Genomic DNA, 56,215 nt, shown 5'->3' on the forward strand with positions numbered 1-56,215 from the left:
ATGTATGACCCCCGCCAGATTGGTGTCACGTAAGCGAGCCGTTAGTTCCGTAAATGCCTTTCGCTCATGTAAGTAGACTGGCTTATTTGTCTCTTTGGCGATAGCTAGCTGGGCTTCGAGAGCTGTGATTTGCTGCTCTGGAGTCGAATAGTTACGGTCAAAATCCAAGCCCATTTCGCCAACAGCTAGACATTTGGGGGACTGTAACAGCTTCTTGATTGAGCAGACACTTTCTTGATGCCAAGTTTTTGCCTGATGGGGGTGTACCCCTGCCGTGAAGTAAAGCTGCTGATTTTGCTCACATAGTTGCTGATTAAGTCGAGTTTCGCCTAGGTCGGAGCTGATACAAATAAGTTTTTTTACGCCCGCTTGGCTGAAGTCCTGAATAAATTGCTCTAAGTCGTCCAAGTAAAACGGGTGCTGGATGTTGACGCCAATATCAATCATAGGCCAAGAGTTTCCAAGGTTTAGGTCAATCAGTTTGAAATTACGCAACACTCTACTAAAAAAACACTGTTAACACCCAATAAATTGAATATCATGGTTATAATGAGTGAGTTAGCTAACCAATAGGCTTTTTGGAGTACGTTATGGCTGGAATGTTGGATGCAGTTGATCAGAGAACGCAACTGGTCGGTGAGAACCGTTTAGAGCTGTTGATGTTTCGTCTCGGCGGCATGCAAATGTTTGCCATCAACGTTTTCAAGGTTCAGGAAGTGGTGCAACTGCCGCGCTTGAATTTGATGCCTCACCGACATCCTTCGGTGGCGGGGGTAACCCATTTCCGCGGCAGAACCATCCCGGTAATCGATTTGTCGGAATCGATTGGCATGCGTCCTATTGATCGCGAACAACCCTGTAATCTTATCGTCACTGAGTACAACAATTCGGTGCAAGGGTTTATGGTCGGTGAAGTGGATCGAATCATCAATATGAATTGGAATGAGATTCTACCTCCACCGGATGGCGCGGGCCGGCAGCATTACTTGACAGCCATCACTCGGGTAAATAATCGCTTAGTCGAGATTATCGACGTAGAGAAAGTGCTTGCAGAGATTTCTCCTTACGATACCCGCGTATCTGATGAAGTTATCGATAAAGACTTGCTCACTTTGGCCAAAGGTCTAGAAGTCTTAGTGGTGGATGATTCGTCCGTCGGTCTTTCCCAGTGCCGCTCTACTTTGGATCATTTGGGAATCAAGGTCCACACGGCAACCGACGGTAAGCGCGGCTTGGAAGTATTGAAAAACTGGGCAGCGAATGGCGAAGATGTGCCAACCAAGTTGTTAATGTTGATCACTGACGCGGAAATGCCGGAAATGGATGGCTATCGTCTGACCAGAGAGGTCCGTGAAGATCCTCGCCTCAAGGATTTATATATCGTGTTACATACCTCGTTAAGTGGTAGTTTCAACAAGGCCATGGTGCAGAAAGTCGGCTGCGATGACTTTCTATCCAAGTTTCAGCCAGACAAATTAGCGACGATTGTGCAAGAGCGTATCCGTAGTGTGGTAAGTCAGGACTAGCGGTTCCTTATGCTCACAATGTTATATACCGTGGCGCTGTCAGCCTTTGTCGCTGGTAGCCTACGGTTGTGCTACTTGCCTTTTTCCCCCTTGTTGCTGTTTATCCCCCCCTTGATATTCGTGAATGTCACGATGACATCTTCGCCCACAGAGATGGTTTTGTTTGTCGCTTTTTGGGGTGTCATTTTGTTCGCGGCAGATCAGTTATTTCTCCAGCGGGGCCGTTTGGATATTGAGGCAGAGTCCCGGTCTATCGCTGGTGCAGTTTTTGGTGGGTTTGTTGCGGGACAAATTCTTAGTTTGTTGCCGTCCTTGCAGCTACCCTTGTTGGGCATGATGATAATTATTCCACTGTTTTACTGGTGTTTACCCAATGTGTTTTGGGAGTTGAGTAAAAAAGTCTTCTTGGTTGGATTGGTATTTCATGCCTTAGTGACCGTGTTTCTGGCAACTGGGACGAATCAATCCGCTATGGATAAAAAGCAAGGGCAAAGCCGAAACCTAACCACAGCGCTGGCGTCTCTGGGAGCACTTGTGGGCATACTGGCTGCTCCGGTCTCCATGGAACAGGTCTCAATTCTGGATATTGCCGCATTGATCATCGTGCTGATAGTTTGCTACGGTGCGGGAGCTTGGTTACTAGCTAAGCGGGTGGCCAGCGCAAGTCAGCATGTTTACCCTTGGTTGCTTGGGGCGGTAGGTTATAGCTATCTAATTCGTGTAAACTACTTAGCTTTGGCAAACTAAAACCTTTTGCCCTTCGTATCAAAGCCAAACCTATTGGACTACAGGACAAAATATGGCTGACTCTAGCTCAAAAATTGGCATTCTATTAATGAATCTTGGGACTCCAGATGCGCCAACACCGCAAGCGGTTCGTGCCTACCTTAAAGAGTTTCTATCAGATAAGCGTGTGGTGGATGTGAATCCCCTTATTTGGTGGCCGGTATTAAATGGCATTATTCTCAATGTACGCCCTCGCAAGGTGGCAAAGGTTTACCAACAGGTTTGGATGGAAGAAGGGTCGCCACTTTTGGTGTTAGCACAGCGGCTTCGTCAAAAGCTAGCGGCGGAGCTTGATTCGGAGCGATTTGTGGTCGAGTTAGCAATGACTTACGGTAACCCAAGCGTTGAGGCAGCGGCTCAATCTTTCCGTAAGCACAAGGTAGACCGTATCGCTGTACTGCCTATGTACCCACAATTTTCCCGCTCTACAACGGCGGCTGCATTTGATCGACTTATGTCCTCACTGCGTCGTTGTCCTGACTGGCCAAATTTAAATTTGCTACGTAGCTATGCCACTCACGAGTTATATATCGCAGGCTTAGTGCAGAGCATTAGAAAGCAATGGCAAGAGCAAGGTGAACAGCGCCATCTCGTATTTTCTTACCATGGGGTACCGAAACGTTACGTGTTAGAGGGCGACCCTTACGAACGAGAGTGTAAAGCCACCACAGGCGCTGTCGTTCGGGCGCTAGGTCTAACAGAGCAGGATTATACCCACGTATACCAGTCCCGTTTTGGTCGGGAAGAGTGGTTGCGGCCTTATGCGGATGAGACCCTTGCGGGTATGCCAGCCAAGGGCGTCAAACGGATTAACGTGATTAGTCCGGCGTTCTCCATTGATTGCATTGAAACCCTTGAGGAGATTGATGACGAGTTGCGTCACGAGTTCCTAAATGGGGGAGGCGAGGCGTTCGACTACATTGCTGCATTAAACGACTCACCGGCTCAGGTCGAGCTTTATAAGCAATTAGTGATCGAAACCTGTGGTCAATGGTGAGTCTATGGTAGCACCTTTAGACACTATTGCCTTTGATGCTGACGATACCCTATGGCGTAACGAGGACTTTTTCTTAGATGCGCAGCAGAAGTTCGTCGATTTATTGTCCGCGTATCACGACGAGGCGTATATACGTACGCAGTTGCATCAGGTTCAAATTCGCAACTTGTCTCACTTCGGCTATGGGATCAAGGGCTTTACGCTTTCAATGATCGAAAGTGCTATTGAGCTAAGTGATGGCCGGGTTACGGGGTACGAAATTCACGAAATAATTCGGCTTGCCAAAGCGATGGTGGCTGCACCGATTCACCTGTTAGAAGGGGTGGAAGACTTATTGCGGCAACTTCGTGGGAAAGTGCGTCTTATGGTCATTACGAAAGGGGATTTGCTGGATCAGGAAGGGAAATTTGCTCGATCTGGTTTAGAAGCATATTTTGACCATTATGAAGTGGTAAGCGATAAAACGGCTAGCACCTACCAACGTTTGTTTGAAAAATATCAAATTGAACCCAGTTTGTTTCTAATGATAGGTAATTCTCTGCGCTCCGATGTATTGCCGGTATTGGATGCGGGTGGTCATGCACTTCACGTCCCTTACGAGACAACCTGGCAGCATGAAACGGTTGCAGAGGCGGAGCTTGAGCAATATGGCCCGATCCCGCAATGTGTCAATATGGGAGCCGTGTCTGATTGGCTCAGTCGATCCGGTTTTCAACTTTAAGGCTTATATCATGAATAAAATACTTCTTTTGGCGGTTACGGCGCTACTTTCTGGTTCCCCAGCAATGGCAAATGATACGTTAGATGACGCAAAGGAAACTGCGCTAGAACTTGCCGAACAGGCAGGTGAAAAGACTCGTGAAGTAGCTGGGAAAGTAGGAGAAAAGGCTTCTGAAATTGGGTCTGAGGCGGCAGAGAAAGCAAAAGAAACGGGCTCTTTGTTGTGGGATAAAATGAAAGAAGTGGGTAGTTCGGCCAAGTCCCTTGCCAGTGATGGTCTCACCAAGGCTGGTGAAATGCTGAAAGACGAGCAACAAAAGTGTCAAGAAGACGCCAAACAAACAGAACCTTGCGAGAATAAATCGGCGGCTAAGTAAAGATTGCTGTGACCCAGAAGAAGCCTGAATCAGATAATAACCTTTGGATTAAGGAATTTGTTGAACAAGCGGATGCCGTAATTGGTGCCCCTAGCTTGCGCTATCGCTGTCCCAAATGTAAGGGGCTTCTGCGTCAGCGAGACGGCACCAAAGGGCGCTTCTGGGGGTGCGAGAATTATCCTAGCTGTGATTATTCGGCAGATGATGTGGCCGGCCGGCCGGTAAGAAAAAAACGTTACCATTGTCCCTTATGTAGCGCCGAGTTACGTCTTAAACAGAGCGGCGACAATGTGTTCTGGGGGTGTAGTCACTACCCCGAGTGCCGCTTTACGGTCGACGATGATGGTGGTAAACCAGCCGCATCCAAGAAGTACCCCTGTCGTAGTTGCGGCCATTATTTAGTGCGTAAGCGTGGTAATAAGGGATATTTTTGGGGTTGCATCAAATATCCCGATTGCCGTAACACCTTAGAAGATGATGACGGCAAACCGGTATTAAGAAAGGCTCGGAATTGGTCGCCTAAGCATGGGAATTGACCCTCTGCTGCTCAATATCCATCAATGCTTCCGTGAGGTTGGGGTGAATAAAGGAATAATGGAGCTGTTGTAAGCGCTCTGGTATTACCTTTTGACCTGCTGTCAGTAGCTCACTCATCTCCCCGAATAATGCTCTCATCACCAATTTAGGTGTTGGTATGAAGGCAGGGCGTTTTAAACTGTGTGCGTAAGCTTTAGCGAAAGTTTTTTGCTTGACTGACTCAGGTGACACCACGTTTATAGGGCCCCGGTACTCACTATTGTTGAGAGATGTGATGATGATATTGATCACATCGTCAATGTGAACCCAAGGAAACCAATGCTCCCCGTCGCCAATTGGACCACCGGCGCCAAATAAAAATGGTAAGCGCATCTTCTCTAAGGCGCCGCCATTGCCAAGCACAACTCCAAGCCGCAAGATAGCGACTCGTGTTTGTTCACTTTCAGCACTCTTGGCGGCTTCCTCCCATGCTTGGCACAGCTCGTGAGTATAGCCTGGAATCGGTTGAGTAAATTCATTAAAGCATCGAGTGGGATGGGTGCCATAGTAGCCAACCGCTGACATGCTAATAACCGTTTTTGGCGGATTAGGTAACGCATTCAGAACCGCCTTTGTCAGGGTTACGCGACTGTCGTAAAGCGCTTGTTTTCTTGCAGGTGTCCAGCGGGCTGCCGCAATATTTTGCCCGGCGAGGTTGATGACCGCATCTATGGTCTGGTGCTTTAGTTCATCCAGTGTCACCGCTGTGACACCGTCGGGCACCTTGACGTTCTTGTGCGTCAAACCATAAAGCGTGTTGCTGCTGCTCTTTAGCGCACGGCACAAATGACGTCCAACAAAGCCCGTTACGCCGGTAATAAGTATCTTCATGGTCGTTCTCCCAACTGATATATAGCTAAATACGTCGTTACGTGCGTATTGGTTTGGTCTGCTAGCCTGATTTAGCCGTATAAATCGGCTGAATGCCTTCTTTTTCAATGGGTTACTCAGTAAAATAACGCAACGAGGTAACGAGATGAACCTGTCCCATTTTGATCATGTAATATTACTTGCCCACGGTAGTCCAGCATCTAGCTGGAAAGCCCCGTTCGAAGCCTTGCTTGATGATGTACAAGCACAGGTGGGGAGAGAGAAAGTAAGCTTGGCCTACATGGAGTTAACGACGCCGTCCCTTGAGCAAGTAGCGGCCAGTTTGTCGGATTCGGTAAAAACAATCGCTGTTTATCCAATTTTTTTTGCAGTTGGACGCCATTTAAGGGAGGATGTGCCTAAACAGCTTATGCAGCTAAATAGCGATCAGCGTCAGTTTACCCTGCTGGAGCCGATAGGGTCTGACCCGGTAGTTAAAGCGGCGTTGAGTCGAGCGATTACCTCAAAACTGACAGGATAGAAATTGGATACGGATGTGTTTGCCGTTATGCAGCACAACTTCGCGTCCGGTGACCAACTTTGACTAAGACAGTGGATGGATGACATGTTGTTTTCCCACCTTCCGGATGAGATATTTCAAGCTCTCACGGGCTCGAATCGCGAGATAATCGAGTTTGTGCTGCGCGATTTGTCGGAAATCTTTTACGATCACGCCGAAGACCCAATTAAAGAAAAGTCTGTCATTATTGAGTCGATTGAAGATTCTCTCCATCGTCTCGATTCTTTATCTTGGCAGGATGAGGACAAGGATTTCGAATCGCCAAAGACAATCCATGAGTTTGCTCTACGAATTTATCACCGCTTGGTCAAAACCGGTTGGTTAGTAGAGGAACAGGAGCTTTATCGAGTGACTGTTCTGATGACGCCCCAAGTGTCCATGTTGTTACGCTCACTAGTGGAAATCAGTCGCCATGGTAAACGTAATTATGGTGCGACCGTATTAAGTATCCTCAGTAATTTGGAATCGGTAAGCCAACACCCCGCTGAGCGAGGCATCACTCTGCGCCAAGCAGCAGAAGCATCCCGAGAGTTTTCGGCCCATCTTAATCAGATTTTATTAGGTATTCGTAGTTTGCAGCGGGAATTGTTTGCAAGCCGTGAACCAAAAGATATTGTTGCTGGTTTCTTTGATTTGTTTGTTGAAGGGATTCTGATCGCCGATTATAAGACCATCAAAACTAGCAATAACCCCTTTCGCTTTCGTCGTCAAATTCTAGAGCTGTGTCAGTCGTTTTTGTCTGACCCCGGGCTGTTACAGCAGATTTCTGGTGGCTATGCTGATCAGCAGTTAATCCCTTTGGATAAAGCGAAGGCGCAGGTTGAACGGGATTGTCGTGATATCCTGCAAACCTTTAACAGTATAGAACAGCGACTTGAACGTATTGATGAGTACCGCTACCGATTAGAAAAGCGAGCCGCAGATACGGCCCGCTACATGGACAGCTCGCGCCCTGGGTTAGCCAACAAGATTGCTGGTATCATCAGTGACGTCGCCAAGTTTGATGTGCCTCCGGTATTGAAAACAATGACCCAAGTGAGAGTCGTTGGAGTTGAATCAGCGGCTCAGCCTGGGCGTCGGCGTGAGCCACCCCCACCAAGAGTGATACAGCAAGTTCAAGTTTCTGCAGATGCCATAGCCTTGCGTGATCGTCAGCGCCGCTTCCATGAAGCCCGTCAAGTGACCGTAGCCAAATTACAAAGCTATCTTGAGCGGCAGATGGCGGATGCTCAGTCGAAGCATATATTGGACTTCACCATTGAATCGGTGGAAGACTTTGTTTGTTTTGACCATTTGCGCTATATCGGCTCCCTTGGCGTCAGTGCTAAGCGGGTAGAGCGCAGTTTTGATGTTGTATTTACCAAGCAATACCTCAATGTTCATGAATTTGTTGAGTGCCGCGAATTTAATGTGGTGCGTAGGAGCCAGCGCTAATGCTCAAAGAACTAAAGAAAGTTGTTGAAGAGTCGGGTAAAGATGCCCAAGAGTTTCAGCAAACAGCGAACTATCTACTTGCCAATCAATTCGTGAGTGCGTTCAAAAAAGGTCAGCGTAAACATTTTCTGCTAGTGGAAATGTACCAAGATTATTTTTCGCAACTTTTTGATGCACTGGGTATGCGCTTGCACCTCAACGAGCATGAGCGCTTAGCAGGCTTGCTACCGGTAGAAAAAGAAGCCTTTTTACGGCTCAAGGTGGATGAGACGCTACTTTTGTTGGTGTTAAGGCAGATCTACGAAGAGAAGATTGAGAATTTTGAAGTCGATAACGGTTTTGTGGTGACCAACACAACCCATATTCTTGAGCGATATGTGCAACTATTGAAGCGGGAGCTGCCAACTGAAACACGCTTGAAGGATATTCTTGCCTTATTCAGTCGCCAAGGAGTGATTTACCGCGGCAAGGCCTACGAAGAAGATCCCAAAAACCTATCTATCAGCATCACCCCAGTCATTCGTTTGGTAGTGACAGAAGCTTACCTACGCCAATTGGAGTCATTTAATGGCGAAGAGGAAGTAGAGGATGGGCAGGATGAAGAACTAGAAACGCAACCGGTAGTTCAGTAGGACAACAATGAAACAACTTAAACGTATCGTGCTGATCAATTGGTACCTTTTGGGTGCCGAAGAAATCAATATTCGTGGCAATGCGGCTATCATTGGCCCAACGGGCTCCGGTAAGTCCTCTCTACTTGACGCTATCCAAACCGTATTGACCGGTGCTAGCAAACGTCACTTAAACTACAACGCCAGTGCCAATGATGGGAAAGCGTCCGGACGCAGTATTCGTTCTTATATTTTGGGGATGATCGACTCAGGTCAGGCATCAGCGCAAGTTAGCGGCGCGCAAACGCGACAAGATGCCATTACCTATTTAGCGTTGGTATTTGAAGACGATAAAACCGGTCAGGAATCGACGGTGGGGTTAAGTCTGTCAGCTTCCCTAGCAACGCCAGAAGAGGATGTACTGGGTCGCTTTGTGCTGACCAATTACGGTGTGCGTCGGGAAGATTTTGTTAACGTACTAAAACCAGGTGTTTTTCAAGCGAAACCTTGGATAGAAGTACGTGAAGCCATGAAAAAGGTAACCCTAGATCCTTACATTAAATCAGGCAGTGCTTCAGCGACCCAATTTATCAACCGCTACCTTGAAATACTGAGTCCGAGTGCGGATCACTTGATTACCTTGGATGGATTTCTCAAGAACTTTAAAAACGCCCTTAAGTTTGTACCGATTGCGTCACCAACGCGCTTTGTCCAAGATTTCGTTTTAGCTGAGGCGCCGCTACAGGTTGGGGCTTATCAGAAATCTTTGGCAGAATATCGTCAGTTAGAAAATAAGACGCGCGAAGTTGCGCAGCGCATTGACGAATTGAAAGCGATAGAAGTTGAGTGCGATAAGAAACACCAACAAGAACAAACGGTCGTGAATTATCAATGGATTGCAACGGAGGCCCGCTTCGATCAACTAGGGGCAAAGCAGGACGCCTTGCAAGATGAATATGAGAACTTCCACGAGCGTGAAGCAGAGATAGACGAAGAGCTTATCGCCCAAGGTGAGCTTGCCAAGCAGCTTCAAACCCAATTAGTGCGCCTAGAGCAGCAATACGAACATTCCGACGTAGGTGCGAAATTACAGCAGTTGCAACAGCAGCGTAAGCTATTCACCTTGGAGGGACAGCAAGATACCAAGCTGCTAGCGCAAGCGCAGCAGACGGCGGTGCTGTTGACCAGCTTACAGCCCTATGACGATGTGTTGTCTCCTGCATTGCTTGCTCAAGTGGCGCAAGCTCGGTCTTTACCTCAAGAGCCACAGGCCAAACAACTGGCGAAACTTATCGCTCCGTTGGCTGAATTGCTCGATCAAGAAAAGTCGGCAGTGTTCCAGCAACGTTCCATATTGAACCGCTCCATTTTAAATTTAAAAGATGAGTGTAAGCAGCTCGAAGCCGACGTCGCTTCCCTAAAAGGGGGGAGTACGCCCCTATCTGCCAATACGAAGAAGCTGATACAGCTTTTGCAGGGCGCAGGCATAAAGGCTACACCCTTGTGCCACTTGGCTGAAGTAACCGATGTAAAATGGCAAGACGCTGTCGAAGGCTACTTAGGTGCACAGCGGGAAGCCTTGATCGTTGAGCCGGATGATGCGGAAGAAGCAATCCGTATATTCCGTGCCCACCGTCGTCAGTTGATGGGATGCCGTGTGGTGGATACCACACAAACCCGCTTGTGGCTACAGCGCGGTGATCGCAACTCCGTTCTGCGTTTTATTCGTTGTTCCAACGATCATGCACAAGCCTATCTCAATCGGCGCCTTGGTGGCATCAAACCGGTGGAGACAGAGCGGGAGTTATTGCGTGAAGAGTCTGCCATGACAGCAGACGGCATGTTAAAGCTGGCAGGTACGATTTCTACCATTCGTTTTAGTCCCCATATGATGGTGGGCATTAATACAGAAGGCATGCGCCAGTCTCGGGAAGCTCAACTGAAAACCTTGACGGAAGAGTTATTGGGCTACTTGCAGTCTGATCAACGTTTGGAACAACTAGATCAGCTACTGAGTCGAATCTTAGCTGCAGCCCAAATTGATATTGAAACCCTAGAAGCGGCCAGTAGCAATGCCAACTTGCTGACTCAACGTTTGCAAGATATCGACATGCAGGTGGAGTCATTACAAAATCGTGATGATTCAAATCTGCAGGAGCGCATTGAAGAGCTCAAAGGCCGTATTGCCGTGATTGAGTTAGAGCGTAAGAAACTGGACCGAGAACGGCAGCAGATTGCCGAGCAATACGGTGCCCTTAATACCCAGAAGAGTCAGCTGGCTGAAGCGCTCTCAGCTTTGGATCAAGAGCGTACTAAAATTACTTCTAATCCTTTATACAATGCAGAATTTGCAAGTGAGCGCTACGGCTTGCTTGAAGAAAGCATGGGGAACAGTGCCGCGATTTATAAGGAAGCGATCAGTCGTTCCGAGAAAGCTGCTGAAAAAGTCCGCTCGATGGATCAGAAAGTGCGTAAAGAGGTGGCCGATCATTACGCCAAATACCACAATGCGAACATCGATAATGATATCCAGCTTGATTATCTAGAGTCGCGCTTTGAAGAATTTGAGCACTATGTGCGTCATCAAATCGCCGTGCTAGGTGATACTGAATTGGCCAAATACGCTAAGCGCGCGGAGTTGGCTCGCCGAGAAGCTGAAGAAACCTTCCGCAGCGACTATGTGTCAAAACTGAAAGACTCATTGGATCAGGTTGACCATATTATTCGTGAGCTGAATCACAGCTTGAAGCGTCGCCCATTCAACCAAGAGGTTTATCAGTTCCGTTATTACCCTAACGGAGATATGAAGGATATTCTTGATTTAGTGGAAAGATTCAGCGCCCAAGATCAAGCGAATGTGGGTGGACTGTTTGATCCCGAGAAGATTGGTAATCCCGATCACCTCAAGGCTTTGGCGACCATACAAGAACTTATTACCGATGAAGAGAAGCAAAAGGATTTAGCGGATTATCGTAAGTTCTATAATTTCGAAGTGGATATACTCGACCTAAATGGCGAGAAAAAAACGACCTTGACCCAGCGGATTCAAACGGGTTCAGGTGGTGAACACCAAATTCCATTCTATCTGGCGATTGCGGCGGCTCTTTCTACCACCTATAGATTGCATGAAACCCTTGAAGGGGAGGTGGTCGGCGGCTTCTCTATTGCGATGTTTGATGAAGCCTTCAATAAAATCGATATGGCAAAAACGTCAACCTGTATGGGTTTTATGCGAGATATAGGTTTGCAGGTTATCGCCGCAGCACCCGACGACAAACGCGCGGTGATGACAGCGAATATGGATACCATTATCAGTGTCTGGCGTGAAGGTGGGGCTGTGTCGATTGATGTGGCCTATCCGCAACACAAAGGGCAAAGCTTATTGAACGGCGACGATAGCCAAGTACTGGCCCAGGAAGAGGTGACAAACTAATGCAGATTCAGCAGGAAATCACAGACCTATTGCAACAAACTTTCACTCCCACTTATTGCCAAGTGGAAAATGAAAGTCATATGCATAATGTGCCACCGGGTAGTGAATCCCATTTTAAGGTGGTTATGGCTGCGACGGCTTTTACAGGTAAGCGTTTAGTTCAGCGCCATCAGCTGGTTTATGGCGCCTTGACGGAACAGATGGGGAAAATCCACGCATTAGCCTTGCACTTGTACACCCCAGAGGAATGGGTTGCTCAAGGTGAAAGTGCGCCCAATTCGCCAAATTGTATGGGAGGAGGGCGCTAAGGCCCATATCTATGAGTATTTCCGTAACGGTTAATGATATTAAAGGTATAGTAGAAATCAGCGTTGTCGGAAGTTTCGATTTTTCGCTATTTAATGAATTTCGAGATGCCTACAGCAACTATATCGGACAATATACGCATTTTGTTATCGATATGAGTATGGTTGAGTATTTAGACAGTGCTGCGCTAGGGATGTTGTTGAGTATGAAAACAGCCCTTGGCGATAAAGCAATGATTGAGTTGGCTAATGCCAATGGTTTTATCCGAAACATCTTAATGATCAGTCGCTTTGATAAGCGTTTCACCATTACCCAATAAGATGTTCGCGACATGGCGAAAGAGGGACTACCGTGGGTTATGTGGTAGTCCGATTCCTTTTCTCGGCCTAGATTAGCGCTTTTTCTTCTTCTGGTTGTTTTTTCCTTTATTCTGGGCCGGTTTACGTGTCACAGGCTTTGCCTTCTTTTCCGGCTCGGTTCTCAGCGTTAGGAATAAATCAGTCAGTACGTGGGGGATTTGTTCGATGCAGGATTGAGTTGTTTTCGTCTCTTGGCGAATCTGAACCACTTCTTCGTCGTCAAACAAATCTGAGGCAACCATAATCGGTAATAAAAGTTGAGCTATCAGTTCTTCCTGTTCATGCTCGAACCATTGAATGTCTGTCAGAAAGACACCTTCCATAAAGCCAGTTGCCCACTCTTGGAGTTCAGTTAGCTCTTCCCCATAATTACCAATTTCCATGTCGCAGGGCACGAGAAATTCATCTTCCGATTCAAGCTCGATTTGAATATCAACGGCCAAGCGTTTAAGCAGGGCTTCTACTCGTTCTTGCTCCTTAGTATCCTGAAATTTTGGTGTTTCTTCGAATACAATTGGCAGCCATTGTTCTGGTGTCGGAGAATGTGGGGCGATAGCAAGTGCGGTTAAAAAACCGTGCGCCATAACGAAGTTTTGGCAGTCTTCATGTACCTGATCGGAATCGAGGAAGGTTTCGAGAAAGTCTAATTCAAGATCATCCAACGGTTGGTGTTTCATTGTGCGTACCCTTTATTTGCGTGATGCAGAGTTTAAACAGATGCGGCAAAAAAAACCATGAAGAAGCAAGATAACTATTAGATAATGTGCCCCATGAATGCATCCTACACTGCTCTACACAAGCTGGGTTACAGCGAATTTATTGGGGAACAACGCAAATGCGTTGACTGTTTGCTTGGTGGTCAGGACCTGATTGCTATGCTACCCACTGGCTCTGGTAAGTCTGTTATATACCAAGTGTGCGCTTTGGCCCGAGAAGGGGTTGGTGTTGTCGTAAGTCCTCTGATTTCCTTAATGTCGCAACAGGTAGAAAGGCTGAAGCAGTCGGGTATTCGGGCGGAGTTCCTCAATTCTCAGCTAAACGGTGCCGAACAGAATGACCTGTTTTGGCGCTTGAGGCAGCAACAGGTTGATATTCTGTACTTGTCGCCTGAGAAACTGCTGCAGCCTTCTGTCATGGGTCTGTTAGATGATCTCGTAATAAGTGTGTTGGCCGTAGATGAAGCCCATTGTGTGCTTAGTTGGGGGCAGCAATTCCGACCAGAGTATGCCTTGTTGGGACAGCTGAAGCAGCGTTTTCCAGCTACGCCTATGGTCGCGCTTTCGGGAAGTCTCGGTGACCAAGCCATTACGCGATTACAACATATCCTAAAGCTAAACGATCCTGAAGTTGTTCGCGCCAGTGTAACCCGAGACAACCTCCGACTGCGTATCTCACAAAAGCAAAACGGGAAACATCAGTTACTCGGCTTCTTGATGCGTGAAATGGCGCAGAAGGCGGGCATAGTGTATTGCCGAGGACGCCGGCAAAGTGAGCAGCTGGCAGCGTTTTTGCAAGAGCATCATCTAGTGGCTGGCTGCTATCATGCGGGGCTGACGGATGAGGATAGAAACCGTATTCACCACCAATTTGAAAATGGTGACATCAAGGTGTTGATCGCCACAGTTGCCTATGGAATGGGTTTAGACATTCAGCACGTGGATTATGTTGTGCACATGGATTTGCCACTCAGTCTCGAGCAGTATGTACAGGAAATCGGTCGAGCAGGTCGTCGTGGGCAGGCTGCAGAGGCGATTTTGTTTTATGGTCTACAGGACGTTCTCAAGGGCCTACGTTTCGTGGCCGAGCAAGGAGAGGGAGAAGATGCGTTCTTTGCTATGTTGCGTTATTTAGAGAGCAAAGAATGCCGTCAGCAAGCGCTAGCAGGAGAATTTGCTTCGTCTTCGTCAGCACCGTGTGGACATTGTGACCGCTGTCGCAATCAGGCAACCAGTCACGATGCTTCAGTTTCAGCGCAAAAAATATTGACGTTGATCCATGCTACCCGTGGTTTGGTAAATTTTCAGACCATGATTGATGTACTGATAGGAAAATCTACTAAGTCTGTCATCGAGTTAGGGTTGCAGCAACATCGTCTTTTTGGGGTGGGAAGAGAGCTAAGCGCCAACCAGTGGAAAAGTTTAATTCGTAAGCTTATTGCTATAGGTGGGATAGAAATCCTTAGCTGTTGGCCTTTACAGCTGGCGCTAACGCCCACATCGCGCGCGATTTTCAAAAGTGAGCAACGGGTCGTATTGCAGGAAGACTATCTCTATCGCCCCCTATCAGGAGAGCAGATTGAGCATTGGTTGCAGTCCAGTTGGCAGAAAGTCTATCAATGGGCCACACGATACAATAGTGGGCTTGGCTTCAGTGAAACACAGCTCCATCAGATACATGAGGCTAAACCAGCCAGTATTGCCGCAGTCTCACGGCTGACAGGCGTATCAAAGGAGGTGTTATTGCAGCATGGAGTAGAGGACTTGTTGCATCATGACTAGCTATTCAGATGAGCAGCTGCAACAGCTGGCCGAAGTCAACCTAAAACGTTGCCTGAGTTTGGCTGAAGTTCACTTCCAAAGAAGTTTCCTTGAACCTAGCATTAACTTCAAACAACGCGGTCGGGCGGCTGGGGTAGCTTATTTGCAGCGCAACGAGATTCGTCTAAATATGGCTTTGTGTCGCCATAATATACGTGCTTTTCTAGGGGAAGTGATTCCCCACGAGGCTGCCCACCTAATTGCCTATCAATTACATGGAGCGAAAATTCGTCCCCATGGTCGCGAATGGCAATATATTATGTCTAAGGTATTTGGCCTAGCTCCACGGCGAACCCATGACTTCGATATTGGCGTTGCGGTAAAACAATATGCCTATCAGTGTGGCTGTCGGGTGCATCAGTTGAGTACGCGGCGTCACAATAATGTGCAATTGCGACGACAAAAGTACTTATGTAATCAATGCAAACAACCCCTTACATTTCTATCTTGATTTGAATCAAAGTTCATGTATGATGCAGATCAATTTTTAATCGTAGTATTGGAGCTAGGTATGTGGGTTACTAAATTGATCGCGGGTTTTGCTTTAGGTGGTGTTGCTGGTTTCGTTGGAAGTGTTGCGCCTGCTATGGTGCCCGCAATTCTGGCTGTGGCTGCTGCTTGGGTAATCGTTGACGTTGTACAAGTCACTCGCGAGCAATCTGCGTAATCAATCTGCTCAATACTTCCCTTCTGCGTTAGTGCGATAAACGGGGCTATATAGTAATATAGCCCCGTTTATTTTTTGGTGGATACCCATGGATCTCGATAACAATCCTAAAGAAAAATTAGAGCTCAATAAGCTACAGAAACGGCTACGTCGTATGACCGGTCAAGCGATTGCTGATTTCAATATGATTGAAGATGGCGACAAAATCATGGTGTGTTTGTCCGGTGGCAAAGATTCTTACACCATGTTAGATATTCTGATGAATTTACAACGCAGCGCGCCAATTCAATTTGAGCTTGTGGCTGTGAATTTAGACCAGAAACAACCCGACTTTCCCGAGCATGTATTGCCGGAATACCTCGCCCAGGTAGGTGTTGAACACTACATTTTGGAAAAAGATACTTATAGCATCGTTAAAGAGTTAGTGCCGGAAGGAAAAACCACTTGTGGCCTGTGCTCACGTTTACGTCGTGGCTCTCTATATGGTTTTGCCGAAGAGATTGGCGCTACTAAAATCGCATTAGGGCATCATAGGGACGATATCTTGGAAACCCTGTTTCTAAATATGTTCTTCGGCGGAAAACTTAAGTCAATGCCGCCCAAGCTACTAAGTGATGATCAGAAGCATGTGGTGATTCGTCCATTGGCATATTGCAAAGAAAAGGATATCGAGGCCTATGCTTTACTCAAGTCTTTCCCAATCATTCCTTGTAATCTCTGTGGATCTCAGGAAAACTTACAGCGTCAAGTTGTGAAAGAGATGCTACAAAGTTGGGATAAGCAGCATCCGGGCCGTTTAGACACCATGTTTACTGCGATGCAAAATGTGGTTCCATCCCATCTGGCCGACACGAATCTATTTAATTTCGCGGATTTGAAGCAACCCGAAGACGCACTGAAGAAGTTAAACGTTATATCTATTTAAAGAGGGATCCAAGCTTTATGCAAGTCAAGAAACTGCTAGCAGTGGTAATTGGTGCAGGGGCAATTTCTGCACAAGCATCAACCTTTGATGGTTCGTTATCGAATCAATCGGTTAAGGTGGATGTGAGCATCGACCGTAAAACTTACTTTTTGGATACCGGTGCTATGTATCACACTGATGATGGTCGCTACGGCTACATTGGCGCCCATATCGAAGATACTGAAACCAGCAAAGATTATCCGCTACAAATAGGCTTAGCTGGCCGTCTTATCGTCGTAGATGGTGAGTATTCTGACGATGATGAAGGGTTTGCGGTTGCATTAGGCGGTTTCTACCGATACACCTTCCCAAAAGCTAACCGCTTTAGTCTATATGCGTCAGCCTACTATGCACCAGAAGTGTTGTCTTTTACTAATGTGGATTACCTATACCAAGGCGAAATCCGCGGTGAGTATCGTACCCTAAGAAACGCCCGAGTGTTCGTGCGCTATGGTCAAACCGGGGTCAAGTTCACTTCTTTTGAAGATGTAGCTGAAATGAATAGTGAAGTTGCGTTAGGTGTTGTTGCGACGTTCTAATCCTGAGTTATTTGTCTGTTAGACATGAAAAAGGCCGCTTAGCGGCCTTTTTACGTATTCTACACCCTAAAAGTGAATCGAGGTGCTTATTCCCCTTCGTAAGCGGCGAGAGCAAATACAGGAATATCTAACGACTGTATTCTATTGCTACCGCCTAGGTCCGGTAGGTCAATGATAGCGGCCGTTTCTTTAACAGTCGCACCTTGGCTTTGTAGTAGACTGATTGCAGCGACCAAGGTACCACCTGTGGCAATTAGATCATCAAACAGAAGTACATTGTCTCCGGGCTTAACGGAATCCACCTGAATTTCCAGCTCAGCGCTACCGTATTCCAAGTCGTACTTTTGAGAAATGGTCTCGCCAGGTAACTTGCCCTTTTTACGGATTAACACTAGAGGTTTACGAAGCTCATAAGCTAATACTGATGCAATTAAGAAACCACGTGCGTCAATACAAGCAATGTGAGTAATGTCACTGTCGATGTATCGATGAACGTAGGCATCCACCACCATTCTCATGCCTTTCGGATTGGTGAAAATAGGAGTGATATCGCGAAAGCTGATACCAGGTTTGGGCCAATCATCCACAGTGCGAATTAGCGACTTGACGTAAAAGTCATCGTAAAGCATATAAAACCTTAATCTAGAATTAACTTACCGCTTCGATTTTATCACATTCGTCAGCGATGCCGACGAGCTTTTGCATCTCCTCAAGATCTACGATGGCAATTTCTTTACCATCTACGTCGATTAGGCCACTCTTTTGGAAACGCGTCATGACGCGACTTACTGTTTCTACCGCTAAGCCCAAGTAGTTGCCAATTTCTCCCCGTGACATCGCTAAACGAAATGCGGTCGCAGAGTAGCCCCGCTTTTTAAAGCGATGGGACAAGTTCATTAAGAAAGAGGCCACTTTCTCATCAGCATTTTTCTTGCCAAGCAACACCATCATTTGTTGATCATCACAGATCTTACGGCTCATTAGCTTGAATAACTGATGCTTCAGCGATGGAATTTGTGAAGACAACTGTTCTAAGTGAGAGAATGGAATCTCACATACTGTAGTTGTTTCAAGTGCCTTTGCAGAGACCGGATAGCGATTATTGTCAATGCCACTTAGGCCAACAAGCTCACTGGGGCAGTAAAAGCCAGTGATCTGCTCTTCGCCAGAGTTGGTAATGTTATAGGTTTTCAGTGTGCCAGTACGTACCGCATAGACAGAGTCAAATTCTTGGCCTTGATGAAATAGTAGTTCGCCCTTCTTGAGGGGGCGTTTCCGCTCAATAATTTGGTCTAGACGATTTACGTCTTCATCCGCCAGTGCAATAGGTAAGCACAATGCGCTCAAACTGCAATTTTGGCATTGCGAAGTGAGCTTGCTGTTGAAGCGGTTGTTGGCATGAGAAATAGGCATAAAACTCTCCCTGAGCTCGATCGGGTAATTATATAACTTTAGAATAAGTGGCATTTTCGCCAAGATAACGGTCAAATACCATGCAGGCCGCCCTGACAAGTAACCGTCCAACTTCCGTAATGCGAATGGTGAGATCTTCGTCTTCTTCTACAATCGCTACTACGCCATCGTCTACTAATGACTTTAGTCTGTCTAGCTCTTCCGCGAAATAATCACGGAAACTTATACCAAAGGATAGTTCAACCTCTTTGGTATGCAACTCAAAATCGCACAACAACTTCATTATCACCCGATGACGAATGCGGTCGTCAGCGTTGCTGATATAGCCCTTCATGATAGCGAGCTGACCGTTCTCAATACTGTTTTGGTAGAGCGATAAATCCGTGTGGTTTTGGATATAAACGCCGTCCAATTGACTGATACTGGAAACACCGAAACCAATCAAATCTGTATCGGCGTTAGTGGTGTACCCTTGGAAGTTACGTTGTAACTTACCTTCCTGTTGAGCAATAGTCAGTGGGTCATTGGGTTTAGCAAAGTGATCCATGCCGATATAGACGTAGCCTCTGTCAGTAAGCTTCTCAATAGTATGTTTCAAAATTGCGAGTTTGAGCTCAGGACTTGGTAAATCTTCATCTAATATGCGACGTTGGGGCATAAAACGTTGCGGTAAATGAGCGTAATTAAATACCGAAATCCGGTCTGGGCTCAATGCCAGTACCGTCTCTAGTGTTTGGTCGAAGCCCTCTAGGCTTTGCTTCGGCAAGCCGTAAATTAGATCGAAATTGATGGAGTTGATGCCGACAGCGCGTATATCTGCCACAACGGTTTCCACAAGTTCAACGCTTTGGGTGCGGTGGATGGCTTTTTGCACTTCCTCATCAAAGTCTTGAATGCCTAGACTGACACGATTAAAACCAAGTTGTGCGAGTAATTCGATTTTGCTACGGCTTACTTCTCGAGGATCAATCTCGATACTGTAGTCCTGTGAGCCATCCTGAACTAAGTTGAAATATTGTTTTATCCCGTTAAATAGGGTTGTTAAGTTGTCTTCACTTAGGAAAGTAGGAGTGCCGCCGCCAAAATGCAGCTGATTGACTGGACGAGTTTGGTCAACCATTAGGCTTCGCAAACGCATTTCTTCGCCTAGCAACTCAACGTACTCAGTACCTTTGTCGTATTGTTTGGTGACAATTTTGTTGCAGGCGCAGTAGTAACAAAGATGAGCGCAAAAGGGTACGTGGAAATACAAGCTCAGAGGTTGCTTTGACTCTGCTAACATACGGTCAATCAAATTGATTTTACTAACGCTAGTAGAAAACTGAGGGGCCGTTGGATACGACGTGTAACGCGGGCCGGAAAGATTGTATTTTTGAATTAAAGCAGAGTCCCAAATCATCGTGGTATCCTATTAGATTTTCTAATAGCGGAGTTTACTCTCCTCAATTTTGTGCTTAGTGACATATATCAAAACTTATCTCTAATGGAATAGAGGCGAGATTTGATTTTGGATAAGGGGAATGCTCCAGCAGCCGTAGATGATCAATAACATACCAAATGCATAATTGACTCGGTAACGTTGCCAAAGTGATTTAAATTCCTTGGCGGCGACGCCGGTGAGTAACATAGCGGGTAGGGTGCCAATGCCAAAGGCAACGAGTAAGGTAGCGGATGAGAGCGCTCCATGAGTAGCAGCGCCCAATGACCAAAGAACAGTGGAGTAAACTAAACCACAGGGGAGCCAACCCCAGATAAGCCCAGCAATGAAAGATTTTGAAGGGCTGTTAATTGGAAGCATTTTTTTTGCCAAGGGAGCAAGTAAACTCCACAGCCATTTACCAGATTTTTCCACATGGATAATGAGGTGGGTGATGTTCAGCAAATATAATCCAGTGAGTATCAGAATAACGCCGGACAAAGTGCGTAGTGGCGTCATGACATCAATATAGATGGATTCTTGGCCGATATTGATCAGCCAAGCTAACAAGCCGGCGACAACAGCGTAGGATAAAATCCTACCGACATTATACAACGCGAGGTAAAGCAACTTGGCATTTGTACCCAGAGCAACCAATGAAGAAATACCACCGCACATGCCTAAGCAATGTCCTGCACCAGCCAAGCCGATGAGAAACGCTGTAACATGACTATCTAACACTAGCGCTTACTCTTCTTAGAAGAATTAAATTCCTCATCATCCTCTTCAAAAAGAATACGCTCGCCCTCGTGATTAAGGTCCTCAAACTGGTCCCTGCGCACTGCCCAAATAAATATCGAGACGGCGACAATGACGAATAGGGTGGCTAGAGGCACCAGGATAAATAAGCTTTCCATTTAATTGTCTCGTGATAATCGTGTGGCGTTAACAACAACCAATAAACTGCTCAATGCCATGCCAATCGCTGCCGCCCATGGTGGAACGAAGCCAGCTACGGCTGCCGGTAACATGATCAAGTTGTAGGCGAGGGCCCATGACAAATTCTGCTTAATAATACGAGAGCATTTTTTTGCCTTTAAAATAGCCTTGTGGATCAAAGCAATATTTGAGTTTAGCAGAATTGCATCAGAGTGAGTCTTAGCTAAATCGGAGCTGCTGCCCATGGCAATAGAAGTCGTTGAGCCAGCTAAAGCTGGTACATCATTGAGGCCATCGCCAACCATAACCACGTGGGATTTGCTATTTTGCTTAAGCCATTCCCATTTGCCTTCTGGTGAAACGCTCGCTTCAACATCATCGAACCACTCTAAGGGGAAGGTAGATTTTGTTGACCCAATCGTATCGCCGGTCAATAAAGAGACACGGATGCCAAGATTCCGCAGTGACTTTAGCGTTTTTTCAGTTTCCTTACGTACTTGATCTGTGAGATGAAACCGGGCAACACACTCTTGGTGTGTACATAAATAAAGTACGAGACCTTGCGCCACATTTGAAGAAAGAGTATGTCCAACGGCTTCTTCTGCAAGTTGCTTGTTGCCCAAGAAGTACAGCTGTTCATCTATGGTACCGCTGACACCTTTACCAATGATGTTGCGTAGGTCGTTGACCGGCATTGCTGTAAACTGCTTGAACACCTTGGCTATTGGGTGGGTCGAATGTTGTTCAAGGCTGGCTGCAATGGTAAGCACTTGATCCTCGCTAAGAGAAGAGGCTAACACATCTATCTGTGTAATCGAAAAACTGCCTTGGGTGAGTGTCCCTGTCTTGTCAAATACGACGTGATTTGTTGCGGAGAGTGATTCCAGCGTATGGCCGCGGGTGACTAACAAACCTACCTGCCTCAAATAGTTTGTTGCACTGGTCAAGGCAACAGGGGTTGCAAGTGACAAAGCACAGGGGCAAGTTACAACGAGTACACTGACCATGATCCAATAGGCATTGTCATTACCTACGTAAGACCAGCCTAAATAGGTAAGTGCGGCGGTGACTAAAACACCAATAACAAAATAATGGGCCACAGCATCAGCAATGATAGCGACTTTGGGCTTCTCGGCAATCGCCCGTTCGGTTATACGTGTGATTGCGGCCGCTCTCGTATTGGCACCGGCTGCTGTTACCGCAAGTTCCACCTGCTGATCCACATTGACAGTTTGCGCGCTGATCGCGTCACCGGGATTGCGAACTACTGGTAGATACTCTCCAGTAAGTGAAGACTCGTCTACTTGAGTTGCGCTATTTAACAAGTAGCCGTCAACCGGAAAGGTCTCGCCTGGTTTAACGCGAATAATATCGCCCACAATTAAAGAAGATACTGACGTGATTTCCCAGCCGTTCTTCGACTTTCTTTCTGTTGCTTGAAGTGCGTTATCTTCACCATCATTAAATTCTTTGTTGCGAGCTAAGGTTTCTAGGAAGCGCCCTAATAGCAAAAAGAACGTAAACATTGTCACTGAGTCAAAGTAAACATGACCGCCATTTGTAAGCAAGGCATACACAGATGAGAAGTAAGCCAGTCCGATGCCGATGGAAACCGGAAGGTCCATAGTAAAGTGACGGGTTTTTAGGTCGCGCCACGCGCCCTTAAAGAAGCTGCTAGCCGAATAGAATACAACGGGAGTGGCGAAGAAAAAGCTAGTCCAGCGTAATAGGTTGCGGTATATGTCTTCCATTCCTTGGATATCGCCCGCGTACATTGCTACCGCGCTCATCATCACTTGCATCATACCAACGCCCGCAATACCGAGCTGAATAATAGCGCGTTTCTTCTCTTGTTTGAGTGAATTTGCTCGCTCACCCGGTAGGTAAGGTAGAGAAGCGTAGCCAATGCGTTTTAAGGCAAAGGCAACATCTTTAATGGAAATTTGGTCCGGCAGCCATTCAATCGACGCAACTGAGGACGAGACGTTTACTCCTACGTGTACAACGCCTTCCAAGCTCGATAGATGCTTCTCGATTAACCAAGCACAGGCCGAGCAAGTAATGCCTTCAACAGATAGCTGAATATGGTGCCTATTGTCCTCTTGAAAAACGTAACGATTGTAGATGTCTTGGTTGTCTAGCAGCGCAAATATTTTGTCGGTATCAATTCGGCTTTGGGCTGAATTAATGTTCTCTACTTCGCGGCGTTCGTAATAGCGGCATAGATTGGCGTCTTCGATGTACTCAGCGATGGCTTGGCAGCCGTGACAACAAAACCCTCTCTGCTCACCATTAATTGTCGATTCAATGGTGAGATTTGAGGGGATTGGGTCTCCGCAATGGAAACAGCTACTCATAGATTGAAATTCAGACGCTGGGTAATGTTGGCATTAATTCGACCTGACATTTGCCAACCTTCCGAGGATTCGAGGTATACATTCCAGATTTCTGACAATGGGCGCTCAAGGTGCGCGCGATACTCTCCAGGACTCACTCTAACGGCGTCAAGATTGAAATCCTTGTCAGAATAAGCAGCGTGAGTAAATACTAAAGAAATGCTATCAGCATTGGTGTTCTCTGTCTTCAGTAGTAATTCTCCAGTCAGTTCGTCAACAGTCAGTACCGCCTGAATATCCATTTCTTTCGCGACTTGGCGTTTGCCTAGCTCTACGTTAATTGCTAAGCCCTCTTTGTAATAATCTTCTTTAACTAGATCATTGGAAGAATTTAGTGCCAGATAAATCATGGTTACGCCTAGCACCATCGACGTGAATGGGACAGCGATGATAAACCAAGGCCAAAAATGACGATACCAAGGCTTTGAAGCAACTACTGACAAGGTCTACTCCTATCTAAATTGAGAGCTGCCCTAGATCCCTAGGGCAGCATTTTCATTAGTTACCAACCGGGCCTATAAAGCGGCTTTCTGTTACTTTGCTGGCTTCATAGTCTGGGTCAGTAGATTTCACTGAGAAGAAAATCTTATTTTTCTGCTCTGATAGCGCAGTGGGTGGCACTTGTACCGAGAAGGGCACAGAGCGCACCTCACCCGCGGCAACATTCACCTGTGTGCGACCAATCAGGGTCATGGGTTCCAAGCCCTCGACGTTAATTTCAAAATCGTGAGCGCTCTGATCCATATTAATGACCTTTATGGTATAAATATTTTCTATCATACCACTTGGGGTCTCATTATACAGGCGGTTCCTGTCTCTGAGTACATCCAAACCTAAAGGTTCCCTTCCTCCCATTACTGTTGTGAAGCCAATCATGACTAGGATCATGGCAATGCCATAGCCAATAACTTTGGGGCGTAAAATAGATGATTTCTGCCCTTCGAGGCGATTCTCTGTGGTGTAGCTTACTAAGCCTTTCTCATAGCCCATCTTATCCATTACGGAATCACATGCGTCTACACATAGGGCGCAACCAATACACTGGTATTGCAAGCCATCCCTGATATCTATTCCAGCAGGGCATACGTGCACACACATATTACAGTCGATGCAATCACCAAGGCCTAGCTCTTTAGGATCAGCGTTGCGTTTACGAGCACCGCGAGATTCCCCCCGCTTGGCGTCATAGGAAATAACCAATGTATTGGTATCAAACATAACAGACTGAAAGCGTGCATACGGACACATGTAGGTACATACTTGCTCACGCATCCAACCGGCAAATAGATAAGTCGCCACAGTAAACACGCCTACCCAGAAATAAGCCCAAGGGTGAGCGTTGAAAGTGAAAAAGTCGATCAACAGTTCACGAATCGGGGCAAAGTAGCCGACAAAGGTGATGCCAGTTAACCAAGCGAACAGCACCCAAAGACCATGCTTGGCAAACTTCTTACGGAATTTGCTTGCACTCATGGGTTCTTTGTCGAGCTTCATACGTTGATTGCGACCACCTTCTGTTTTTTCTTCGATCCACATAAAGATCATAGTCCAAACAGTCTGGGGGCACGTGTAGCCACACCACACCCGACCGAACAAAGTCGTAACGAAGAAGAGTCCGAATGCGGCGATAATGAGAATCCAGGCTAAAAGGAAGAAATCCTGGGGAAAGAACGTGAGTCCAAAGATATGAAATTGACGTGCTGGCAAGTCAAACAACACCCCCTGACGTTCGCCAAAATTAACCCATGGCGTCAGAAAGTAACCAAGCATTAGCACCCAAAGGGTGTAGGTTCTAAGGCTATTGAATGTGCCTTTTATCGAGCGTGTATAGATCTTTTTGCGTTTTTGATAGAGGTCGAACTCGACCACATCTGGAGTTTCATTTTTTAGGGGGATTTGCTCACTCATATACAGCCTTCCTTAACAGGTCTGATTAAGCTTTATTAACTTAGGCTAATATTATATTGAAGAGCAAAAAAAAGGGTGTGACAGTGTGTCACACCCTTTTTGATATAAATCAGTATTATTGATTTGATAGGCTGTAAACGTAAGCCGCAACAATGTGAGACTTGTCTTCACCTAAAATGGCATTCCAAGCTGGCATCTGACCTGCGCGGCCATTGCGTAGGGTTTGCATGATTTGTTGCTCAGAACCACCGTACAACCAGATGTTGTCAGTAAGGTTTGGAGCGCCAAACATGTAATTACCTTTAGCTTCAGGGCCGTGACAAGCGATACAGTTGGTATTGTAAAGACCTTTACCTACCTCTGCTGCTGCTTTGTCAGTCTCGCGGCCACTTAGGCTTAGTACGTACTGGGCAGCTTGATGGATGCCTTCTTCACCCAACACGGCACCCCATGCAGGCATAGCAGCAATACGACCGTTAAGAATGGTTTGTTTGATTGCAGCCGCATCGCCGCCATACAACCAATCATTGTCAGTTAAGTTAGGGAAGCCGTAGCCACCTGTCGCTGCAGAACCGTGACATACCGCACAGTTGTTTGCAAATAGACGCTGACCGATACGCATGGCTTGGTCGTTTTGAGCAAGCTCTTCGATTGGTGTTTGTGCAAATTTAGCAAACATTGGGCCGAACTCGGCTTCTGCTTTAGCGACCTCACGGTCATACGCACCGGTTTGTGTCCATCCTAGCAAGCCTTGGTAGTTGCCTAGACCTGGGTACAGAGCTAGATAGCCCAAACCAAATAGAACGGTTAGCACGAACTTCCAGTACCACCAACGTGGTAGAGGATTATCGTATTCTTCGATGCCATCGAAGCTATGTCCCATGGTTTCGCTGGTTTCAGTGTGAACTGTTTGACCTTTGCGAACCCCTGATAGCAACAAGTAACATCCGATTATGGAGCCGAGTGAAATCACACTGATCCACACACTCCAGAAAGTACTCAATTCATTCATTTGTTTTTCTCCACAGATGGATCGCGTTTCGCGTCATCGTCTTCTGCAAAAGGTAAGTTGGCAGCTTCATCGAAGTCTTTCTTTTTACTTTTGCTAAAGGTCCATATTGCAATCGCTACTAGAGCTATAAAAGCAAGTGGGGTAGCAATGCTGCGAAGCGTATTTATATCCATGTCTAGGCCTTATCGTTCAATTACAGTGCCAAGTTGTTGTAGGTAAGCAACAAGCGCATCAATTTCACGCTTGCCACGAACTTCATCTTTGGCGCCGGCAATTGCTTCATCAGTGAATGGTACGCCCACCATGCGTAGTGCTTCCATTTTCGCCGCAGTGTCATTGCCACTTAGCTTGTTCTCAAACAACCATGGGAATCCTGGCATGTTTGATTCTGGAACCACATCACGTGGGTTGTACAAGTGGGCGCGATGCCATTCATCACTGTAGCGCTGGCCAACACGAGCCAAGTCAGGCCCTGTACGTTTAGAGCCCCATAGGAATGGGTGGTCATAAACAGACTCGCCAGCAACGCTGTAAGGTCCATAACGTTCAGTTTCAGAGCGGAATGGGCGAACCATTTGTGAGTGACAGCTAACGCAGCCTTCACGGATGTAGATATCACGACCTTCAAGCTCAAGAGCATTTAGAGGGCGTAAATTAGCTACTGGAGTGGTAGTAGATTTTTGGAAGAATAGAGGAACAATCTCTACCAATGCGCCGAAGCTTATCGCAACGACGATCAGTACGATCATTAACCCCATATTCTTTTCAATTGTTTCGTGACGCATCTCTTACAATCCTCTTATGCTGCTTGTGCTTCTGCTTGTAGTGAAGCGACTTTGCCGTTAGCAGAACGTACAGTCATGTATACGTTGTATGCCATTAGAAGCATACCTAGTACAAACAGTGCACCACCGATTACACGAACAGTCCAGCCAGGGTAACTTGCATCTACCGCTTCGACGAAGCTGTAAGTTAGCGAGCCGTCACTGTTAAATGCACGCCACATTAGGCCTTGCATAATACCGTTTACCCACATTGAAGCGATGTAAAGTACAGTACCGATAGTCGATAGCCAGAAATGAACGTTGATTAGTTTGATAGAGTGCATTTGGCCAGGTTTAAGACCTAGAACCACTGGTAGTAGGTGATAAACAGAGCCGATACTTACCATTGCAACCCAACCTAGAGCACCAGCGTGTACGTGACCGATTGTCCAGTCAGTGTAGTGAGATAGGGCGTTAACAGTTTTGATTGCCATCATTGGGCCTTCGAAGGTAGACATACCGTAGAAAGACAATGAAACAACTAGGAAGCGTAGGATTGGGTCGGTACGTAGTTTGTGCCACGCGCCAGACAAAGTCATTACACCGTTAATCATACCACCCCAAGATGGAGCAAGTAGAATCAAAGACATAACCATACCTAGACTCTGAGTCCAATCTGGTAGTGCAGTGTAGTGAAGGTGGTGCGGACCTGCCCAAATGTAAATAGAGATCAGCGCCCAGAAGTGCACGATAGATAGGCGGTAAGAGAATACTGGCTTACCAGTTTGCTTAGGTACGAAGTAGTACATCATCCCTAAGAAGCCTGCAGTTAGGAAGAAGCCTACCGCATTGTGACCGTACCACCATTGAACCATTGCGTCAGTCGCACCTGAGTAAACAGAGTAAGACTTGAATGCGCCGGCAGGGATAACTGCGCTGTTACCAAGGTGCAATACTGCAACTGTGATAATGAAAGCTCCATAGAACCAGTTCGCAACGTAGATGTGTTTCATCTTACGTTTCCAGATGGTTCCAAAGAAGTTGACAGCATAGGCTACCCAAACCACTGTGATCGCAACGTCGATAGGCCATTCAAGTTCAGCGTATTCTTTCGCTTGAGTGATACCTAAAGGTAGCGTGATCGCAGCAGCGACGATAATTGCCTGCCAACCCCAGAAGGTAAAGCTTGCAAGTACATCGGAAAATAATCGGGCTTGAGTTGTTCGTTGAACAACGAAGTAGGAGGTGGCGAAAAGTGCCGATCCACCGAAGCCGAAGATTACTGCGTTAGTGTGCAGTGGGCGTAAACGACCAAAATGAAGATATGGGATGTTAGCGAGTAAGTCTGGCCATACCAACTGAGACGCAATTAATACGCCTAGTGACATGCCGACGACTCCCCATACCACAGTCATGATGGTGAATGCACGCACCACTCTGTAGTTGTATGTTGGGTGATCAAAAGCTGTGCTCATAGTTTCTTCCACAATCCACGTTGAGTGATTGACCTGTTATTGAAAATGCCATCCTGGTGTATTTCTTTTTTAAAGATTGCAATCCATCGCAGATAACATTCTTTAGGAAAAAAATTACACTTGGATAACTCAGACTAGCGGGCTCATTCTAAGTCTTTTCACATTTCTTTTCTATGAAGCTGCCGAGTAGAATGTGGGCATTCTTTGTCACAGAGCAACGTTTTTACCACTCATGATTTATGTCTTTACCTTACACGGGGCTGGAGTCGGTCATACCAGTCCATTTATGAAAAACTTCAATACCCAGTTGAGTTTAGCATTGGGAGTGAAAGTGACTCCCATTACGTTAGCTTATATGAAGGAGATGGAGGTTGATGGCAGGCGTCGACCTCCACCAAAACTGGTAACGCTGGTGGATGAGGTCATCGCTCAGTTGCCCAAGAATGCGGAAGTTGTCTTAATCGGCAAGTCAATGGGGGCGAGGATTGCGCTGGAGATTGCTGCCCGCATACCGGTTAAGTGCTGTATAGCGTTGGGTTTTCCATTTCACCCAGTAGGGAAGCCGGAAAAAAGTCGTCTGCATCATTTCAATGGGTTAGGAAATACACCATGTGTGGTCTTTCAAGGTAATCGTGATAAGTTTGGTGATCCGTCCTGGTTGTCAGGGGTGGAGCTGCCCGAATCTGTTACATTAAAATGGTTGTCTGGCTTGGATCATGACTTTCAAGGCCTGAAACGGGAAGGTTATTGTGCTGTCGAGGTCATGAAATACTTGGTGGAAGAAGTGGTGCCGTGGTGCACCGGAAAGATTGAAGATTAGAGGGCTTAAAATTATGACAGATGAGACAATAGAGATAGACACGAAGGGCTTATATTGTCCGGAGCCCGTAATGATGTTGCATGCAGCGGTGCGTAAAGCAAATAGTGGTGACCTTATTAGGGTTATTGCTACGGACCCTTCAACCACAAGGGATATCCCCAAATTTTGCCAATTCCTCGGTCATACTCTAGAACGCCAAGAGCAACGTGGTGAAGGGGAATACATCTTTGAAGTTCGTAAGAAATAGCGCCGGGAGGTAACCCGGCGCAGGGTCATTTGTTGATTGTGTCTACAAATGACCTTGTTCAGTCAGTACCTTACTTAGAGGCAAGGCACTGATTGACGGTCGCAAGCACCGCTTGAATGGATGCTGAAACAATGTCGCTGTCGATCGCTACGCCATTGAAGCGCTGCCCATCGATGTTGGCTTGTACGTAAGCGATGGCCTGAGCATCACTGCCTACCGTCAAGGCGTGTTCTTGGTACTGTACGATGTCGACACGGATGCCAAATTGTTCACCTAGAGCCGCACTAAATGCAGACAAGGCCCCATTGCCAGTACCGGTAACTTTCACCGGACCGTCTGTGCCGATTAGCTCGGCAGTGACCGAATCCCGATCAGCCTTACTTAATTCATACTTACCTAGGCGGTAAGGGAAGCTGGCGGTCATAAAGCTCTTTTCAAATAGTTCTTTCATTTCAGCTGCTTCGACTACGCCGCCGTCTTCTTCCGCAAACTTCTGCACGATAGGGCTAAACTCCACTTGTAGCCAACGTGGTAGTGCTAAGCCGTACTCTTGTTCTAGGGCATAAGCCATACCGCCTTTACCCGATTGACTGTTAACACGGATAACTTCTTGGTAGCTACGACCAACATCACGAGGATCAATAGGTAGGTAAGCCACATCCCAAGGTTTGTCGTCTGTCTGGTTAGCCAAGCATTTCTTGATGGCATCTTGATGCGACCCAGAAAATGCGGTGAACACAAGCTCCCCAGCGTAGGGGTGACGTGGGTGAACCGGAAGTTGTGTGCAAGACTGAACTACACTCACAATTCGATCCATATCGCCTAAAGCGAGTTTTGGATCAACGCCTTGGCTGTACATGTTCATTGCCATGGTGACCACATCCATATTACCAGTACGCTCGCCGTTGCCAAGCAAGGTGCCTTCGATGCGGTCCGCGCCAGCCATCAAGCCAAGTTCAGCGGCAGCAACACCACAGCCTCGGTCGTTGTGGGTATGCAAGCTAACAATAATGCTATCCCTGCGTTTAACGTTACGGCAGAAGTATTCAATTTGGTCTGCAAAACGATTAGGAGTGGTTACTTCAACCGTCGCAGGTAGGTTGATGATGCATTTTTTCTCTGGTGAAGGTTGCCAAACGTCAATCACCGCATCACAAACTTCCACTGCAAAGTCGGTTTCTGTGCCAGTGAAGCTTTCGGGCGAGTATTGAAATACCCATTCCGTTTCGGGGTGCTGGTGTGCATGCTCCATAACACACTTAGCGCCATTCACTGCGATTGCTTTAATGCCGTCTTTATCTAAGCGGAACACCTGCTCACGCTGGGTTTTAGAAGTCGAATTGTACACGTGAACCACCGCCTTTTTCGCTCCCTTCAAGGACTCATAAGTACGTGCAATCAACTCTGGACGAGCCTGTGTAAGAACTTGAATGTAGACGTCATCAGGTACTTGGTTTTCTTCAATCAACCAGCGCACAAAATCAAAGTCAAGCTGTGACGCAGCCGGAAAACCTACCTCGATCTCCTTAAAGCCCACATCCACCAACAACTTAAAGAACTCTTTCTTTTGTTCCACTGTCATTGGCTCAACAAGAGCTTGGTTGCCGTCGCGAAGGTCGACGCTAGCCCAAATCGGTGCGCTGGTAATGGTTTGCTCTGGCCATGTGCGGTCTGGAATTGAGACGGGTTCAAATGGGCGATATTTACGGTGGTCAAAAGATTGCATGAGTTTTATCCCTTTTTGTTCTACGGCGGATGGCCGCTTTGTTCAGTGGCGATGCCGGTTAGCATCGAGTTACACATATCATACCTAAAGTGAAACGAAAAAAGATTGCGTTTTGTGTAGGGTTTTTCGATTTTTTAGCTATTATATGCCAACTTAAGTTTGTTTTGAGGTGAAAATGCCCAATCGAATGCAGCTAGATAAGATTGATTTGCGTATTCTTGCTGTGCTTCAGCAAGATTCTAGCGTCACTAACCAGGAGTTGGCAGATCAGGTGGGGTTGTCTCCCTCTCCTTGTTTGCGTCGTGTAAAAGCCTTAGAGGAAAGTGGTCTTATCCGTGGCTCGGTCACCCTGCTAAATCAAAATATGCTTGGCTTGAGGCTAACAGCTTTTATCCAGATAAGTATGGATCGCCACACGCCGGATCGATTCGAGGTGTTCGAGCGAGAGGTTATGGCACTGCCGCAGGTGAAGTCTTGCAGCTTGGTAACCGGTCAATCCGCTGACTATTTGTTAGAGGTCGTGGTTGAAGATATGGATCATTATCAAGAATTATTGCTCGGCAAGCTAACTCGAATTGAGGGTGTTACCGGCGTGCACTCTAGCTTCTTACTGCGTCGCATCGTCGATCGAACGTCATTGCCATTGGAGCATTTAATTTAGTTTGACCGAAATTTACCTATTGTACGTAAACATAGGTATTGAAAGTCGCTATAATGCGCCCCATTTAGACTTAGCATGTTAACGAGAGAAGATTATAAATGAGCACATTGTCGGTCAAACGCCGTGTAGTCATACCGATGCGAGCGGGGGAGGTGATGGCAGAATTCATCTCTTTTGCGGGAGATGATAGTGGCAAAGAACACATTGGTATTTATATGGCGGGAACCAATAAGACCGCTACTGTGCCTTTGGTTCGGCTTCATTCTGAGTGCCTAACAGGTGATGTTTTTGGGTCTGGCCGTTGTGATTGTGGTGAGCAGCTAGAAGAAGCGATCGACCGGATCAACGAGGAAGGTGGATACATTTTATATTTGCGTCAAGAAGGTCGTGGTATTGGCTTGTACGCCAAGTTAGAGGCTTACGCATTGCAAGATCAGGGTTATGATACCTACGAAGCCAATGAAATGTTGCATTTGCCGGAAGATGGGCGTGACTTTTCTATTGCGGCGCAAATGTTGCTGGCATTGGGGGAAAAGCAGGTTAGATTGTTAACCAATAACCCAGATAAGGCTTCCCAGCTAGTGGCAAATGGAATTGAAGTGTCTGAGATTGTTCCAACTGCGGTGCACGTGAATCAGCACAACCGTCAGTATTTAGAGGCGAAAGTAAAGCGCAAGCAACACACTCTGAAATTTGACTAATTTAGTAGCCACCTTGAATCCTCAAGGTGGCTACTTTCCTGCCTAGCTTAGTTCTTCTTTTTCCCTTTTTTTCCGCCTCGGGCCTTTGTTTTAGGTTCAAGTCCGGTGATCTTGGTAAATTTAATTGGACTCCCCATAAAGCGCTGGATCTTTTCAATCATGGGTAAGTCGTGAATGTCCACCAAGCTAAAACAATTTCCGGGCTCACCTTCTCTAGATGCACGGCCGGCTCGATGGATATAGGTGTCGGCGCGACGCGGCAAGCGTAAATTGATCACAGTGTTAATGTCGACCAAGTTAATGCCCCGTGCTGCGACATCGGTCGCTACTAGGACTTGAATGCGATCTTTTTGCATTTGCTTCACGGTCTCAGTGCGATCACTCTGCTTCATTTCTCCATGCAATCCACGCGCACGGATATTTAGTTTACGGATGGCATTTACCCAAGTTTCAACGTGGTCGCGATTGTTTACAAATACCAAAGCCTGCTTCACGGACTCTTGCTGTAGTAGGTGACTGAGTACTTTGAGTTTGTGCTCATCGTCATCGACTCGTATTGCTTTTTGACTGACCAGTGAACTAACAGCGCGAGGAGACTCGCTCAAGTCGATTACGGCGGCATTTTCGCGAATAAACTGGCGGCCAAATTTGCCTAGCTTCTGGTTGTCTAGCGTGGCGGAAAAAAACAACGTTTGGTGCGCTGGCAGTTCTTTCTCGAGGCTAGTAAGGGCATCAGCGAAGCCCATCTCAAGCATGCGATCAGCCTCGTCAATCACTAAGAAGCTGGTGTCAGATAAATCCAGCCAACCTCTTTCATTGAGTTCGGCTAGGCGCCCCGGCGTGGCAACTAAGATATCGCAGACCTCGCTAAGTTGCTGTTGTTGGTTGCCATAAGGTGTGCCCCCAACAATAAGTTGCAACTGGATTCTAGTGTGGCTCAAAAGGTGTTGAACTTGTTGATGAGTCTGGCGAGCCAATTCACGACTCGGGGCAAGAATTAATACTTTAGGTGAAAGTGTGCTTTGCTCGTCCCGATCCAGTATGTGCTGAATCGCCGGTAAAGCAAAAGCCAGTGTTTTGCCCGTACCTGTAGGGGCGCAAGCTATGATGTCCAATCCCTCCAAAGCGGGAGGGATTGCTGCTTCTTGTATCGGTTTTGCGGCAGTGATGCCCATGTCAGCCAGGGCTTGTTCTAAGGTAAAGTCTAACTCTAGGTTCGAGAAACTCATGTAGTGGGCTCTTCAAGTAATATTAGTCGCTATTTTATCACGACTGCCCTTGATACGCAGTGGTAGTTATTGGGTTTTGCCGTTGGGTGAGCAAGTGGAGCGGAATAACCTGTTGGATTGTGCTGCTTTGTTTTGGGGGCTGGGCTATAATTCCGCGCATATTTGCGGAGACATGGCCGATGCTAACAGACGAAAAAGTGATTGCTCAAACCTATCGTTGGATAGAAGAATTTATCATCGGTATGAATATCTGTCCGTTTGCGCGTCGAGAAGTGGTTCGTGGCACAGTTCGGATTGTGGTCGTGCGCTCTCAGAGCGAGCAGGTTGCGTTACAAGAGCTTATGAATGAAGTGGCTTGGTTAGATGAGCATCAGGAAACTGAGACGACGCTGTTAGTGTATCCTGGGCTGTGTGCTCATTTTGATGATTATCTTGATTTTGTGGATGATGCTGAAACCCTAATGTCTCAGCAAGGCTGTGAAGGTATCTATCAGCTTGCTACCTTCCATCCCCAGTATTGCTTTGCGGGCTCAGATCCTGCTGATGCAGAAAATTATACTAATCGCTCGCCTTATCCGATGCTACATATCCTGCGTGAGTCGGGGTTGAGTGATGCAATTGATCGTTTTGGCGACACTTCCATAATTCCGGAGCGTAACATACAGCTCATGGAAAAAACGGGAGTTTCCGCTCTGCAGGCAATCTTATACACCTGTATGCAATCAGGTGACTAGTTTACAGTGGTTTCAACTCACGCTGTTGTCAGCGTTCTAAGGTAAAAATTTATGCAATGCCAAATTGGTAAAATAAATACTCTTGAAGTCGTTCGTGAAAAAGAGTTTGGCGTATATTTGGAGGCGGGCAATCTTGGGCAAATTCTGTTGCCAAAACGTTACATACCGAAAGGCTGCAAAATCGGTGGTCAGTTAGACGTCTTTGTTTATTTGGATTCAGAAGATCAATTGATCGCTACGACTGAAACGCCAAAAGTACAGGTTGGGCAGTTTGCTGGTCTCAAAGCTGTTGCGGTGAATAGTGTCGGTGCCTTTTTCGATTGGGGGTTGCCAAAAGATCTCTTGGTGCCATTTAGCAAACAGAAGAATACGGTAAGTGTTGGGGAAACCCATTTGCTGTTTGTTTACCTAGATGTGGAAACAAATCGCATTGTAGCGACAACTAAAGTAGACGCGCTGCTGAATCGAGAGGAGCCGCCCTATCGAACAGGTGATCAGGTGTCGCTTATTATTGGCGACCGTACAGATATAGGGTTCAAATGTATTGTTGATCAGCGTTTCTGGGGTGTGTTATTTTTTGCTGACGTGCCTGATCGAGTATTTAAAGGGCAGAAGCTAGAGGGTTTTATCAAACGAGTCCGAGAAGATGGTAAAATCGATTTAAGCCTGCAGCAAACCGGTTATCAGAAGGTAACTGATATTCTTGATGATATTGTCGCTTATCTAGAAAAAAACGGTGGCAGCATGGCTATTACCGATAAAAGTAATCCAGAAGACATAAAGCGCGCTTTTGGTGTTAGCAAGGCGACATTCAAAAAGGCGCTAGGTGCGCTTTACAAAGACAAGAAAGTCACGTTGGCTCCTGGGTCCGTGTCTTTGGCTAAAAAAAGTTAAGTAGCTTTCGTTGGTAGGACTCTAGTTCTGCCGGGTTGTTGATGGCTTCATAGAGCAGATCTTGTAATGGGCATTCGATCTGCTCTTGCTTCGCAAAATAACCGCAAATATAGTCAACCTCTGTTTTGCGTTTCAGTCTGATGTCTTGCAGCATAGAGGAATGATTTAGTCCGGTCATGTGTGCCACTGTGGCTATACGATTGCCAAGCATTTCCAGATCAAGCTCCTTAGTGATAGGGTGGTGCGGAAAGCCTTGGTCGCGATAACATGATTTAATTTCTGCTACGGCAGCATCAAAAATATTCCGAACAGGAGTTTGGAGTATCTCGCCATTGGTTACGCCAAAAATCGCGGTTAACGGATTGATTACCGCATTTATTGCAAGCTTTTCTAATAATCGACACTCAATATTGGCGCAATGAAAGTCTTCTAAGGGGTTTGGTCTGCTAGTGGGTGAATGAAGCACGCCAATAAATGTATCGCCTTCGCCGGTCAAGCGGATGCTACTGTCATTGATTTTTAATGTTCCTTCATTGGTGACTCCGGCCCATAAAGATTGGTGTTCTTTTAGGTGTGGAATTAACTCCTGTTGCGCACCAAATCCATTGCATAGACACACAATGTCGGCAGATTTTCTCGTGAGTGACTTTATATCTAAAAAAGCGGGAAGTGCATCATAGGCTTTAGTACAGATAAGTACCTGCTCAAATTTGGAAGTCAAGCTAGCTGAAGTGGCAAAATTTGGCTGGTAGGATTGCTTGATGCCGCTGCTGTCCTCCACACTAATTTCTGTTGGATGGGTTTGGTAACGATGTAATAAAGTGACCTGATGTCCCTGCTCCAACAGGCGTGCAGCCCAGCGCATACCTAATGCGCCGCATCCGATTACTAGCCAATGTTTGTTCATTCAGGTCTCCAACTTGAGGGTGTCTCTAGTCATAATCGTGCTATGATAACGCCTTTAGATTAATGACTAGAGAGGATTCGTCAATGCCATCATTTGATATCGTGTCCGAACTGAATTGGCACGAAGTGACAAATGCTGTAGACCAAGCAAACCGAGAAATCGTGACCCGCTACGATTTCAAGGGAGTGGATGCCAGTTTTACGATTAAAGATAAGCAGGCCATTGTGTTGGAAGCCAAAGCGGAAATGCAGCTGAAGCAGATGGTCGACATGATCAGTCAAAAGTTGGTAAATCGAGGTATCGATTTGAAGTGTCTTGATCGGGGCAAAATTGTAGAGAGCAATTTGCGTGCGACTCAAGAGCTCAAATTGAAAGAGGGTATTGACGCTGCTGAAGCCAAAAAGCTAGTCAAGCTAATCAAAGACAGCAAGATCAAGGTTCAGGCCCAAATCCAAGGTGAGCAGCTACGAGTCACAGGTAAGAAGCGGGATGACCTGCAGCAAGTAATGCAGTTGGTGCGCTCTTCGGAATTAGAATTACCGGTACAGTTTAATAACTTCCGCGACTAATTCAGCGAGCTGGCGGATTGATAGGAAGTATTCGATTGCCTTCAATGCGCCAGCCTTCATGTTCTAGACTTTCTCGTTGTCGCCAGTAGCTGTCGCTCCCTTCGGTAAAGGAAATTTGTTTTTTGCTATTGACGACTCGAAACCACGGAATGGCTGTGTCTTTGGGGAGCTTTGCTAGTATCTTGCCGACTTGGCGCGCATGGTTGGGGGAGTGGGCGAGTCGAGCCACCTCGCCGTAGCTAAGTAGATCTCCCTCATTGCTATTGGCAATTATTGCTAAAACAGCTTCCGCAAACTCCTTCTGTGCTTGAAATGTCATGCTTAGCCCCCACCTTTGAACAATATTCGGAATTATAAGAGAAGAAGGTCGTTATGCGGTTAGCATTGCTGTTATTTATTTTGGTGCCAGTAATCGAGCTTAGCGTGCTAATCGCCGTTGGCGGTGAAATTGGTGCGCTAGCGACGGTGGGGTTGGTTTTTCTAACTGCTATTGTTGGAGTGGCAATAATCCGTACCCAAGGGCTCGATACGTTGCTTCGGGCGCAAGACAAAATGCGCCGGGGGGAGTTGCCTGCTGCGGAAGTTGCCGAGGGCTTTATGCTGGCGATGGCAGGACTCATGTTACTTATACCTGGCTTTGTTAGCGATAGTTTAGGAGCGGTGTTGCTGATTACGCCTCTGCGTCGTCAGGTGGCGCAAACACTAGCTTTAGACTTTCTTACTAAGCGTATGAATATGCGCTCAGCCTGGCATCATCGCCAAGGCGGTTTTGATAATGCCGATGCTACCAACGTATTTGATGGTGAATTCACCAAAGATGCAGAAGAAGCAAAAAAAATTGATAAAAACTGATTTCTGCCCCTTGAAAAAGATTTTGCCAACCACATAAACGTTGGCGATAACGAATCCCGCTTTACAGCGGGGCTAATCCGGCCAGGGGAGTCCTGGTAATGATTAACTTTGGAGATATAGATCAATGAATATTCGTCCTTTGCACGATCGCGTTGTTGTTCGCCGTAAAGAAGAAGAAACAACTACAGCGTCTGGTATCGTTCTGCCAGGGTCAGCGACTGAAAAGCCTACTCAGGGTGAAGTGTTGGCCGTGGGCACTGGTCGTATTCAATCTAATGGTGATGTTCGCGAGCTAGCTGTTAAGGTTGGTGACACCGTTCTATTCGGCCAGTACTCAGGTCAAACCGTTAAGATCAACGGTGAAGAGTTGCTGATTATGAAAGAAGACGAAATCTACGGCATCATCGAAGCCTAATTCGAGGCTTTAGTTCAATCTAAGATTAGCGAAACTTACAATAGGATTAAGAGAATATGTCAGCTAAAGAAGTAAAATTCTCCGACAGTGCACGTCAGAAAATGTTGAAAGGCGTGAATGTATTGGCCGATGCAGTGAAAGTTACCCTTGGTCCAAAAGGTCGTAACGTTGTTATCGAAAAATCTTTCGGTGCTCCACTAGTAACTAAAGACGGTGTGACTGTTGCCAAAGAAATCGAGCTTGAAGACAAGTTCGAGAATATGGGCGCACAGATGGTTAAAGAAGTATCTTCCCAAGCTAACGATGTAGCGGGTGATGGTACTACAACAGCAACAGTGTTGGCTCAAGCGTTTGTAACCGAAGGTTTGAAAGCAGTTGCTGCGGGTCGTAACCCAATGGATCTTAAGCGTGGTATCGACAAAGCGACCAACGCTGTCGTGGCTGAGATTGCTGCATTGGCAACGCCTTGCGCTGATACACGTTCTGTAGAGCAAGTGGGTACTATTTCTGCAAACTCTGACAGCTCAGTGGGTAAGATCATTGCTGAAGCAATGGAGCGCGTTGGCAAAGAAGGCGTAATCACAGTTGAAGAAGGTTCTGGCTTCGAAGACGAGCTAGCTGTTGTAGAAGGTATGCAGTTTGATCGTGGCTACCTATCTCCTTACTTCATCAACAACCAAGAAACGATGAGTGCGGAGCTAGAAAACCCATTCATTTTGTTGGTTGATAAGAAAATCTCTAACATCCGCGATCTTCTACCAGTGTTAGAAGGCGTTGCAAAAGCATCACGCCCACTACTTATCATTGCTGAAGACGTAGAAGGTGAAGCGCTAGCAACGCTAGTTGTTAACTCTATGCGCGGCATTGTCAAAGTTGCTGCGGCTAAGGCTCCTGGTTTCGGCGATCGTCGTAAAGCAATGTTGCAAGACATCGCTATTCTAACTGGTGGTACGGTAATTTCTGAGGAAGTTGGTCTAAGCCTAGAGGGTGCTACACTTGAGCATCTAGGTACGGCTAAGCGTGTTACGCTAACCAAAGAAAACACGACTATCGTTGACGGTGCTGGTGATGCAGCTGCTATCAATAGCCGTGTTGAGCAAATTCGAGCGGAAATGGCTAACTCTACGTCTGACTACGACAAAGAGAAGCTACAAGAGCGCGTTGCTAAACTAGCTGGTGGTGTTGCGGTAATTAAGATCGGTGCCGCCACTGAAGTAGCGATGAAAGAGAAGAAAGCTCGCGTTGACGATGCGTTACATGCAACTCGCGCCGCAGTAGAAGAAGGTGTTGTCGCTGGTGGTGGCGTTGCTCTAGTTCGTGCGCTAACTAAAGTAACTGGCCTAGAAGGTGACAACGAAGATCAGAACGTTGGTATTACTTTGGCTCTACGTGCGATGGAAGCGCCAATGCGTCAAATCGTTACCAACGCAGGTGACGAAGCTTCTGTTGTGGTTGATAAAGTTAAGCAAGGCGAAGGTAACTTCGGCTACAACGCTGCGACTGGCGAATACGGCGATATGATTGAAATGGGTATCCTTGACCCTGCTAAAGTAACTCGTTCTGCGCTACAAGCGGCGGCTTCTGTTGCTGGTCTAATGATCACTACTGAAGCTATGATCGCTGATCTGCCAAAATCTGATGCTCCTGCAATGCCTGATATGGGCGGCATGGGTGGTATGGGGGGCATGATGTAAGGCCCTAGGCATACATCATTTATCTCATGCAATCATAATATCAAAGCCCTGTCTCGTGCAGGGCTTTTTTATTTTCTACTTGGTGAAAGATAGCAGGTAAATATTGCCTGTCGACAAACCATTGATTCTAAAGCTATTGATAATTGCCAAACCGTATTAGATACTTGCAGGCAAACTATTTTTGTAAAATTCAAAAGAAAGGGATGCGTATGCTTAAAAAGACGCTGATTAGTCTCGCTGTTGGTGCTGCATTATTCTCATCATGTGCCTCGGCGCTCGAATTAGGCGAGCTAACCTTTCAATCTCAGGCTGGTGAGCCGCTGTTGGGTTCTATTGTGCTGAGTGATGTGCAGGGGCTTACCCCGGGTGAAGTGTCAGTACGTCTCGGCAGTGAAAGCGAATTTCGCCAAGCTGGCTTTGCACCAACACGGGTGCTGTCGCAACTGCGTTTTGCGGTCGTTGAAGACAATGGTCAACTTAAGGTATCTGTCCGTTCCACGCAGCCTTTGCAGGCGGATGAACTGAAGTTTGTGTTGGCGGCCAGTTGGCCGAGTGGGCAGGTGGTTCGAGAATACCAAGTGCCGCTTAACAATCAGGTGTTAGTTGAAAAAGCGCAACCAGAAGTGGTGCAAAACACTAGCGTTCCGACCGCCACCGTGACTCCTCGTACGACGGCGCCCACTTCGATGCCTAACTCGGTATTTGAAGCTGAGACTAAGGCTGCTCAAGCGTTGGCGGATAAAGGTCAGCTAGGTGTAAAGAAAGGCAATACGCTCTGGTCAATTGCTTCAGCGAACCGGCCTAATAATCAGCTGACTATTTACCAAACCATGATGGCGATTCAAGCCCTCAACCAAGATGCTTTCCTTGCGAATAATATCAATTTGTTGAAAGAAGGCTCTGTCCTACGTTTACCCACCCAAGAACAGATCGCACTGTTTAATCAAATTGCCTCCAAGGGCGAGTTTGAACGCCAGCATCAAGCCTGGATGGCACTTAAAGCGGCAGGTAAAACACAGCAAGATATAGCCGCTGAACAAATGAATACCCAAGCCGCTAGTAATACAGCGTCTGCTCCGGTGGAAAATAACGAAGACAAACTACAACTTGCCTCTGGTCAGAGCGTCTTGCCTGCGGAAGAGGCAGGTTCCAATCCAGCAGATCAGGTCAAAATTGGCGAGCTTGAATCAGAGCTATCTGCTACCCAAGAGTTGCTAGACAAGGAGTCGCGAGAAAAAGCGGAGTTGAGTGATAAACTTTCAGAGTTAAACAATCAACTGGCGACTCTGGAAAAACTGATCAGCCTAAAAGATCAACAGATGGCAGAGCTGCAGCGCCAATTCATGAGTGCTCAGCAAGCTTTACAGGAACAAAAAAATACCGTCGATCAATTGTTAGAAGCAGATCAGTTGCGTCGTGAACAAGAGGCGGCAGAGCAAGACAGCCTTACTAATAAGATATTTGGCAACCCTATTATTATCTCCGTAGCTGGTGCCGTTTTATTACTGTTGGGTTTCCTCGTGGGACTGATTATGCGTCGCACTGGCAAAAAGAAGGAAAAGGAATCTGGTAATGGCGAGTTTGACCTAGCTCCTGTAGCTACGGCATCAGCAGCGACTGCCGCCGTAGCGGCTGTCACTGAGCCTCCTGCTACACCGGCACCTGAGACAGTAACCACGACTGTAAGTGAGCCGGAAGAAGAGCTGATAGAAGAAGATCCGTTTGCCTTTGATTTTGACGCGGACGAATCTGATGCCTTTAACGACTTTGACGAGATGGAAGTTCCAGCTGCAGAGCCAAAAGCAGCTGAACCAGAGGTTACTCCGGTAGCGGATGAACTCGATGATTTTGATATTCCAAGTACTGAGTTTGAAGAAGAGGATGACTTTAGTGCGCTGGATGCCCAAATGGATGAACTAACTGAAGTCGACGATATTCTTGATGACTTCGCGGTAGAAGAAGATCCACAAGATGATATTCCGACAATGGACGAGGTTGCGTCAGAAGATGAATTTGATGTTGCCGCTGAAGTTGATGAATTGCCTTCCGAGGATTTTTCTGAAGAAGAGTCATTTGTGAGCAATTTGCTGAATGATATGGATGTTGCCGAAGACGATCAGGATACGATTCCTGACGTTGATCTGGAAGAATCCATTGAAGAATCCTTGTCTGATGGTGATATTGAATCTGACTTTGGCGATTTGGATGTGCCAGATTTTGGTGTTGAAGAAGCGAATGAAAGTGCTGAGGTCGATGATGAGGAAGAAGATATCGACTTCTTTGATGCAAGTGGTGATGAAGTTGCCACCAAACTGGATCTGGCCCGCGCCTATATGGATATGGGCGATGAAGAAGGCGCCCGAGTCATCTTGGAAGATGTGTTGAACGTCGGTAACGAAAGCCAAATTGCGGAAGCGCAAAGTATGATGGAGCGCATGTTCCCAGGTGAGTAATAAGAAAGTCGCGCTAATTGTCGAGTACAACGGCGCAGCATACAAAGGTTGGCAGGCGCAAAAGTTTACCGATGATACGGTTCAAGGAAAGCTTGAACAGGCGCTTACCAAGATTGCGAATCATCCGGTGAGTGTTATTTGTGCTGGTAGAACCGACGCCGGTGTGCATGCCAGTGCGCAAATTGTGCATTTTGAGACATCTGCAATACGTCCAGAGCGGGCTTGGACGTTAGGCGTAAACACTCACTTGCCTGACGATATTTCGGTTAAGTTTGCCGCTTATGTGAGTGATGGCTTTCACGCTCGGTTCTCCGCCTTGAGTCGTCGTTACAGATATGTAATTTATCAGAGTGAATTTCGTCCAGCCTTACTAGGAAAAGGTGTCACTTGGACCTATAAAAGCCTTGATGTGGAAACAATGCGCGAGGCGGCAAAGCATTTTGTCGGTACTCACGATTTCACTTCGTTTCGAGCAATTGGTTGTCAGGCCCATAGCCCAGTTCGCACAGTGCATCACTTTACCGTTGAGCAGATTGGTAGCTATATTGTTCTTGATGTGCAAGCCAACGCATTTTTACATCACATGATTCGCAATTTCGCCGGTGTTTTGATGGCGATTGGTGCCGGTGAGCAGCCTGTTACTTGGGCTAAAGAGGTACTTGAAGCACGCGACAGGGCGAAAGGGGGGGTGACTGCGCCGCCATACGGCTTATATTTTGTAGACGTGGAATATCCTGCCGAATTCAATTTGCCTCGTATCCCGGTTGGTCCCCATTTTCTACCAGCTACAGTTTGAGGCTAGCATGAGTTGTCGAGTAAAAATCTGCGGTATCACCAATTTAGAAGATGCCATGTTGGCCATTTCAAGCGGAGCCGATGCATTAGGTTTTGTCTTTTATCCCCCTAGCCCCCGCTATATCTCCATTAGTGATGCCCAAGCTATAGTTTCCAAACTTCCGCCTTTTGTTACTCCTGTCGCCTTGTTTGTCGATGCTGCGAGGGATGTAGTTGCGGAGTTATTGGATGGCAGCCCGCGTTGGTGTTTACAATTTCATGGTCAAGAAACACCTGAATATTGTGAGCAATTCAGTGTTCCTTACTACAAAGCGCTGCGTATGAAGCCCGGCCTAGACATTGCCGCCATTGCAAATAGTTATCCCTGCTCAATGGCGATTCTCTTGGATGCCTATAAGCCCGGTGTGCCTGGTGGTACTGGTGAGACATTTGACTGGGAGAGCATTCCACAGGGCTTACGTAAGCCGTTAATTTTGGCGGGTGGTCTGTCAATTGATAATGTAGCTAAAGCCATTGATATAGTTCGTCCATTTGCAGTGGATGTGAGTGGTGGCGTTGAACTAGAGCCGGGCAAGAAAGATCCAGATAAGGTTCGAGATTTTATCCGAGCCGCAAAGTATTACGGGTGATTTTTAAGCGCTAGTTAAAGAAAAATACTTAGCGTTCAGAATACGGTGATCAAGCCCCGTGTTCTGTAGTAGAATGCGCCTATTCTTAGTTAATATTTCCGCCGTTACGGCTGAAAGAAACATATTATTCGAGACAGTCACTTGGGGCGGTTACTTCCTCCAGAAGGTTAGACTAGTTTCGGTCCAGACACATGTGGAGTATTAGATGAGCAGCTGGTTAGATAAATTTGTCCCTTCGATTATGCGCAGCGAAACCAAACGTGGTCAGGGTAGCGTACCGGAAGGTCTGTGGAAGAAATGTCCAAAGTGTGAAAACGTGTTGTACCGTCCGGAGCTAGAGAAAAATCTCGATGTTTGTCCGAAGTGCGACCATCACATGCGTATCTCTGCTCGTCGCCGCTTAGACGTTTTTCTAGATAAAGAAGGACGGGTGGAAATCGCCGCTGGTCTTGAGCCAGAAGACAAACTGAAGTTTAAAGACTCCAAACGTTATAAAGATCGTTTGACTGCGGCTCAGAAGGCAACAGGCGAAAATGACGCCCTTGTAGCGATGGAAGGCACTTTAAACGGCATGGGTATTGTAGCGGTTGCCTTTGAGTTTAACTTCTTGGGTGGCTCAATGGGCTCAATTGTTGGAGAGAAGTTTGTCCAAGCAGCAAATGTTGCACTAGAAAAGAGAATTCCGTTGGTGTGTTTTTCTGCCTCTGGCGGCGCTCGAATGCAAGAGGCGCTGATCTCGCTTATGCAAATGGCTAAGACTTCTGCCGTATTGGAAAAACTGAAGCAGCAGGGTGTCCCTTACATTTCCTTTATGACCGACCCTGTGTTTGGGGGCGTATCTGCGTCACTGGCAATGCTTGGTGACCTGAATGTGGCTGAGCCAAATGCGCTGATTGGCTTTGCAGGCCCACGCGTTATCGAACAGACTGTACGCGAAAAGCTACCAGAAGGTTTCCAGCGCAGCGAGTTTTTGATGGATAAAGGGGCATTGGATATGATCATTCCTCGCCATGAGATCCGCGATCGTCTTTACAACATCCTTTCTATCTTGTCTCACAAAGCAGCATAACCCAATGGCACATCCGTCATTAGACTCCTGGCTCTCTTATATAGAGAGCCAACATCCAGCAGAAATTGAACTCGGGCTTGACCGTGGATTGGCGGTTTTACAACGTCTTGATTTATCCCGGCCAAAACACAAAGTTATCACCGTTGCCGGGACCAATGGTAAGGGTTCGACTTGCACGCTGATCAGTAGTTATCTGGTGCGTCAAGGTTACCGAGTTGGTACTTATACCTCGCCTCATTTTCTTCGCTTTAACGAGCGTGTTGCCCTAGATAGTCAGCCTTGTAGCGATAGCTTGTTGATGGAAGCATTTGCTGTAGTAGAGCAGGCTCGTGGAGATATACCGCTTACTTACTTCGAGTTTTCTACCTTGGCAGGTTTGTGGGTCTTTTCCCAGCAATCACTCGACTACTGGGTGTTAGAAGTTGGGCTCGGTGGCCGTTTAGATTCAGTCAATATGATTGATGCAGATGTGGCGGTGATTACATCAATCGCTTTAGATCATATGGATTGGCTAGGTGATTCAATCGAGGTTATTGGGCGAGAGAAAGCTGGAATTTGTCGTCCCGGCAAACCATTGGTCAACGGTATGTATCAAGGGCCAGCTAGTATCGCCCAAGTAGCCGCTGAGCAAGATGCTATCTACAGCGAGAAGGGGGTGGATTTTCGTACTGAAGTAACGGCTTCAGGTATGGAATTTCGTGGGTTTGGTCAGCACTTGGTTGGTCTACCACTTCCTAAGCTGCCGCAGGAAAACGTTGCTACTGTGATTGCTGCATTAATTCAGGCTGAGGTTAAGATCGATCACGGGATACTGTCCCAGACATTGACTGAAACAACCTTAACTGGTCGTTTTCAGCAGGTGGCTAATGATCCTGTTATTTATTTGGATGTAGCCCATAATCCTGAAGCCGCCGGTACGTTAGTGCAACAGCTACAAGGTTTAGGGCGTCAGCCTATTGCTATATGTGGTATGTTGAAAGACAAAGATATTGCCAGCGTCATGGCGTTGCTGGAGAACAGTTTCGCATCTTGGCATTTGCTTGATCTTGACGTGCCTCGTGGTAGCAAGGCGGATCATCTAAAGCAATACCTTCCTGCTGCTCTAACCCATCAATACTCTAGTATGGCCGAGGCATTAGCGGTGGCGAGTGACGAAGCAAGGAAAGAGCAACGGGCTATCGTTGTATTTGGCTCATTTATCACGGTAACGGAATACTTAAGCCTAAACTAGCCTAATCAAAGGGGGATATAGGATGATGGATGGCAAGTCTCGACACCGGCTCATTGGCGCTGTGGTGTTATTGGCTTCTTCGGCTGTGGTATTGCCGCTCATTTTGGACGGAGAAAGGCCGGTCGAACTTGATGAGCTTATTCAAATTCCTACTGAGCCAGATTTCCCTTTGGTTGAAATTGCTCCTGTTAAGCCTCTTTCTGCCGTAGCTGCAGGGGAGGGTGAGGCGGAGAATGAACCAGTATCTTCCGTCGCAGAAATTGAGTTAGTGCCCGATCCTAAGTTAGCATCGCCGGTGTCATCTGGGCAGTTATCCCGTCAACAGGCTGATGCAGCTAGCGTCAAGGCGGAAGTCAAAAAGCCGTCTGCTAAAGCGGCCTCTGCCCAGCCAACTGTCCCTATAGGGGACCGTTGGACAGTACAGATAGCGACGTTTAAGAATCGTGAAAATGCCACCCGTCTCGTCAGCAAGCTAAGCGAGGCAGATTATAATGCCTACGCGGTGACAACGAATTCCCTCTACAAAGTCTATGTTGGGCCAGAGTTGAAACGCTCAGCAGCAGAGCAAATTCTGGTGGACATCCAGAAAGAGTTTAGCCTTAAAGGTTTTGTCGTTAAGTATGCACCAAACCCCTAAGGTTTTCGGTATCAGTTATTTTGCTTTTCGGCGCGCTCTGGTAAACTGCGCCGCGATTTATTGAGGGAAATAGATGGACACTTTTGAAGCGATCTCTACGCTTGATTGGTTAATCATCGCGGTAGTGGTGTTATCGTCTTTGTTGAGTTTGAAGCGTGGCTTTGTTAAGGAAGTCCTGTCGCTTGTTACTTGGGTGGTTGCCTTTTTAGTCGCGGTTAAGTTCACCGATAACTTGCAAGTTCTCTTAGTTGATCAGGTTCAAAATGACCAGATCCGCTATATAGTCGCCTTCGCTACGTTATTTATCGCTAGTTTGGTTGTGGGGGCGTTGGTGAGCTACTTGTTAGGCTCACTAATACAGGTTACGGGATTGTCTAGCACCGATCGTGTGCTGGGTATGTTATTTGGTTTTGCTCGCGGTAGCCTGATTATCGTGGCATTTGTTTCATTATTGAGTTTAAGTCCTGCAATTGAAAAAACGACATTTTGGCAACAATCTCAACTTGTGCCACAACTTGTCATTTTAAAGGACTGGGTGCGAGAAATGTTAGGCAAAGGCTCAGATTTAGTTGATCCGAGCCTTATTAATCGCGCTCTAAGCAGTTAAGAAATTATTATCGATAGTTTCGCCATAGTTGGCTTAGCCATCCCCTAAAACACGAGGTAATTTACATGTGTGGTATCGTTGGTGTCGTCGCCACGTCCATGGTTAATCAAACCATATTTGACGCTCTCACGCTTCTTCAACACCGCGGTCAGGACGCCGCTGGTATGGTAACGAGTCACAATGGATTGCTGTGTTTGCGCAAGGACAATGGCCCAGTAAGCGAAGTCTTCCGCACCCGACACATGAAAAAATTGCATGGCAACATCGGTATTGGTCACGCGCGCTATCCAACCGCGGGTACCTCCAGCTCTGCCGAAGCTCAGCCCTTTTATGTAAACTCTCCCTACGGTATTTCCCTTGCTCACAATGGCAATTTGACGAATACAGAAAAGCTCAAACGTGAAGTGTTCGAATCGGACTTGCGTCATGTGAATACTACATCTGACTCTGAAGTATTGGTCAACGTACTTGCCCATGAGCTTCATGAAGAAGGTAAACTCGTACCTACTCCAGAAGATATCTTTAACGCCCTAGAGCGAGTTTATAAGCGCGTCGAAGGTGGTTATGCCGTCGTTGTGTTAATTACGGGATATGGCATTTTAGCGTTCCGTGACCCCGATGGTATTCGTCCGTTGATCTATGGCACTAGAGAAGGCAAAGATGGGGTGATCGAATATATGGTCGCTTCCGAGAGCGTCGCTTTGGATGCGGCTGGCTTTACGGTGGAGCGTGACATTCGCCCCGGCGAGGCAATGTTCTTCGACTTGAATCACAAACTGCATACCCGTCAGTGCACTGAGCCAAAGGCTCCGCGTCCTTGTTTGTTTGAGTATGTTTACTTTGCTCGTCCAGACACTGTGATCGATAGCATCTCCGTTTACAAGGCGCGCATGAATATGGGCGACAAGTTGGCGGAAAAAATTAAGCGTGAATGGCCCGATCACGATATCGACGTGGTTATTCCAATCCCGGACACAAGCCGCACAGCAGCGTTGCAGATTGCTCAAACGTTAAATATTCCATTCCGTGAAGGTTTGGTAAAAAACCGGTACATTGGCCGCACGTTCATTATGCCAGGGCAAACGGTACGTAAGAAATCGGTTCGCCAAAAGCTGAATCCTGTGCCATTCGAGTTCAAAGACAAAAACGTTTTATTAGTTGATGACTCTATTGTACGCGGTACCACCAGTCGTGAAATTATTGAAATGGCGCGGGAAGCAGGTGCAAAGAAAGTTTACCTAGTGTCGGCTGCTCCAGAAGTGCGTTATCCAAACGTTTATGGTATTGACATGCCTGCGGCGGAAGAATTGATTGCCCACGACCGCACTGTCGAGGAAATCTGTGAATTGATTGGTGCAGACAAATTGATTTACCAAGATCTACAAGACTTGATTGACGCCTGCGTCGATGAGCGCCATTCCGATGTGCGTGAATTCGATACGTCCGTATTCAATGGTAATTATATTGCAGGTAACATTACGGAAGAGTATTTAGCTGGTCTGGCTTCTGCACGTAGTGATGCCAATAAAAATATGGCAGCAACGGCATCGAGTGATTTGATGTTACCTATGTAGAAGTGGTGAGTTAGGATAACAAGCCAGGCCTAACGTGCCTGGCTTATTTGTTTATGAGGGTGTTTGGGTATGAGTGATTATAAAGAAGCGACCTTGGCGGTGCAGGCGGCCATTCGACAAACTTCTGAGCAAGAAAATAGCGAAGCCATATTTATGACTTCAAGCTTCGCCTACGGGAGTGCTGAAGAGGCGGCGGCTAAGTTCGGTGGTGATGCCGGTGGCAATATTTATTCTCGCTTCACCAACCCAACTGTAGAGCTGTTTGAAAAACGTTTAGCTGCCTTAGAAAAAGGGGAGGCGGCCGTTGCCACGGCGTCTGGTATGGCGGCCCTACAGACTCTAGCTTACAGCTTGCTTCAAGCGGGAGATAAAGTTGTCTGCTCGCGCAATATCTTTGGCTCTACAGTCAAATTCTTCAACGCCTACGTAGCGAAGTTTGGTGTTGATATTGTTTATGTTGATGCCACTGACTATGACGCTTGGGCGATTGAAATTGATAGTCGCACCCGCCTTTGCTATTTCGAAACGCCATCTAATCCCCTGTACGAAGTGGTTGATGTGGCCCGTGTCACCAAGTTGGCCCATGCTAAAGGGGCGCTATTATGTGTGGATACGGTGCTTGCTACACCCGCTTTACAAAACCCGCTAACCCAAGGGGCGGATATCGTGATGCAATCTGCCACCAAATTTATTGATGGACAAGGACGTGCGCTTGGTGGGGCGCTGATCTCCAATGCAGAGATTTGTGAGAAATTCGTCGGCTTTATGCGCAGTGCTGGCCCGGCCATGAGTCCGTTTAACGCTTGGGTGTTGTTAAACGGCCTAGAAACGCTAGCATTGAGAATGAAAGCGCATTCTGCAAATGCTCAGGCTTTAGCTGAATATTTAGATGCTCATCCCAAGGTTAAGAAAGTTAACTACGGTGGACTGCCGACACATAAGTATCATGAGCTTGCCAAACAGCAGCAGAAAGGGTTTGGCGGAGTGCTATCGTTTGAGCTAGATGGTGGTCGGGAGCAAGCTTGGCGCTTCATTAACAATGTTAAGCTGATGTCGATTACGGGTAACTTGGGGGATACGAAAACACTGGTGACCCACCCGGCCTCTACCACTCACGGTAGGCTTACTGATGAAGAAAAACATAAGGCTGGCATTGTAGAAGGACTAGTGCGAGTATCCGTCGGGATTGAAGATATTGAAGATATTTTGGCTGACGTGGAGCAAGCGTTAGCCAAATTGTAGTAGTGGGAAACTAGGCTACGGGGAGTGATTCGTAGCCTAGTCTTTGCTGGTTTTTTCTATTTCGCTAGCACTCAGGATTTGCTGCTCGTCAATGATGCGTTTAGCAGCTACCTCGGTGCGCCTAGCGTGCTTCTGGCAGTGCAAAACGTACGCCTCGATCTGCTGTCTAGCATCCCCTTCGAGTTTGCTAAAGTGCCATCCAGATTGTTTGTCATTGCTATAAATTCGTGTTGCAGAGGCCGCAACAATATCGAGTTGTTCTAGCTCGATAATACCTTCCATATTAGCTGGTAAGTTCATCTCACTCTGTGTGGCAAGAGCCATCCCGCTAATGCTGAGGTTGACGAGCAAATACCGCTCACCATTGGCGTTATCCACAAAGTACGCTGGCGTTACAGGGGTAACGCGAACCGCATCACGTCGGTCGTTGGATTCATAATGCATGTAAGATGAGCGAATTTCCATGCTATTTAGACCTGAGCTTCTTATTATCTCTTTCTAGCACAAATTCCACGCGTCGATTTAGAGCACGATGCTCTTCGGTATCGTTGCGGACTAGCGGAATACTGTCTGCATACCCCGTCGCCGTCATGCGCTCTGGGGAAATGCCATTATTGAGAAAGTAGCGTAGTGTCGTGGTGGCTCGAATGGCCGACAGTTCCCAGTTACTGGGGAAGCGGGAAGTTCTTATGGGGATATTATCCGTATGTCCTTTGATGCTGATGTCATAGTCTGGATAACGCTGAAAAATATTCAAAAGGGTGGCATAGATAGGCTCTGCTTCCCACTTAATCTCCGCCTCGCCGGACTCAAATAGAGATGATCCATCCACACGAATCGTGATACGTTCACCATCTTCAAATACAGAAACTTGGGACTCTAATGCGGTGGCTACAAAGCGGTTAGCCACATCATTGGCAATTTCTTTTACTTGTTCTCGTACTTCTTCATCAATGGGTTCTTTCGCGTAAGTAAGTTGATCATTGGTTGCCATCTGCGGCTCAGCGGGTCTAATAACTTCCGTGCCGCCACCAGAATATTTTAGCGGGTCCTGTCTTACCAAGGCACCATTACTGTTTAATGCAACCTGAATCGAGGAGAGTGCTGCCACTAGGGTGGTTTCCGTCATCCGCGATAAGCTGTACAGCAGGATAAAGAACACCAGCAGCAGGGACATAAGATCGGCAAAGGTGAAAATCCAGCCTGCACCATCGTCTTCTTCAAATAATGGGTCGGACATAATACCCCCTACCTACTCAGCGATACCGGCAGGTTTACGTTGGTGGGCTGGCACATAAGAGGACAGACGCTCGTATACAGCGAGATAGTTGTTACTACCTAGCAAGCTGACTGTACCATCGCGAATGATTTCTAGAGTTTGAACTTCTAGTATGGTTCGAGCACGCAGCTTACCGGCGATCGGGTTAAAGATCACGGTAGCCAAAAGGGAACCGTAAAAGGTGGTCAATAGAGCCACCGCCATTGCTGGGCCGATGGATTCCGGATTATCTAGTTGGGATAGCATCTGTATCAGACCGATCAAAGTCCCCAACATGCCGAATGCTGGAGCATAGGTCCCCATCTTCTTAAACACATCTTGCACAACAAAGTGGCGGGTCTTGAGGGAATCAATGTCGGCTTGCAGAGTTTTACGAATGTAATCTTCGTCAGAGGCATCAGAAGCCATGCTTAGGGCACGTTTTAGAAAAGGGGAGTCCGCATCTACGCGGCTCAATGCGACTAGGCCTTCCCGGCGCGCTACTTTGGTCAGATTCAACATGGTTTGAATCATGGCTTGAGGGTCCTGCTTATCTTGCGCGAACACAATAAACATTGCCCTTAAAGCCGCCATGGTGTCTCGAAACTGGAACGTCAACAGAGTCGCGGCAATGGTACCTCCGATAACAATCATAATACCAGGGATGTTAATGAATATTGAGATATCACTACTACCGATAAAGATGGCAGAAACGATAAGTGCGAGACCGGAGACAATACCTATAAAAGAAGCGAAATCCATCGTTTGCTATACCTAGTCGTTACCATAAAAACCTCCCCATTATGGAGAGCATGAAATCGACAAACAAGTCGCACGGGTAATTTTTTGTCAATAGTGCAAAAAAATAGCCCGCATTTGCGGGCTATCGGATCAAGCTTCTTCAACTTGGAGACTTGCGAGTCGTTTACGCTCGCGTTTTGCATAACCTAACACTAACAGGCAAGGCGTTAGAATTAAGGTTAAAGGCGTAGCAAACAGCAATCCCCCTGCGATAGCAGTAGATAACTGCGTCCACCATTGTGCCGATGGTGCGCCGATACTCATTGACTGATGAATCAGGTCAATGTTTAGCTGGAATACCATAGGTACGAGACCCAAAATGGTGGTGATTGTTGTCAGCATTACCGGACGCAGGCGCTGTACGCCGGTTCGTATAGCGGCTTCTTTCACCATCATTCCCTGCTTTAGCAAACCATTAAAGGTATCAATCAAGACGATGTTGTTGTTTACAACGACACCGGCGAGGGCAATAACACCGACCCCACTCATCACGATACCAAAGGGTTCACCTTTTAGCATTAAGCCGATAAAGACCCCCATGGTAGAGAAAATTACCGCACTCAAGATCAGTAGACACTGGAAGAAGTTATTGAACTGAGTCACCAAAATGACGGCCATGATAAAGAATGCAATGCCAAAAGCCTTCATTAGGAACTGACCGGATTTTTGTTGATCCTCTGTATTGCCCCGGAATTGGTAACTCAGTGAAGCGGGTAGAGCAGCTTCTTCGAGCTCTGCACGAATTTGCTTAATCACCTCGTCGACGACTAAACCATCCTGAACGTCAGCTTGAATGGTGACCGTCTTCTTACCGTCGACACGATTTACCAAGCCTTGTTCGGGGGCAGCATAACGGTGTACAAAATTGCTAATCGGCACCGATCCGCCAGCCGTTGGGATATGCAGTTGATCAAGTTGATCTAGGCTTCGTTGGTTAAGCGGATAGCGTAGCACGATATCAATCTTGTCATCGGCGCCGTCCGGCAAAAAATCCCCTAAGGTAATGCCATTGGTTACCAGTTTGATAACGTTCCCGAGCGCATTGACATCGACTCCGTAGCGGCTGGCTTCTGCGCGATCGATTTCCATACGCCATTCAATGCCTGGTAGTGAGCGATCATCGGTTACCGATACAATTTCGCTACGGCCATTCAGTTTAGCGGTAATTTCATCCGCTGCGGAATAAAGCACCTCGGTGAAATTCGAGCTTAGTTGCAACTGAATGTCAGAACCCGATTGTGGTCCACCTTGTTGCACTGCAGAGGCTACCTTGATACCAGGAATCGTGCTGGTACGAGCGCGAATTTCATCGAGGATAACCGATGCGGGGCGACGTTCGTTCCAATCCGTAAATTCCATGGTAATGGTACCAATCGCATCAGGTGCGCCGTTATTACCAGGTTTAATATAAGTAGTAGATACCACACTCTTAAGTTCGGGATGGCCCAAAACCATGGCTTCAACCTGGCGTACCAAGGCATCTTTTTCATCTAAAGATAAGTTGCCGCGGGCACGTACTTCCAAGTTTGCGACCTCAGGCTCCACATTAGGGAAGAACTCGACTCCGTGTCCAAATTTCCCATAGCTCATGATCACGCCAACAAAAAGCATAATAGCAAACAGGAGCACAGTTTTCGGGAAGCGAACCAGCAATTTTAGCACCTTGTAGTAGGCACCGGTTAGACCCGTTAGCTGTGCAAGATCGCCAGACTCCGCAACGCGCAATGATTTGAGCGTTTTTTCGGTATAGGCGCCACGTTTACCAATCAATGATCCCAAGGTTGGAAGAACGATTAGCGCCATCACCAATGACGAGGCTAGGGTGGCGATAATGGTAATTGGCAAGTAACGCATGAACTCGCCAACGATATCTGGCCAAAACAGTAAGGGCATAAATACCGCTAGGGTAGTGGCCGTAGAAGCGATAATAGGCCATGCCATACGCTTCGCCGCTTCCGCATAAGCCTGACGCCGGGAAGCGCCTTCAGCAAGTTTGCGGTCGGCATATTCGGTAACTACGATAGCGCCATCTACCAACATACCTACACTCAGAATCAACGCAAACAGCACCACCATGTTGATGGTGAAGCCCTGTGCATGAAGGATCAGGATTCCAGCGAGGAAAGCCCCAGGGATCGCCAAGCCCACCAATATGGACGAGCGAATGCCCAATGCCCAAACGATCACAATCATTACCAACAAAGTGGCCGCTAGTACGTTATTGAATAAATCGTTGAGAGAGGTCTCAATCTCTTTGGACTGGTCTTCAGTAATAGAGTATTGAACGCCTTCTGGCCATGCTTCACTTTCTGCAGCAACAACGCCTTTAACTGCCTCGATAGTGTCAATGATATTGGCACCGACACGCTTGGAAACGGCTAGGGTAATGCTGCTTTCGCCGGAAACACGGGCATAGCTAGTAGGGTCTTCAAAAGTAAGCTCACCAGTTGCTACGTCACCTAACAAAACCACGTTGTTGCCGTCTACCTTGATGGGTAGATTTAGAATGTCTTCTTTGGTTTTTAGAAGTCCGGGGACTTTCAGGGCGAAACGACCTGCCCCAGTATCTAGGTTGCCAGCAGCGACCAGACGGTTGTTGCCTGATACAAAGGCGGCAACTTCGGTGAGCGACAGGTGGTAAGCATCGAGTTTTTCTTGGCTAATAATGATCTCGGCACGTTGATCCCGGTCGCCGCTAATGGCCGCCTCCAGTACGCCTGGTACCGCTTCAATGCTGTCTTGGAGGTTATTGGCAACCCGACTAAGTTGCGCAAATTCTACCTGACCAGCTAGATTGATACGGATTACCGGAAATTCAGATAAGTTGATTTCATTAACAGTAGGCTCATCGGCATCCGCTGGCAGATCGTTTTTCGCCCGGTCAACTTTGTCTTTTGCATCACTGATGGCTTGGTCGATATCGACCCCAGACTCAAATTCTAAAATAATCGACGCATGACCTTCAGATGCCGTGGATTTGAGTTCCTTGAGTCCTTCAAGACTGCGTAATTCCTGCTCTAAAGGATGTACCAACAAGCTGTCTGCATCTTCTGGTGAAATGCCTTCCAAGGAGACCGAGACGTAGGCCATGGGGATGGTAATGTCGGGGCTGCTTTCCTTGGCGATATCGATATAGGAAACCGTGCCAGAGATGAGTATTAATGCAAACAGCATCAACACCGTGCGCGAGCGCGCCAGTGCGGCTTCAATTAGACGTTGCACAATATAGCTCCTTTAATTTTGGTAATGTGCTTCGACAACGTCACCGGCAGTGACGAATCCTTGACCTACGGTGATCAGGTTCACATTTTGCGGTAATCCTGTAACCCACACATGATCGCGTTCGGACTTAATGACTTTGACTTTGTTTTGTACGACTCGATTCTCAAAATCTAGGGTTTTTACTGCCGTGTCCCCTTCTGCGTCAATGCTTAATAATGCTGGCGAGAACGCGTGGGCGAGGGTTTCATCTAAGACGAAGTCAAGTTGCGCGGTGACCGCGGCAGGGATGGCATAGTCATCATTAGGTACGGTTAATTCCACATCTAAGGTGCGGGTATTGCTATTGGCATTGGCACTTACATAGGATACGTGACCCACAGCATCATTGCCGTTCTCAAAACGTACATTGACACGGGTGCCTTCGTGTACCTTGCCCACATGGGTCTGAGGAATGCTGGCGCTCACAGTAATTGGATTTAACGCTAGTAGAGTCCCTATCTGGGCACCGGCTGACAGCACTTGACCCTCATTTACGCTTAATTCGTTGACGATGCCAGTGAACGGAGCGATCAAGGTGGCGTTTTCCAGCTGCACTTCCAGCGACTTGAGTGTCGCCCGCGCACTGGCTAGAGCTGCGTCGGCTTGCGCTACATTCACTTGAGAGGATAGATTTCGGCTTACCAGTTGGCGCACACCATCAAG

General features: G+C 47.0%; 60 protein-coding genes (2 of these 60 running past the window's edge). 36 read left to right on the forward strand and 24 right to left on the reverse strand.

Translation table 11 applies throughout. The features are described 5' to 3' along the window. A protein-coding gene (locus tag FJM67_RS00315; RefSeq protein WP_140586567.1) for a TatD family hydrolase crosses the window boundary here: on the reverse strand, positions 1–447 show its 5' portion. 321 nt of this gene lie to the left of the window's left edge; 447 of the gene's 768 nt are visible here — the first part of the coding sequence; its start codon is at positions 445–447; its stop codon lies off the left edge, out of view. A gap of 143 nt (positions 448–590) precedes the next feature. Between FJM67_RS00315 and FJM67_RS00320 the strand changes: the two genes are divergently transcribed. The 6 genes from FJM67_RS00320 to FJM67_RS00345 are packed head-to-tail and all read left to right on the forward strand — an operon-like array spanning position 591 to position 4,942. Further along, positions 591–1,526: a chemotaxis protein CheV gene (locus FJM67_RS00320; protein WP_140586569.1), complete on the forward strand. Its 936-nt coding sequence runs from the start codon at positions 591–593 to the stop codon at positions 1,524–1,526. Positions 1,527–1,535: 9 nt separating this feature from the next. Then, positions 1,536–2,273 (forward strand): hypothetical protein, encoded by a 738-nt coding sequence (locus tag FJM67_RS00325; RefSeq protein ID WP_140586571.1) that lies wholly within the window; start codon positions 1,536–1,538, stop codon positions 2,271–2,273. 52 nt (positions 2,274–2,325) lie between these two features. Next, complete coding sequence (gene hemH, locus FJM67_RS00330; protein ID WP_140586573.1) at positions 2,326–3,309, forward strand: ferrochelatase; 984 nt, start codon at positions 2,326–2,328, stop codon at positions 3,307–3,309. A 4-nt stretch (positions 3,310–3,313) separates the two neighbouring features. Further along, positions 3,314–4,030, forward strand: coding sequence for an HAD family hydrolase (locus tag FJM67_RS00335; protein ID WP_140586574.1), 717 nt, complete (start codon positions 3,314–3,316; stop codon positions 4,028–4,030). 10 nt (positions 4,031–4,040) lie between these two features. Further along, positions 4,041–4,406: a hypothetical protein gene (locus FJM67_RS00340; protein ID WP_140586576.1), complete on the forward strand. Its 366-nt coding sequence runs from the start codon at positions 4,041–4,043 to the stop codon at positions 4,404–4,406. An 8-nt stretch (positions 4,407–4,414) separates the two neighbouring features. Continuing rightward, positions 4,415–4,942 (forward strand): DNA topoisomerase family protein, encoded by a 528-nt coding sequence (locus tag FJM67_RS00345; protein WP_140586578.1) that lies wholly within the window; start codon positions 4,415–4,417, stop codon positions 4,940–4,942. On the opposite strand, the gene FJM67_RS00350 is transcribed toward FJM67_RS00345, so the two are convergent. Continuing rightward, on the reverse strand, positions 4,926–5,813 hold the full coding sequence (locus tag FJM67_RS00350; protein ID WP_140586580.1) for a TIGR01777 family oxidoreductase: 888 nt from the start codon (positions 5,811–5,813) through the stop codon (positions 4,926–4,928). The genes FJM67_RS00345 and FJM67_RS00350 overlap by 17 nt on opposite strands. A 145-nt stretch (positions 5,814–5,958) precedes the next feature. On the opposite strand from FJM67_RS00350, the gene FJM67_RS00355 reads away from it, so the two are divergent. From FJM67_RS00355 to FJM67_RS00380, 6 genes are all read left to right on the forward strand, one after another. Then, positions 5,959–6,333: a sirohydrochlorin chelatase gene (locus FJM67_RS00355; protein ID WP_140586582.1), complete on the forward strand. Its 375-nt coding sequence runs from the start codon at positions 5,959–5,961 to the stop codon at positions 6,331–6,333. 84 nt (positions 6,334–6,417) lie between these two features. Continuing rightward, on the forward strand, positions 6,418–7,806 hold the full coding sequence (locus tag FJM67_RS00360; RefSeq protein WP_140586584.1) for a Wadjet anti-phage system protein JetA family protein: 1,389 nt from the start codon (positions 6,418–6,420) through the stop codon (positions 7,804–7,806). Further along, positions 7,806–8,438, forward strand: a complete 633-nt coding sequence (locus FJM67_RS00365) for a DUF4194 domain-containing protein (protein WP_140586586.1) — start codon at positions 7,806–7,808, stop codon at positions 8,436–8,438. The genes FJM67_RS00360 and FJM67_RS00365 overlap by 1 nt, the downstream gene beginning before the upstream one ends. 7 nt (positions 8,439–8,445) lie before the next feature. Then, entirely contained in the window at positions 8,446–11,850 is a 3,405-nt protein-coding gene (locus FJM67_RS00370; protein ID WP_140586588.1) for an SbcC/MukB-like Walker B domain-containing protein, read from the forward strand. Further along, positions 11,850–12,158, forward strand: a complete 309-nt coding sequence (locus tag FJM67_RS00375; protein ID WP_140586590.1) for a BolA family protein — start codon at positions 11,850–11,852, stop codon at positions 12,156–12,158. Before FJM67_RS00370 ends, FJM67_RS00375 begins: the two co-directional genes overlap by 1 nt. Before the next feature lie 11 nt (positions 12,159–12,169). After that, positions 12,170–12,475 carry an STAS domain-containing protein gene (locus FJM67_RS00380; RefSeq protein ID WP_140586592.1) on the forward strand — a complete coding sequence of 102 codons (306 nt, stop codon included), beginning with the start codon at positions 12,170–12,172 and terminating at the stop codon, positions 12,473–12,475. 72 nt (positions 12,476–12,547) lie between these two features. On the opposite strand, the gene FJM67_RS00385 is transcribed toward FJM67_RS00380, so the two are convergent. Further along, the gene (locus FJM67_RS00385) at positions 12,548–13,192 is read right to left on the reverse strand and encodes a YecA/YgfB family protein (protein WP_140586594.1); all 645 of its coding nucleotides are present in this window, start codon (positions 13,190–13,192) and stop codon (positions 12,548–12,550) included. A gap of 93 nt (positions 13,193–13,285) precedes the next feature. Here FJM67_RS00385 and FJM67_RS00390 point away from each other — a divergent pair, with 93 nt between their 5' ends. The 5 genes from FJM67_RS00390 to FJM67_RS00405 all read left to right on the forward strand — a co-directional run bounded on the left by FJM67_RS00390 (position 13,286) and on the right by FJM67_RS00405 (position 17,222). Further along, complete coding sequence (locus FJM67_RS00390) at positions 13,286–15,013, forward strand: RecQ family ATP-dependent DNA helicase (RefSeq protein ID WP_181161391.1); 1,728 nt, start codon at positions 13,286–13,288, stop codon at positions 15,011–15,013. After that, positions 15,006–15,503: a SprT family zinc-dependent metalloprotease gene (locus tag FJM67_RS00395; protein WP_140586598.1), complete on the forward strand. Its 498-nt coding sequence runs from the start codon at positions 15,006–15,008 to the stop codon at positions 15,501–15,503. Before FJM67_RS00390 ends, FJM67_RS00395 begins: the two co-directional genes overlap by 8 nt. A 60-nt stretch (positions 15,504–15,563) precedes the next feature. Further along, on the forward strand, positions 15,564–15,719 hold the full coding sequence (locus tag FJM67_RS17455; protein WP_181161392.1) for a hypothetical protein: 156 nt from the start codon (positions 15,564–15,566) through the stop codon (positions 15,717–15,719). A gap of 88 nt (positions 15,720–15,807) precedes the next feature. Next, entirely contained in the window at positions 15,808–16,644 is an 837-nt protein-coding gene (gene ttcA, locus FJM67_RS00400; RefSeq protein ID WP_140586600.1) for a tRNA 2-thiocytidine(32) synthetase TtcA, read from the forward strand. Between the two features lie 17 nt (positions 16,645–16,661). After that, positions 16,662–17,222 (forward strand): YfaZ family outer membrane protein, encoded by a 561-nt coding sequence (locus FJM67_RS00405; RefSeq protein WP_140586602.1) that lies wholly within the window; start codon positions 16,662–16,664, stop codon positions 17,220–17,222. A gap of 86 nt (positions 17,223–17,308) precedes the next feature. On the opposite strand, the gene FJM67_RS00410 is transcribed toward FJM67_RS00405, so the two are convergent. The 12 genes from FJM67_RS00410 to ccoN all read right to left on the reverse strand — a co-directional run bounded on the left by FJM67_RS00410 (position 17,309) and on the right by ccoN (position 28,546). Next, the gene (locus FJM67_RS00410) at positions 17,309–17,851 is read right to left on the reverse strand and encodes an adenine phosphoribosyltransferase (protein WP_140586604.1); all 543 of its coding nucleotides are present in this window, start codon (positions 17,849–17,851) and stop codon (positions 17,309–17,311) included. A 19-nt stretch (positions 17,852–17,870) separates the two neighbouring features. After that, positions 17,871–18,635 carry a fumarate/nitrate reduction transcriptional regulator Fnr gene (gene fnr / locus FJM67_RS00415; protein ID WP_140586606.1) on the reverse strand — a complete coding sequence of 255 codons (765 nt, stop codon included), beginning with the start codon at positions 18,633–18,635 and terminating at the stop codon, positions 17,871–17,873. A gap of 28 nt (positions 18,636–18,663) precedes the next feature. Then, positions 18,664–20,034: an oxygen-independent coproporphyrinogen III oxidase gene (hemN, locus tag FJM67_RS00420; protein WP_140586608.1), complete on the reverse strand. Its 1,371-nt coding sequence runs from the start codon at positions 20,032–20,034 to the stop codon at positions 18,664–18,666. Between the two features lie 81 nt (positions 20,035–20,115). Further along, positions 20,116–20,793, reverse strand: a complete 678-nt coding sequence (locus FJM67_RS00425; protein WP_140586609.1) for a sulfite exporter TauE/SafE family protein — start codon at positions 20,791–20,793, stop codon at positions 20,116–20,118. Then, the gene (gene ccoS / locus FJM67_RS00430) at positions 20,793–20,969 is read right to left on the reverse strand and encodes a cbb3-type cytochrome oxidase assembly protein CcoS (protein ID WP_140586611.1); all 177 of its coding nucleotides are present in this window, start codon (positions 20,967–20,969) and stop codon (positions 20,793–20,795) included. Before ccoS ends, FJM67_RS00425 begins: the two co-directional genes overlap by 1 nt. Further along, positions 20,970–23,348 carry a heavy metal translocating P-type ATPase gene (locus tag FJM67_RS00435; protein WP_140586613.1) on the reverse strand — a complete coding sequence of 793 codons (2,379 nt, stop codon included), beginning with the start codon at positions 23,346–23,348 and terminating at the stop codon, positions 20,970–20,972. Then, positions 23,345–23,830, reverse strand: coding sequence for a FixH family protein (locus FJM67_RS00440; protein WP_140586615.1), 486 nt, complete (start codon positions 23,828–23,830; stop codon positions 23,345–23,347). Before FJM67_RS00440 ends, FJM67_RS00435 begins: the two co-directional genes overlap by 4 nt. A gap of 55 nt (positions 23,831–23,885) precedes the next feature. Further along, complete coding sequence (ccoG, locus tag FJM67_RS00445) at positions 23,886–25,295, reverse strand: cytochrome c oxidase accessory protein CcoG (RefSeq protein WP_140586616.1); 1,410 nt, start codon at positions 25,293–25,295, stop codon at positions 23,886–23,888. Positions 25,296–25,410: 115 nt separating this feature from the next. Then, a complete protein-coding gene (ccoP, locus tag FJM67_RS00450; protein ID WP_219845844.1) occupies positions 25,411–26,307 on the reverse strand; it encodes a cytochrome-c oxidase, cbb3-type subunit III in 897 nt (298 codons plus the stop codon). Continuing rightward, entirely contained in the window at positions 26,304–26,480 is a 177-nt protein-coding gene (locus FJM67_RS00455) for a cbb3-type cytochrome oxidase subunit 3 (protein ID WP_140586618.1), read from the reverse strand. Before FJM67_RS00455 ends, ccoP begins: the two co-directional genes overlap by 4 nt. 9 nt (positions 26,481–26,489) lie before the next feature. Then, positions 26,490–27,092, reverse strand: a complete 603-nt coding sequence (ccoO, locus tag FJM67_RS00460) for a cytochrome-c oxidase, cbb3-type subunit II (protein WP_140586620.1) — start codon at positions 27,090–27,092, stop codon at positions 26,490–26,492. A gap of 14 nt (positions 27,093–27,106) precedes the next feature. Beyond that, positions 27,107–28,546, reverse strand: coding sequence for a cytochrome-c oxidase, cbb3-type subunit I (gene ccoN / locus FJM67_RS00465; protein ID WP_140586622.1), 1,440 nt, complete (start codon positions 28,544–28,546; stop codon positions 27,107–27,109). A 232-nt stretch (positions 28,547–28,778) separates the two neighbouring features. Between ccoN and FJM67_RS00470 the strand changes: the two genes are divergently transcribed. Then, positions 28,779–29,366 carry an alpha/beta family hydrolase gene (locus tag FJM67_RS00470; protein WP_328591917.1) on the forward strand — a complete coding sequence of 196 codons (588 nt, stop codon included), beginning with the start codon at positions 28,779–28,781 and terminating at the stop codon, positions 29,364–29,366. Positions 29,367–29,379: 13 nt separating this feature from the next. Continuing rightward, entirely contained in the window at positions 29,380–29,613 is a 234-nt protein-coding gene (tusA, locus tag FJM67_RS00475; protein ID WP_140586626.1) for a sulfurtransferase TusA, read from the forward strand. 70 nt (positions 29,614–29,683) lie between these two features. Here the strand turns inward: tusA and leuA are convergent, their stop codons facing one another. Continuing rightward, positions 29,684–31,339 carry a 2-isopropylmalate synthase gene (leuA, locus tag FJM67_RS00480; RefSeq protein WP_140586627.1) on the reverse strand — a complete coding sequence of 552 codons (1,656 nt, stop codon included), beginning with the start codon at positions 31,337–31,339 and terminating at the stop codon, positions 29,684–29,686. Positions 31,340–31,526: 187 nt separating this feature from the next. Between leuA and FJM67_RS00485 the strand changes: the two genes are divergently transcribed. Together FJM67_RS00485 and ribA are read left to right on the forward strand one after the other, a co-directional pair. Next, positions 31,527–32,000, forward strand: a complete 474-nt coding sequence (locus FJM67_RS00485; protein WP_140586866.1) for an Lrp/AsnC family transcriptional regulator — start codon at positions 31,527–31,529, stop codon at positions 31,998–32,000. Positions 32,001–32,098: 98 nt separating this feature from the next. Continuing rightward, complete coding sequence (ribA, locus tag FJM67_RS00490) at positions 32,099–32,701, forward strand: GTP cyclohydrolase II (RefSeq protein ID WP_140586629.1); 603 nt, start codon at positions 32,099–32,101, stop codon at positions 32,699–32,701. Positions 32,702–32,748: 47 nt separating this feature from the next. On the opposite strand, the gene FJM67_RS00495 is transcribed toward ribA, so the two are convergent. Next, positions 32,749–33,930: a DEAD/DEAH box helicase gene (locus FJM67_RS00495; RefSeq protein WP_140586631.1), complete on the reverse strand. Its 1,182-nt coding sequence runs from the start codon at positions 33,928–33,930 to the stop codon at positions 32,749–32,751. Positions 33,931–34,109: 179 nt separating this feature from the next. Between FJM67_RS00495 and FJM67_RS00500 the strand changes: the two genes are divergently transcribed. Next, positions 34,110–34,664: a DUF1415 domain-containing protein gene (locus tag FJM67_RS00500; protein ID WP_140586633.1), complete on the forward strand. Its 555-nt coding sequence runs from the start codon at positions 34,110–34,112 to the stop codon at positions 34,662–34,664. A 51-nt stretch (positions 34,665–34,715) separates the two neighbouring features. Beyond that, a complete protein-coding gene (locus FJM67_RS00505) occupies positions 34,716–35,558 on the forward strand; it encodes a CvfB family protein (RefSeq protein WP_140586635.1) in 843 nt (280 codons plus the stop codon). Here FJM67_RS00505 and FJM67_RS00510 read toward each other — a convergent pair. Continuing rightward, positions 35,545–36,465 (reverse strand): ketopantoate reductase family protein, encoded by a 921-nt coding sequence (locus FJM67_RS00510; RefSeq protein WP_140586637.1) that lies wholly within the window; start codon positions 36,463–36,465, stop codon positions 35,545–35,547. The two genes, FJM67_RS00505 and FJM67_RS00510, sit on opposite strands and share 14 nt — an antisense overlap. 83 nt (positions 36,466–36,548) lie before the next feature. Here FJM67_RS00510 and FJM67_RS00515 point away from each other — a divergent pair, with 83 nt between their 5' ends. After that, the gene (locus tag FJM67_RS00515; protein WP_140586639.1) at positions 36,549–37,034 is read left to right on the forward strand and encodes a YajQ family cyclic di-GMP-binding protein; all 486 of its coding nucleotides are present in this window, start codon (positions 36,549–36,551) and stop codon (positions 37,032–37,034) included. Position 37,035: 1 nt separating this feature from the next. Here FJM67_RS00515 and FJM67_RS00520 read toward each other — a convergent pair whose 3' ends face one another. Then, positions 37,036–37,353 carry an MGMT family protein gene (locus FJM67_RS00520; protein ID WP_140586641.1) on the reverse strand — a complete coding sequence of 106 codons (318 nt, stop codon included), beginning with the start codon at positions 37,351–37,353 and terminating at the stop codon, positions 37,036–37,038. Positions 37,354–37,406: 53 nt separating this feature from the next. Here FJM67_RS00520 and FJM67_RS00525 point away from each other — a divergent pair, with 53 nt between their 5' ends. From FJM67_RS00525 to FJM67_RS00580, 12 genes are all read left to right on the forward strand, one after another. Beyond that, the gene (locus FJM67_RS00525) at positions 37,407–37,886 is read left to right on the forward strand and encodes an FxsA family protein (protein ID WP_140586643.1); all 480 of its coding nucleotides are present in this window, start codon (positions 37,407–37,409) and stop codon (positions 37,884–37,886) included. Between the two features lie 124 nt (positions 37,887–38,010). Further along, the gene (locus FJM67_RS00530) at positions 38,011–38,301 is read left to right on the forward strand and encodes a co-chaperone GroES (protein ID WP_140586645.1); all 291 of its coding nucleotides are present in this window, start codon (positions 38,011–38,013) and stop codon (positions 38,299–38,301) included. Positions 38,302–38,357: 56 nt separating this feature from the next. Beyond that, positions 38,358–39,995: a chaperonin GroEL gene (groL, locus tag FJM67_RS00535; protein ID WP_140586647.1), complete on the forward strand. Its 1,638-nt coding sequence runs from the start codon at positions 38,358–38,360 to the stop codon at positions 39,993–39,995. A gap of 209 nt (positions 39,996–40,204) precedes the next feature. Then, positions 40,205–42,448: a FimV/HubP family polar landmark protein gene (locus tag FJM67_RS00540; RefSeq protein ID WP_140586649.1), complete on the forward strand. Its 2,244-nt coding sequence runs from the start codon at positions 40,205–40,207 to the stop codon at positions 42,446–42,448. Continuing rightward, complete coding sequence (gene truA, locus FJM67_RS00545) at positions 42,441–43,244, forward strand: tRNA pseudouridine(38-40) synthase TruA (RefSeq protein ID WP_140586651.1); 804 nt, start codon at positions 42,441–42,443, stop codon at positions 43,242–43,244. The genes FJM67_RS00540 and truA overlap by 8 nt, the downstream gene beginning before the upstream one ends. 7 nt (positions 43,245–43,251) lie before the next feature. Continuing rightward, on the forward strand, positions 43,252–43,872 hold the full coding sequence (locus FJM67_RS00550; protein ID WP_140586653.1) for a phosphoribosylanthranilate isomerase: 621 nt from the start codon (positions 43,252–43,254) through the stop codon (positions 43,870–43,872). 205 nt (positions 43,873–44,077) lie between these two features. Next, the gene (accD, locus tag FJM67_RS00555) at positions 44,078–44,941 is read left to right on the forward strand and encodes an acetyl-CoA carboxylase, carboxyltransferase subunit beta (protein ID WP_140586655.1); all 864 of its coding nucleotides are present in this window, start codon (positions 44,078–44,080) and stop codon (positions 44,939–44,941) included. A gap of 4 nt (positions 44,942–44,945) precedes the next feature. Next, the gene (gene folC, locus FJM67_RS00560; RefSeq protein ID WP_140586657.1) at positions 44,946–46,172 is read left to right on the forward strand and encodes a bifunctional tetrahydrofolate synthase/dihydrofolate synthase; all 1,227 of its coding nucleotides are present in this window, start codon (positions 44,946–44,948) and stop codon (positions 46,170–46,172) included. Between the two features lie 22 nt (positions 46,173–46,194). After that, on the forward strand, positions 46,195–46,809 hold the full coding sequence (locus FJM67_RS00565) for an SPOR domain-containing protein (RefSeq protein WP_140586659.1): 615 nt from the start codon (positions 46,195–46,197) through the stop codon (positions 46,807–46,809). A gap of 73 nt (positions 46,810–46,882) precedes the next feature. Continuing rightward, a complete protein-coding gene (locus tag FJM67_RS00570) occupies positions 46,883–47,416 on the forward strand; it encodes a CvpA family protein (RefSeq protein ID WP_140586661.1) in 534 nt (177 codons plus the stop codon). 65 nt (positions 47,417–47,481) lie between these two features. Then, on the forward strand, positions 47,482–48,990 hold the full coding sequence (gene purF, locus FJM67_RS00575; protein WP_140586663.1) for an amidophosphoribosyltransferase: 1,509 nt from the start codon (positions 47,482–47,484) through the stop codon (positions 48,988–48,990). Between the two features lie 69 nt (positions 48,991–49,059). Continuing rightward, positions 49,060–50,232, forward strand: a complete 1,173-nt coding sequence (locus FJM67_RS00580) for an O-succinylhomoserine sulfhydrylase (RefSeq protein WP_140586665.1) — start codon at positions 49,060–49,062, stop codon at positions 50,230–50,232. 36 nt (positions 50,233–50,268) lie between these two features. Here FJM67_RS00580 and FJM67_RS00585 read toward each other — a convergent pair whose 3' ends face one another. The 5 genes from FJM67_RS00585 to FJM67_RS00605 all read right to left on the reverse strand — a co-directional run. Continuing rightward, complete coding sequence (locus FJM67_RS00585; RefSeq protein ID WP_140586667.1) at positions 50,269–50,697, reverse strand: PilZ domain-containing protein; 429 nt, start codon at positions 50,695–50,697, stop codon at positions 50,269–50,271. Between the two features lies 1 nt (position 50,698). Then, positions 50,699–51,472, reverse strand: a complete 774-nt coding sequence (locus tag FJM67_RS00590) for an OmpA/MotB family protein (RefSeq protein WP_140586669.1) — start codon at positions 51,470–51,472, stop codon at positions 50,699–50,701. 12 nt (positions 51,473–51,484) lie between these two features. Next, the gene (locus tag FJM67_RS00595) at positions 51,485–52,252 is read right to left on the reverse strand and encodes a motility protein A (RefSeq protein ID WP_140586671.1); all 768 of its coding nucleotides are present in this window, start codon (positions 52,250–52,252) and stop codon (positions 51,485–51,487) included. Positions 52,253–52,381: 129 nt separating this feature from the next. Continuing rightward, positions 52,382–55,513: an efflux RND transporter permease subunit gene (locus FJM67_RS00600; protein WP_140586673.1), complete on the reverse strand. Its 3,132-nt coding sequence runs from the start codon at positions 55,511–55,513 to the stop codon at positions 52,382–52,384. Between the two features lie 12 nt (positions 55,514–55,525). Next, positions 55,526–56,215: the 3' portion of an efflux RND transporter periplasmic adaptor subunit gene (locus tag FJM67_RS00605; RefSeq protein WP_140586675.1), read on the reverse strand. Its footprint extends 405 nt past the window's final position; 690 of the gene's 1,095 nt are visible here — the last part of the coding sequence; its start codon lies beyond the right edge, outside the window — the gene reads right to left on this strand; its stop codon occupies positions 55,526–55,528.

It is taken from the genome of Maribrevibacterium harenarium (assembly GCF_006385675.1).
Classification (GTDB): domain Bacteria; phylum Pseudomonadota; class Gammaproteobacteria; order Pseudomonadales; family Marinomonadaceae; genus Marinomonas; species Marinomonas harenarium.

Excerpts from the sequence above, each read along its gene's own strand:
- FJM67_RS17455 (WP_181161392.1), top strand. The coding sequence starts at position 15,564 with ATGTGGGTTACTAAATTGATCGCGGGTTTTGCTTTAGGTGGTGTTGCT.
- ccoN (WP_140586622.1), bottom strand. The coding sequence starts at position 28,546 with ATGAGCACAGCTTTTGATCACCCAACATACAACTACAGAGTGGTGCGT.
- FJM67_RS00335 (WP_140586574.1), top strand. The coding sequence starts at position 3,314 with ATGGTAGCACCTTTAGACACTATTGCCTTTGATGCTGACGATACCCTA.
- groL (WP_140586647.1), top strand. The coding sequence starts at position 38,358 with ATGTCAGCTAAAGAAGTAAAATTCTCCGACAGTGCACGTCAGAAAATG.
- FJM67_RS00505 (WP_140586635.1), top strand. The coding sequence starts at position 34,716 with ATGCAATGCCAAATTGGTAAAATAAATACTCTTGAAGTCGTTCGTGAA.
- FJM67_RS00365 (WP_140586586.1), top strand. The coding sequence starts at position 7,806 with ATGCTCAAAGAACTAAAGAAAGTTGTTGAAGAGTCGGGTAAAGATGCC.
- ttcA (WP_140586600.1), top strand. The coding sequence starts at position 15,808 with ATGGATCTCGATAACAATCCTAAAGAAAAATTAGAGCTCAATAAGCTA.
- FJM67_RS00370 (WP_140586588.1), top strand. The coding sequence starts at position 8,446 with ATGAAACAACTTAAACGTATCGTGCTGATCAATTGGTACCTTTTGGGT.
- FJM67_RS00395 (WP_140586598.1), top strand. The coding sequence starts at position 15,006 with ATGACTAGCTATTCAGATGAGCAGCTGCAACAGCTGGCCGAAGTCAAC.
- FJM67_RS00510 (WP_140586637.1), bottom strand. The coding sequence starts at position 36,465 with ATGAACAAACATTGGCTAGTAATCGGATGCGGCGCATTAGGTATGCGC.
- tusA (WP_140586626.1), top strand. The coding sequence starts at position 29,380 with ATGACAGATGAGACAATAGAGATAGACACGAAGGGCTTATATTGTCCG.
- ccoG (WP_140586616.1), bottom strand. The coding sequence starts at position 25,295 with ATGAGTGAGCAAATCCCCCTAAAAAATGAAACTCCAGATGTGGTCGAG.
- FJM67_RS00500 (WP_140586633.1), top strand. The coding sequence starts at position 34,110 with ATGCTAACAGACGAAAAAGTGATTGCTCAAACCTATCGTTGGATAGAA.
- FJM67_RS00385 (WP_140586594.1), bottom strand. The coding sequence starts at position 13,192 with ATGAAACACCAACCGTTGGATGATCTTGAATTAGACTTTCTCGAAACC.
- folC (WP_140586657.1), top strand. The coding sequence starts at position 44,946 with ATGGCACATCCGTCATTAGACTCCTGGCTCTCTTATATAGAGAGCCAA.
- FJM67_RS00590 (WP_140586669.1), bottom strand. The coding sequence starts at position 51,472 with ATGTCCGACCCATTATTTGAAGAAGACGATGGTGCAGGCTGGATTTTC.
- leuA (WP_140586627.1), bottom strand. The coding sequence starts at position 31,339 with ATGCAATCTTTTGACCACCGTAAATATCGCCCATTTGAACCCGTCTCA.
- FJM67_RS00585 (WP_140586667.1), bottom strand. The coding sequence starts at position 50,697 with ATGGAAATTCGCTCATCTTACATGCATTATGAATCCAACGACCGACGT.
- fnr (WP_140586606.1), bottom strand. The coding sequence starts at position 18,635 with ATGCCTATTTCTCATGCCAACAACCGCTTCAACAGCAAGCTCACTTCG.
- hemN (WP_140586608.1), bottom strand. The coding sequence starts at position 20,034 with ATGATTTGGGACTCTGCTTTAATTCAAAAATACAATCTTTCCGGCCCG.
- FJM67_RS00455 (WP_140586618.1), bottom strand. The coding sequence starts at position 26,480 with ATGGATATAAATACGCTTCGCAGCATTGCTACCCCACTTGCTTTTATA.
- FJM67_RS00405 (WP_140586602.1), top strand. The coding sequence starts at position 16,662 with ATGCAAGTCAAGAAACTGCTAGCAGTGGTAATTGGTGCAGGGGCAATT.
- purF (WP_140586663.1), top strand. The coding sequence starts at position 47,482 with ATGTGTGGTATCGTTGGTGTCGTCGCCACGTCCATGGTTAATCAAACC.
- FJM67_RS00355 (WP_140586582.1), top strand. The coding sequence starts at position 5,959 with ATGAACCTGTCCCATTTTGATCATGTAATATTACTTGCCCACGGTAGT.
- FJM67_RS00435 (WP_140586613.1), bottom strand. The coding sequence starts at position 23,348 with ATGAGTAGCTGTTTCCATTGCGGAGACCCAATCCCCTCAAATCTCACC.
- accD (WP_140586655.1), top strand. The coding sequence starts at position 44,078 with ATGAGCAGCTGGTTAGATAAATTTGTCCCTTCGATTATGCGCAGCGAA.
- FJM67_RS00320 (WP_140586569.1), top strand. The coding sequence starts at position 591 with ATGGCTGGAATGTTGGATGCAGTTGATCAGAGAACGCAACTGGTCGGT.
- FJM67_RS00380 (WP_140586592.1), top strand. The coding sequence starts at position 12,170 with ATGAGTATTTCCGTAACGGTTAATGATATTAAAGGTATAGTAGAAATC.
- FJM67_RS00375 (WP_140586590.1), top strand. The coding sequence starts at position 11,850 with ATGCAGATTCAGCAGGAAATCACAGACCTATTGCAACAAACTTTCACT.
- FJM67_RS00570 (WP_140586661.1), top strand. The coding sequence starts at position 46,883 with ATGGACACTTTTGAAGCGATCTCTACGCTTGATTGGTTAATCATCGCG.
- FJM67_RS00340 (WP_140586576.1), top strand. The coding sequence starts at position 4,041 with ATGAATAAAATACTTCTTTTGGCGGTTACGGCGCTACTTTCTGGTTCC.
- ccoS (WP_140586611.1), bottom strand. The coding sequence starts at position 20,969 with ATGGAAAGCTTATTTATCCTGGTGCCTCTAGCCACCCTATTCGTCATT.
- FJM67_RS00325 (WP_140586571.1), top strand. The coding sequence starts at position 1,536 with ATGCTCACAATGTTATATACCGTGGCGCTGTCAGCCTTTGTCGCTGGT.
- FJM67_RS00390 (WP_181161391.1), top strand. The coding sequence starts at position 13,286 with ATGAATGCATCCTACACTGCTCTACACAAGCTGGGTTACAGCGAATTT.
- FJM67_RS00525 (WP_140586643.1), top strand. The coding sequence starts at position 37,407 with ATGCGGTTAGCATTGCTGTTATTTATTTTGGTGCCAGTAATCGAGCTT.
- FJM67_RS00540 (WP_140586649.1), top strand. The coding sequence starts at position 40,205 with ATGCTTAAAAAGACGCTGATTAGTCTCGCTGTTGGTGCTGCATTATTC.
- ccoP (WP_219845844.1), bottom strand. The coding sequence starts at position 26,307 with ATGAATGAATTGAGTACTTTCTGGAGTGTGTGGATCAGTGTGATTTCA.
- FJM67_RS00470 (WP_328591917.1), top strand. The coding sequence starts at position 28,779 with ATGATTTATGTCTTTACCTTACACGGGGCTGGAGTCGGTCATACCAGT.
- FJM67_RS00495 (WP_140586631.1), bottom strand. The coding sequence starts at position 33,930 with ATGAGTTTCTCGAACCTAGAGTTAGACTTTACCTTAGAACAAGCCCTG.
- hemH (WP_140586573.1), top strand. The coding sequence starts at position 2,326 with ATGGCTGACTCTAGCTCAAAAATTGGCATTCTATTAATGAATCTTGGG.
- ribA (WP_140586629.1), top strand. The coding sequence starts at position 32,099 with ATGAGCACATTGTCGGTCAAACGCCGTGTAGTCATACCGATGCGAGCG.
- FJM67_RS00530 (WP_140586645.1), top strand. The coding sequence starts at position 38,011 with ATGAATATTCGTCCTTTGCACGATCGCGTTGTTGTTCGCCGTAAAGAA.
- FJM67_RS00580 (WP_140586665.1), top strand. The coding sequence starts at position 49,060 with ATGAGTGATTATAAAGAAGCGACCTTGGCGGTGCAGGCGGCCATTCGA.
- FJM67_RS00565 (WP_140586659.1), top strand. The coding sequence starts at position 46,195 with ATGATGGATGGCAAGTCTCGACACCGGCTCATTGGCGCTGTGGTGTTA.
- FJM67_RS00520 (WP_140586641.1), bottom strand. The coding sequence starts at position 37,353 with ATGACATTTCAAGCACAGAAGGAGTTTGCGGAAGCTGTTTTAGCAATA.
- FJM67_RS00485 (WP_140586866.1), top strand. The coding sequence starts at position 31,527 with ATGCAGCTAGATAAGATTGATTTGCGTATTCTTGCTGTGCTTCAGCAA.
- FJM67_RS00595 (WP_140586671.1), bottom strand. The coding sequence starts at position 52,252 with ATGGATTTCGCTTCTTTTATAGGTATTGTCTCCGGTCTCGCACTTATC.
- FJM67_RS00410 (WP_140586604.1), bottom strand. The coding sequence starts at position 17,851 with ATGCTTTACGATGACTTTTACGTCAAGTCGCTAATTCGCACTGTGGAT.
- FJM67_RS00360 (WP_140586584.1), top strand. The coding sequence starts at position 6,418 with ATGTTGTTTTCCCACCTTCCGGATGAGATATTTCAAGCTCTCACGGGC.
- FJM67_RS00350 (WP_140586580.1), bottom strand. The coding sequence starts at position 5,813 with ATGAAGATACTTATTACCGGCGTAACGGGCTTTGTTGGACGTCATTTG.
- FJM67_RS00515 (WP_140586639.1), top strand. The coding sequence starts at position 36,549 with ATGCCATCATTTGATATCGTGTCCGAACTGAATTGGCACGAAGTGACA.
- FJM67_RS00550 (WP_140586653.1), top strand. The coding sequence starts at position 43,252 with ATGAGTTGTCGAGTAAAAATCTGCGGTATCACCAATTTAGAAGATGCC.
- ccoO (WP_140586620.1), bottom strand. The coding sequence starts at position 27,092 with ATGCGTCACGAAACAATTGAAAAGAATATGGGGTTAATGATCGTACTG.